35 protein-coding genes and 5 pseudogenes (2 of these 40 only partly in view) are annotated in these 57,671 nt (G+C 58.1%); 15 read left to right on the top strand and 25 right to left on the bottom strand.

Features of this window, described 5'->3' with window-relative positions:
• The 5 genes in view from ACXX81_RS10690 to ACXX81_RS10670 are tightly spaced (at most 34 nt apart) and all read right to left on the bottom strand, a layout consistent with a single transcriptional unit that may run on beyond the window.
• A protein-coding gene (locus ACXX81_RS10690; RefSeq protein WP_458571637.1) for a non-ribosomal peptide synthase/polyketide synthase crosses the window boundary here: on the bottom strand, positions 1 to 7,963 show its 5' portion. The gene continues 5,933 nt to the left of window position 1, outside the view; only the first 7,963 of its 13,896 coding nucleotides appear in the window; the start codon lies at positions 7,961 to 7,963; its stop codon lies off the left edge, out of view.
• Between the two features lie 34 nt (positions 7,964 to 7,997).
• A complete protein-coding gene (locus ACXX81_RS10685) occupies positions 7,998 to 10,982 on the bottom strand; it encodes a non-ribosomal peptide synthetase (protein WP_458571636.1) in 2,985 nt (994 codons plus the stop codon).
• 34 nt (positions 10,983 to 11,016) lie between these two features.
• Positions 11,017 to 12,063: a TauD/TfdA family dioxygenase gene (locus ACXX81_RS10680; RefSeq protein ID WP_209981815.1), complete on the bottom strand. Its 1,047-nt coding sequence runs from the start codon at positions 12,061 to 12,063 to the stop codon at positions 11,017 to 11,019.
• Positions 12,064 to 12,080: 17 nt separating this feature from the next.
• Positions 12,081 to 15,452, bottom strand: a complete 3,372-nt coding sequence (locus tag ACXX81_RS10675) for a condensation domain-containing protein (RefSeq protein WP_458571635.1) — start codon at positions 15,450 to 15,452, stop codon at positions 12,081 to 12,083.
• A gap of 8 nt (positions 15,453 to 15,460) precedes the next feature.
• Entirely contained in the window at positions 15,461 to 16,396 is a 936-nt protein-coding gene (locus ACXX81_RS10670; protein ID WP_458572577.1) for a TauD/TfdA family dioxygenase, read from the bottom strand.
• A 294-nt stretch (positions 16,397 to 16,690) separates the two neighbouring features.
• On the opposite strand from ACXX81_RS10670, the gene ACXX81_RS10665 reads away from it, so the two are divergent.
• Both ACXX81_RS10665 and ACXX81_RS10660 read left to right on the top strand, forming a co-directional pair.
• Positions 16,691 to 18,751, top strand: coding sequence for a TonB-dependent receptor (locus ACXX81_RS10665; RefSeq protein WP_209981821.1), 2,061 nt, complete (start codon positions 16,691 to 16,693; stop codon positions 18,749 to 18,751).
• An 87-nt stretch (positions 18,752 to 18,838) separates the two neighbouring features.
• On the top strand, positions 18,839 to 20,242 hold the full coding sequence (locus tag ACXX81_RS10660) for a diaminobutyrate--2-oxoglutarate transaminase (protein WP_082638626.1): 1,404 nt from the start codon (positions 18,839 to 18,841) through the stop codon (positions 20,240 to 20,242).
• A gap of 3 nt (positions 20,243 to 20,245) precedes the next feature.
• Here ACXX81_RS10660 and ACXX81_RS10655 read toward each other — a convergent pair whose 3' ends face one another.
• The 5 genes from ACXX81_RS10655 to ACXX81_RS10635 form a co-directional block, all read right to left on the bottom strand.
• Entirely contained in the window at positions 20,246 to 20,908 is a 663-nt protein-coding gene (locus ACXX81_RS10655) for a fimbria/pilus periplasmic chaperone (RefSeq protein ID WP_458571634.1), read from the bottom strand.
• Complete coding sequence (locus ACXX81_RS10650; protein WP_458571633.1) at positions 20,892 to 23,294, bottom strand: fimbria/pilus outer membrane usher protein; 2,403 nt, start codon at positions 23,292 to 23,294, stop codon at positions 20,892 to 20,894. Before ACXX81_RS10650 ends, ACXX81_RS10655 begins: the two co-directional genes overlap by 17 nt.
• Before the next feature lie 52 nt (positions 23,295 to 23,346).
• Complete coding sequence (locus ACXX81_RS10645) at positions 23,347 to 24,042, bottom strand: DUF1120 domain-containing protein (protein WP_209981830.1); 696 nt, start codon at positions 24,040 to 24,042, stop codon at positions 23,347 to 23,349.
• 179 nt (positions 24,043 to 24,221) lie between these two features.
• On the bottom strand, positions 24,222 to 27,935 hold the full coding sequence (locus ACXX81_RS10640; protein WP_458571632.1) for an ATP-binding protein: 3,714 nt from the start codon (positions 27,933 to 27,935) through the stop codon (positions 24,222 to 24,224).
• Complete coding sequence (locus ACXX81_RS10635) at positions 27,932 to 28,582, bottom strand: response regulator (protein ID WP_322213551.1); 651 nt, start codon at positions 28,580 to 28,582, stop codon at positions 27,932 to 27,934. Before ACXX81_RS10635 ends, ACXX81_RS10640 begins: the two co-directional genes overlap by 4 nt.
• A 297-nt stretch (positions 28,583 to 28,879) precedes the next feature.
• Between ACXX81_RS10635 and ACXX81_RS10630 the strand changes: the two genes are divergently transcribed.
• The 3 genes from ACXX81_RS10630 to ACXX81_RS10620 all read left to right on the top strand — a co-directional run bounded on the left by ACXX81_RS10630 (position 28,880) and on the right by ACXX81_RS10620 (position 30,819).
• Positions 28,880 to 29,128: a CsbD family protein gene (locus tag ACXX81_RS10630; protein ID WP_209981835.1), complete on the top strand. Its 249-nt coding sequence runs from the start codon at positions 28,880 to 28,882 to the stop codon at positions 29,126 to 29,128.
• A gap of 524 nt (positions 29,129 to 29,652) precedes the next feature.
• Positions 29,653 to 30,585, top strand: a complete 933-nt coding sequence (locus ACXX81_RS10625; RefSeq protein WP_458571631.1) for a cupin domain-containing protein — start codon at positions 29,653 to 29,655, stop codon at positions 30,583 to 30,585.
• Positions 30,586 to 30,732: 147 nt separating this feature from the next.
• Positions 30,733 to 30,819: a DUF2625 family protein gene (locus tag ACXX81_RS10620; protein ID WP_458572576.1), complete on the top strand. Its 87-nt coding sequence runs from the start codon at positions 30,733 to 30,735 to the stop codon at positions 30,817 to 30,819.
• A gap of 379 nt (positions 30,820 to 31,198) precedes the next feature.
• Here the strand turns inward: ACXX81_RS10620 and ACXX81_RS10615 are convergent, their stop codons facing one another.
• The 3 genes from ACXX81_RS10615 to ACXX81_RS10605 all read right to left on the bottom strand — a co-directional run bounded on the left by ACXX81_RS10615 (position 31,199) and on the right by ACXX81_RS10605 (position 35,540).
• Complete coding sequence (locus ACXX81_RS10615) at positions 31,199 to 32,671, bottom strand: DUF2971 domain-containing protein (protein ID WP_458571630.1); 1,473 nt, start codon at positions 32,669 to 32,671, stop codon at positions 31,199 to 31,201.
• A gap of 240 nt (positions 32,672 to 32,911) precedes the next feature.
• Complete coding sequence (locus ACXX81_RS10610; RefSeq protein ID WP_458571629.1) at positions 32,912 to 34,177, bottom strand: ImmA/IrrE family metallo-endopeptidase; 1,266 nt, start codon at positions 34,175 to 34,177, stop codon at positions 32,912 to 32,914.
• Positions 34,178 to 34,562: 385 nt separating this feature from the next.
• Entirely contained in the window at positions 34,563 to 35,540 is a 978-nt protein-coding gene (locus tag ACXX81_RS10605; protein ID WP_458571628.1) for a hypothetical protein, read from the bottom strand.
• 1,431 nt (positions 35,541 to 36,971) lie between these two features.
• Between ACXX81_RS10605 and ACXX81_RS10600 the strand changes: the two genes are divergently transcribed.
• From ACXX81_RS10600 to ACXX81_RS10590, 3 genes are read left to right on the top strand one after another with little or no spacing between them, the layout of a single operon-like run.
• The gene (locus ACXX81_RS10600) at positions 36,972 to 38,771 is read left to right on the top strand and encodes a TnsB C-terminal domain-containing protein (RefSeq protein WP_458571627.1); all 1,800 of its coding nucleotides are present in this window, start codon (positions 36,972 to 36,974) and stop codon (positions 38,769 to 38,771) included.
• Positions 38,768 to 39,616, top strand: a complete 849-nt coding sequence (locus ACXX81_RS10595) for a TniB family NTP-binding protein (protein ID WP_065935489.1) — start codon at positions 38,768 to 38,770, stop codon at positions 39,614 to 39,616. The genes ACXX81_RS10600 and ACXX81_RS10595 overlap by 4 nt, the downstream gene beginning before the upstream one ends.
• Complete coding sequence (locus tag ACXX81_RS10590; RefSeq protein ID WP_209981841.1) at positions 39,577 to 40,647, top strand: TniQ family protein; 1,071 nt, start codon at positions 39,577 to 39,579, stop codon at positions 40,645 to 40,647. Before ACXX81_RS10595 ends, ACXX81_RS10590 begins: the two co-directional genes overlap by 40 nt.
• Before the next feature lie 396 nt (positions 40,648 to 41,043).
• On the opposite strand, the pseudogene ACXX81_RS10585 reads toward ACXX81_RS10590, so the two are convergent.
• Positions 41,044 to 43,076: pseudogene (locus ACXX81_RS10585) on the bottom strand (AAA family ATPase); the annotation flags it as partial.
• Between the two features lie 104 nt (positions 43,077 to 43,180).
• Between ACXX81_RS10585 and tnpA the strand changes: the two are divergent.
• The 3 genes from tnpA to tnpC all read left to right on the top strand — a co-directional run bounded on the left by tnpA (position 43,181) and on the right by tnpC (position 45,456).
• The gene (tnpA, locus tag ACXX81_RS10580) at positions 43,181 to 43,513 is read left to right on the top strand and encodes an IS66-like element accessory protein TnpA (RefSeq protein ID WP_003173944.1); all 333 of its coding nucleotides are present in this window, start codon (positions 43,181 to 43,183) and stop codon (positions 43,511 to 43,513) included.
• A complete protein-coding gene (gene tnpB / locus ACXX81_RS10575; RefSeq protein WP_003177794.1) occupies positions 43,510 to 43,845 on the top strand; it encodes an IS66 family insertion sequence element accessory protein TnpB in 336 nt (111 codons plus the stop codon). The genes tnpA and tnpB overlap by 4 nt, the downstream gene beginning before the upstream one ends.
• Positions 43,846 to 43,926: 81 nt before the next feature.
• On the top strand, positions 43,927 to 45,456 hold the full coding sequence (gene tnpC / locus ACXX81_RS10570; protein ID WP_458571626.1) for an IS66 family transposase: 1,530 nt from the start codon (positions 43,927 to 43,929) through the stop codon (positions 45,454 to 45,456).
• Between the two features lie 17 nt (positions 45,457 to 45,473).
• Here tnpC and ACXX81_RS10565 read toward each other — a convergent pair whose 3' ends face one another.
• Positions 45,474 to 45,932, bottom strand: a complete 459-nt coding sequence (locus ACXX81_RS10565; RefSeq protein ID WP_003429427.1) for a winged helix-turn-helix transcriptional regulator — start codon at positions 45,930 to 45,932, stop codon at positions 45,474 to 45,476.
• A gap of 96 nt (positions 45,933 to 46,028) precedes the next feature.
• On the opposite strand from ACXX81_RS10565, the gene ACXX81_RS10560 reads away from it, so the two are divergent.
• Positions 46,029 to 46,976 (top strand): aromatic alcohol reductase, encoded by a 948-nt coding sequence (locus ACXX81_RS10560; protein WP_003173940.1) that lies wholly within the window; start codon positions 46,029 to 46,031, stop codon positions 46,974 to 46,976.
• A 320-nt stretch (positions 46,977 to 47,296) separates the two neighbouring features.
• On the opposite strand, the pseudogene ACXX81_RS10555 reads toward ACXX81_RS10560, so the two are convergent.
• Both ACXX81_RS10555 and ACXX81_RS10550 read right to left on the bottom strand, forming a co-directional pair.
• Positions 47,297 to 48,091 (bottom strand): annotated as a pseudogene (locus tag ACXX81_RS10555) (AAA family ATPase); the annotation flags it as partial.
• 258 nt (positions 48,092 to 48,349) lie between these two features.
• Positions 48,350 to 49,498 carry a site-specific integrase gene (locus ACXX81_RS10550; RefSeq protein WP_209981848.1) on the bottom strand — a complete coding sequence of 383 codons (1,149 nt, stop codon included), beginning with the start codon at positions 49,496 to 49,498 and terminating at the stop codon, positions 48,350 to 48,352.
• A 78-nt stretch (positions 49,499 to 49,576) separates the two neighbouring features.
• Between ACXX81_RS10550 and ACXX81_RS10545 the strand changes: the two are divergent.
• Together ACXX81_RS10545 and ACXX81_RS10540 are read left to right on the top strand one after the other, a co-directional pair.
• A pseudogene (locus tag ACXX81_RS10545) lies at positions 49,577 to 49,731 on the top strand (DNA-binding protein); the annotation flags it as partial.
• Positions 49,732 to 49,884: 153 nt separating this feature from the next.
• Positions 49,885 to 50,094: a type 2 periplasmic-binding domain-containing protein gene (locus tag ACXX81_RS10540; protein WP_065892717.1), complete on the top strand. Its 210-nt coding sequence runs from the start codon at positions 49,885 to 49,887 to the stop codon at positions 50,092 to 50,094.
• Between the two features lie 60 nt (positions 50,095 to 50,154).
• On the opposite strand, the gene ACXX81_RS10535 is transcribed toward ACXX81_RS10540, so the two are convergent.
• The 6 genes and pseudogenes from ACXX81_RS10535 to ACXX81_RS10510 all read right to left on the bottom strand — a co-directional run bounded on the left by ACXX81_RS10535 (position 50,155) and on the right by ACXX81_RS10510 (position 55,680).
• Positions 50,155 to 50,760, bottom strand: coding sequence for a TetR/AcrR family transcriptional regulator (locus tag ACXX81_RS10535; protein ID WP_065892718.1), 606 nt, complete (start codon positions 50,758 to 50,760; stop codon positions 50,155 to 50,157).
• A gap of 17 nt (positions 50,761 to 50,777) precedes the next feature.
• Entirely contained in the window at positions 50,778 to 51,998 is a 1,221-nt protein-coding gene (locus ACXX81_RS10530; protein ID WP_065892719.1) for a multidrug effflux MFS transporter, read from the bottom strand.
• Positions 51,999 to 52,215: 217 nt separating this feature from the next.
• Positions 52,216 to 52,320 (bottom strand): annotated as a pseudogene (locus ACXX81_RS10525) (transcriptional regulator FeaR); the annotation flags it as partial.
• Positions 52,321 to 52,539: 219 nt separating this feature from the next.
• Positions 52,540 to 53,376 (bottom strand): methyl-accepting chemotaxis protein, encoded by an 837-nt coding sequence (locus ACXX81_RS10520; protein WP_407728588.1) that lies wholly within the window; start codon positions 53,374 to 53,376, stop codon positions 52,540 to 52,542.
• Between the two features lie 18 nt (positions 53,377 to 53,394).
• Positions 53,395 to 54,150 (bottom strand): annotated as a pseudogene (locus ACXX81_RS10515) (MCP four helix bundle domain-containing protein); the annotation flags it as partial.
• 339 nt (positions 54,151 to 54,489) lie between these two features.
• Positions 54,490 to 55,680 (bottom strand): acyl-CoA dehydrogenase family protein, encoded by a 1,191-nt coding sequence (locus ACXX81_RS10510; RefSeq protein WP_015372136.1) that lies wholly within the window; start codon positions 55,678 to 55,680, stop codon positions 54,490 to 54,492.
• Between the two features lie 259 nt (positions 55,681 to 55,939).
• On the opposite strand from ACXX81_RS10510, the gene ACXX81_RS10505 reads away from it, so the two are divergent.
• Complete coding sequence (locus tag ACXX81_RS10505; protein ID WP_003232755.1) at positions 55,940 to 56,467, top strand: flavin reductase; 528 nt, start codon at positions 55,940 to 55,942, stop codon at positions 56,465 to 56,467.
• Positions 56,468 to 56,523: 56 nt separating this feature from the next.
• Here the strand turns inward: ACXX81_RS10505 and ACXX81_RS10500 are convergent, their stop codons facing one another.
• Together ACXX81_RS10500 and ACXX81_RS10495 are read right to left on the bottom strand one after the other, a co-directional pair.
• Complete coding sequence (locus tag ACXX81_RS10500) at positions 56,524 to 57,465, bottom strand: LysR family transcriptional regulator (protein ID WP_015372134.1); 942 nt, start codon at positions 57,463 to 57,465, stop codon at positions 56,524 to 56,526.
• Positions 57,466 to 57,671, bottom strand: the 3' end of a protein-coding gene (locus tag ACXX81_RS10495) for a cytochrome b (RefSeq protein ID WP_003232751.1). It continues 352 nt past the right edge of the window; only the last 206 of its 558 coding nucleotides appear in the window; the start codon falls outside the window, past its right edge — the gene reads right to left on this strand; its stop codon occupies positions 57,466 to 57,468. It abuts the gene before it with no gap.

Here is a 57,671-nt window from a genome sequence, read left to right as displayed (position 1 = left end):
GCTCCATGCACACCGGCACAATCGATTCGCGGCCAATGCCGGCCGCGCGCAGAGCGCGGGCGACGTGTTGGGCGCGCTGGTCCAGCTCGGCGTAGCTCAGGCGCTGGTCTTCGAAGATCAACGCAGGCGCATGCGGCGTGAGTGCCGCCTGCTGGCGCAGGGCCGTGTGCAGGTCGGTCGGGCCAGGGTAATGCCGTTGGGTGGCGTTCCACGCCTGCTGTTGCAGGCGCTCGGCGTCGGTCAGCGGCGACCAGTCGGCGATCAGCGTCTGCGGTGCGTCGAGCATGCTTTGCAGCAGTGCCTGCCATTGCGTCAACCAGCGTTGAGCAGTGGCCTGGCTGAACAGCGCGCTGCGGTATTCCAGCAACACCGACAGCACTTCACCGTCGTGCACTTCCCAGTTCAGGTCGAACTTGGTGGCGGCGGCCGTCACTGCCCGTTCACGCACCTGCAAGTGCGGCCACTGGCTGGCGTCGGCAGTGCCGTTCTGCATGACGAACAGCACCTGGAACAACGGCGTCTGGCCGAGGCTGCGTTCGGGCGCGAGGTGTTCGACCAGTTGATCGAACGGCACGTCCTGATGCTGCTGGGCGTCGAGCACGGTGTTGCGCACCTGGTCGAGCAAGCCGGCGAAGTCCAGCCCCGGCGCCAGGTCGGCGCGCATCACCAGGGTGTTGACGAAGCAACCGATCAGCGGCTGCAACTCGGCCAATGGCCGCTGCGCCACCGGGCTGCCGACGCGCACATCGCGCTGGTTGGCGTAGCGTCCCAGCAACAGTTGTGCGGCGCTGAGCAGCAGCATGTACAGGGTTGCGCCGCGCTGCTGGGCAAACTGGCGCAAGCGCGAGGTCAGCTCGGCGGGCAATTGCAGCTGCACCGAGCCGGCACGCGGGTCGAGCAGGTGCGGGCGTGGCTGGTCGGTGGGCAGTTCCAGCTGGTAGCTGCCGTCCTCCAGTTGCGTTCGCCAGTAGGCCAACTGACTGTCGAACCGCGCCTGCTGCGCCGCTTCGCGCTGCCACAGCGCGTAATCCGGGTATTGCAGGGCCAGCGCCGGCAGGCTGTGCTGCTCGCCTTTGTAGCAGCGGGCCAGTTCGTCGAGCAGGTTCTGCGTGGAGGCATCGTCGCTCACGCAGTGGTGCAGGGTCAGCACCAGCAACGCCTGCCTGTTGCGTTTGAGCAGGCGCGCGCGAATCGGTGCTTCACGGGCCAGGTCAAAACGCTGCGCGCTGGCGGCCTGGATCGCGTCTTCGTTCAGTTGCTGCCAGTGGGCGTCGGTGACAGTGTCCCAGTGCGTCATGGCCAGCGTCAGCTCGACGTGGGGTTCGATCACCAGCGCCAGTTCACCGGCCGGCTCACGCACGATGCGGCTGCGCAGGATTTCGTGGCGTTGAATCACGTGGTTCAGCGCCGCTTGCAGCGCCGGTACGTGCAGTTCGCCGTCGAACTGCACGGCGCTGACCACGTTGTACTCACTGGCGCCGCTCAGTTGCTCGAGGAACCACAGGCGCTGTTGTTCGAACGACAACGGCAGGCGCGCAGGGCGCGGGGCGGGCACGAAGGTGTCGCGGGGTGTTTGCAGCGGCTGCGCGAGCAACGCCGCCAGCGCCTGCAAGGTGGGATGCTCGAACACCGCCCGCAGCGGTGGCACCGTGGCAAATTGCTGACGCAGGCGCGCAAACAGCACGGCCGCCAACAGCGAATGGCCACCCAGGTAAAAGAACTGGCTGTCACGCCCGATTGCGCTCAACGGCAGCTTCAGCAGCTCGGCCCACAGGGCGGCGAGCTGGCATTCGGCGTCGGTGCGCGGCGGGTCCGTGGCGTCCGGCTCGGCCTGGGTGTGCGGCGCGGGCAAGGCCTTGCGGTTGAGTTTGCCGTTATCGGTCAGGGGCAACGAGTCCAGCACCACAAAGGCCGACGGCACCATGTAGTCGGGCAGGGCGGCGCCAAGGGCGTGGCGCCACGCGCTGAGGTCGGGCTGGGCGCAACTGACATAGGCCACCAGGCGCTTGTCGCCGGGCACGTCTTCACGGGCCAGCACCACCGCCTGGCGTACGCCGGGTTGCGCGCCGAGCAGGGCTTCGATTTCGCCCAGCTCGACGCGGAAACCACGGATTTTCACTTGATGGTCCATGCGGCCCAGGTATTCGAGCTGGCCACCGGGCAGCCAGCGCACCAGGTCGCCGGACTTATACATGCGTGCCTCTGGCAGCGGCGAGAAAGGATCGTCGATGAATACCTTGGCGGTCTGCTCGGCGCGGTTGAGGTAGCCGCGGGTCACGCCGGCACCGCCGATATGCAGCTCGCCGGGCACACCCACCGGCAGCGGGTTGAGGAACGCGTCGAGCACGTAGGTGCGCACGTTGGCAATCGGCCGGCCAATGATCGGCCGCTGCGGGAAGTCATCCACCGCGCAGCCAGTCGCATCCACCGTGCACTCGGTGGGGCCGTAGGTGTTGAAGAAGCGGCTGCCGGCGATGGACGGCAGGCGTTGCCAGAGCTGCGCGTCCACCGCATCGCCGCCAAACAGCACGAAACGCGGCAGGTAGGTCTCGCCACGGCGCACGCCGTCAGTTTCGAGCAGGCTCTTGAGCTGCGCCGGGGTGCATTCGAAGGCGTCCAGGCGTGTGTCCTTGAAGAATTGCGCCAGGGCGGCCGGTTCGTAGCGCACGTCTTCCGGGGTCAGGTACAGGCTGTGGCCGTCGAGCAGCAGGATCAGTTCGGCCACCGAGCTGTCGAAGGCGAACGAGTAGTTGAAGCTGGTGCGCATCGGCTGGTCGGTGTAGCGCCGGTACAGACCGTGAATGCGCGCCCAGGCCAGGTTGACCACCGACGCGTTGGTGACCAGCGTGCCCTTGGGCTTACCGGTGGAGCCGGAGGTGTACATGATATAGGCCAGGTCATCGGGACCTGCCAGCGCGGCGGGGTTACTCTCGGGTTGGCTGGCGAGCAGCGCGGCGTCGGCGTCCAGGCGCAGGCGTGGCAGGTGGCTGCCCAGCTGTTCGAGCAGGCCTTGCTGGCCGACGAACAACCGCGGCTGCGCGTCGTCGAGCATGTAGGCCAGGCGCTCGGCCGGGTAGCTCGGGTCCAGCGGCACATAGGCGCCACCCGCCTTGAGAATGCCCAGCAGGCCGATCAGCAATTCCAGCGAACGCTCCACACACAGCGCCACCGGGCGGTTGGCGCCCACGCCTTGCCCGCGCAGGTAATGGGCGACCTGGTTGGCGCGGCGGTTCAGTTCGGCGTAGCTCAGGCGTTGGCCTTCAAAGCACAGCGCGTCACGCTCAGGCGTGCGTTCGGCCTGCTGTTCGAACAGCTGGGCGAAGGTCAGGTGCTGCGGCACGTCCATTTCGGTACGGTTCCACTCCACCACCGTGCGCTGCCACTCGGCGGGCATCAGCAAGGGCAGGGTGGCGACCGCGCGTTGCGGCGCGGCGAGCAGTTGTTCCAGCAGGTGTTCCAGGCGCGCCAGGGTTTGCCGTGCGCTGTCCTGGGTGAAGAGGTCGAGGGCGAACATCAGCTCGAGCTGAATCGGCGCATCCGCCGGGCACAGCACATGCAGGTCGAGGTCGCATTCGGAGTGCTTGAGCGGCGTGTCGAGCGCTTCGAAGGCCAGCCCCGGAAACTGCAGGCGCGCCTCCATGCCCAATTGCTGCGCAACCATCACCTGATACAACGGCGCATGGCTGAGGCTGCGCGGCAGTTGCAGGCTGTCCACCAGTTGTTCGAACGGCAGGTCCTGGTGTTGCAGGCCTTCGCGCAAACGCGTGGCGACTTGGACAACCACCGCATTGAAATCGGCCTGGGCGCTGAAGTCGGCGCGGATCGCCAAGTTGTTCAGCAGGATCCCCAGCAGGCCTTCGGTGCCCGGCTGTTCACGGTGGGTAACCGGGGTGCCGATCAGTACGGTGGCGTCGCCGCTCAAGCGGTGCATCAATACCGCAAAGCCTGCGAACAGGACGCTGAACGGCGTGGTGCCCAAGCGACTGGCGAGTGCCTGCACGCGGCCGCTGAGGGCGGCGCTGAGTTCGCGTTGCACCAGCCCCGCGCGGTAGCTCTGCACCGACGGCCGTGGATGGTCGGTGGGCAAAGCCAGCAGGGGGCTGGCGTCCTGGTCGCGGCGGTCAAGGGTGCGCGTCCAGTAGTCGAGTTGGCGCGCAAGTTCAGCGCCTTGCAGGTGATCACGCTGCCACAGGGCGAAGTCGGCGTATTGCAGGGGCAGGGCCGGCAATTGCGCGGCGGCGCCGTGGCGGCGGGCTTCGTACCCTTGCGCCAGCTCACGCAGGGCGATGGTGGCCGACCAGGCGTCGGACACCAGGTGATGCAGGGCAATGCCCAGCACGTGCTCGTCCGGCGCCACTTTGAGCAGGCGCGCGCGCAGCAGCGGCGGCGCCGTCAGGTCGAAGGGGTGTTCGAAAGTGGCTTGCAGGGCGTTGAATTGCGCACCTTCACGGGCGGTGGCGGTCAGGTTCGACAGGTCTTCGAATGGCAGCTCGATGTTCAGCGCCGCGCTGATGTGCTGGCTCGGCACGCCGTCCACGCTGCGAATGCCGGTGCGCAGGATTTCATGGCGCGCCAGCAGGTCATTCAGGCTCGCGTGCAGGGCTGCCACGTCGAGTTGCCCGCTGAGGCGCAGGGCAAACGGGATATTGAACAGCGTGGTGCCGGGCGTCAGTTGCTCGATAAACCACAGGCGTTGCTGCGAGAACGACAACGGCAGCAGGGCCGGTCGCGGCCTGGCCTGTAGCGAATCGGCCGCGACGGCTTGCGGTACGGCGGCCTGCGCCTCACGCTCGGCGATGGCCACCGCCAGCAGCGCGACGGTGGGCTGTTCGAACAGCACCCGCAGCGGCAGCTCGAGTTTGAATGTGCTGCGCAAGCGCGCGACGATCTGCGTCGCCAGCAGTGAATGGCCGCCGAGGGTGAAGAAATTGTCTTCCACACCCACGCTGTCGCGGCCCAGCACTTCGGCCCAGACGGCGGCAATGGCGGCTTCATGTTCGTTACGCGGCGCGAGGCTTTCGCTGGCGTCTGCCTGCCAGGTCAGTTGCAGCGCAGCGAGGGCCTTGCGGTCGACCTTGCCGTTGTTGTTCAGCGGCAGGCGGTCGAGGCATTCAAAGGCGGCCGGCACCATGTACGGCGGCAACTGCGCGCGCAGGTGTTCGCTCAAGCCATGGTTGCCCAGGCTTTCGTCATGGGCCGACCAGTAGGCCACCAGCCAGGCTTCGCCCACGCTGTTTTCACGCAGCAGCACGGCCGCTTCGCGCACGTTCGGGTGCTGGGCCAGGCGGTGTTCGATTTCGGTCAGTTCGATGCGGTGCCCGCGCAGCTTGACCTGCTGGTCGCGGCGACCGAGGTATTCGATCACCCCGTCGGCACGCCAGCGGCCAAGGTCGCCGGTGCGGTACAGGCGACCGTCGATCTGCGCATGCTCGATGAAGGCTTCGGCGCTGCGCTGCGGGTCGTGCAGGTAGCCGCGACCCACGCCGACGCCGCCGACGCAGATTTCCCCGGCCACGCCAACGGGCACCGGGCGCAGTGCTTCATCGAGCACGTACAGGCGGTTGTTGGCGGTGGGCTTGCCGATGGGCATGTGGCTGACGCTGGCGTGCGGCGCTTCGGTGATCGGCTGGAACGCCACGTCGTCGGCGCATTCGGCGGGGCCGTAGGCGTTCATCAGCGCGATAGCGGGGAACCGCGCAAACCAGTCGCGGGCCACGGTCGGCGGCAACGCTTCGCCGGTGGGCAGCACCCAGCGCAGGTCGGGCAGTTGCAAGTCGCACGGGCACAGCGCAAGCAGGGTGCGCATCAGGCTCGGGACGATTTCCAGCACATTCAGGCGCTCGCTGGCGAGCACCTGCAGCAGGCGTTGCGGGTCGTGGGCGACCTCGTCCGGCAGGATGTGCACGGTGGCGCCGAGTACCGGGGCGGCGAGGAACTGCCACACGCTGATATCGAAGGCCACCGAGGCGGTCTGTGGAATGCGGTCGGCGGCGTTCAGGCCCAGGGCCGGGACTTTGCCGAAGATGTTATTGAGCATGCTGCGCTGTTCGATCATCACGCCCTTGGGCGTACCGGTCGAGCCCGAGGTGAACAGCACGTAGGCCAGGCTGTGCGGGGTGCCGGCGAGTGCCAGCGGTGCATCGTTGGGGGTGTTCCAGGCCGCTTCGGCGAACAGCGCCCGGGGCGCGTGATCGAGGCCGCTGAGCAGCTGATCGAGCAGGCCGCTGCAGTCTTCACTGGCGACCAGCAAAGGCGCGCGGGACAGGCTGAGGATTTCGCGCAGGCGCTCCGGCGGGTGGTTGACCTCCAGCGGCAGCATCGCCGCGCCGGCCTTGAACACCGCGATCATTGCGGTCAACAGCGCCAGGCCACGGGGGGCAAGCAGCGCCACCAAGCGGTCTTCGGCGGCGCCGGCCGCACGCAGGGCGTGGGCCAGGCGCGTGGCGCGCCGGTCCAGTTCGGCGTAGGTCAGGGAGTGGCCGTCGCAGATCGCGGCCACCTGATCGCCGCGTTCGGCGACCTGGGCGGCAAACAGTTCGGCGTAGCTTTTATCCAGCGGGAAGTCGTGGGGGTTGAGCGCCCAGTCGCCCAGCAATTGCTCGCGTTCATCGGCGGCCAGCAGCTCGAAACTGCCCAGCGCTGCCTCTGGCGCGGCGAGCATGCCGCGCACCAAGCTGGCCAGGTGGCCGAGCAGGCGCTGCACCGTCTCGGCGGTAAAGCGCTCGCGGTCGTACGACACGCGGATGCCCAGTTGCTCGCCGGGCAGGATCACCGCGGTCAAGCCGTAGTGGGTGTGCACGCTATGGTCCATGCCGTCGAGGCTGAACTGAAAGCCGCCGTCGAGAATCTGCTCATCGATGGGGGCGTTCTCGAACACCAGGATGCTGTCGAACAGGGTTTCGCCACGGGGGAAGTCGCTCCAGCCCTGGATATCGGTGAGCGGCGTGTGCTCGAAGTCGCGCATCTGCACGTTGAGTGCCTGCAAGTCCCCCAGCCAGTCGTCCAGCCGTGCCTCGGGATCGACGCTGACGCGCAACGGCAGTGTGTTGATGAACAGGCCGATCATTTCGGCGACGCCGGTGAGCTCGGCAGGACGCCCGGCCACGGTGACGCCGAACACCACGTCGCGTTGCCCGCTGTAGCGCGACAGCAGCAGCGACCACACGCCCTGGAAAAAGGTGTTGGGGGTGATCCGGCGGCTGCGGCAGAAACTGGCCAGCGCCTGGGTGTGCTGCGCGTCCAGGTGGATCAGTTGGTCGTCCACCAGCACTGCATCGGTATAGCGGTCGCGCGCCACGCCGTTGTCCACGGTGAGCGGCGTCGGCGCGTTGAGCCCGTGCAACTGGCCGCGCCAGAACTGCTCGGCCTTGCCCGCGTCCTGGCGTTGCAGCCATTGGATGTAGTCGCGAAACGGCCGGGGGGCGCTGATCTGCGGCGTGCGCTGGTTGCACAGCGCCTCGTAGACCTTGAGAAAGTCCACGGTCACCAGGGAAATGCACCAGGCATCCATCAGGATATGGTGGAAACTGCGGATGAATTCATAGGCCTCATCGGCCAGGCGCACCAGACGAAAACGAATCAGCGGCGGCTTGGACAGGTTGAAACCGACTTTCTGCTCCTCCTCCAGCAGCACACGAATGCGCGCCTGCTGCTCGTGGGGCGCCAGCCCGCGCAGGTCGAGAGTATCGAGCGGCACCTTGACCTCGCGGTGGATCACCTGCACCGGCTGCTTCTGGGTTTTCCACTGGAAGCTGGCGCGCAGCGACGGGTGCAGCGCCACCACCTGGCGCCATGCTTCAAGAAACGCGGTCTCGTCAATGGCCCCACCGATTCGGTAGCGATCCTGCATCAGGTACACCCCGGAGTCCTCGTGCAGCAGGGAGTGGAACAGCATCCCTTGTTGCAGCGGTGACAGCGGGTAGACATCTTCGATCGGATTGCGCGTGGTGTTGTCGGTGGTCATTCAAAACGTCCTGCAGAAATAGGGGCGACGGCGGTTACAGGTCGGCGTCGTTGAGCTCGGCCATCAGCGCGTTGAGTTCGTCATCCGACATGCCGGAGGCGCTGAACTCGGCGCTTTGCGCCTGCGCCGGGCTTTTGTCCAGCGGCTGGGCGACGCTGGCCATGGCGGCGATGCTCTGGTGCTCGAACACGTGCTTGGCCGACAGCGCGATGCCTTGTTCGTGAGCCTGGGCCACCACTTGCAGGCTGAGAATCGAGTCGCCGCCGATGGCGAAGAAGCTCTCGGTGACGCTGACACGGGGCAGTTTCAGGACCTTGGCGACGATGGCGTGCAGCGTGGTTTCCATCGGCGTGCGCGGGGCCACATGGCTGCTCTGGTCAAGTTGATCCGGGTCGGGCAACTGCTGGAGGTCGAGCTTGCCGTTGGGCGTGCGCGGGAAGGCGCCGAGGGTGATTACGCGGGTGGGCACCATGTACGACGGCAAGCGCTCGCCGAGGTAGCGCTTGAGCGCCTCGGAATCCGGCGCATAGCCGTGGGCGGCGAGCACGTAGGCGAGCAGGCGCTTGCCGGCGGGCTGGTCCTGCACGATCACTGCCGCTTCACGCACGTCGCTGTGGCTGCACAGTTGGCGCTCGATCTCGCCGAGTTCGATGCGGTAGCCGCGCAACTTGACCTGATGGTCTTTGCGCCCGAGGAACGCCAGGCGCCCGTCGGCCAGCCAGCAGGCGAGGTCACCGGTACGGTAGGCGCGGGTGCCATCGGCGAGGGTGACGAAGGCTTTGGCGGTTTCTTCGGGTTTGTGGCGGTAACCCCGGGCCAGGGTCGGGCCGGCAAGAATGATCTCGCCCGGTTCACCGATGCCGCTGGCGACGTCGTGTTCATTGAGGACGCGCAGGTCCATGCCGGCAATCGGGCGGCCGATGGTCAGGGCGCGGTCGCTGTCGAGCACGTCGTAAGTGGCCCACACGGTGGCTTCGGTGGGGCCGTATTCGTTGACCAGCAAGGCCCCGGGCAGGGCGTTGCGGTGCTGGGCAATCAGCGACGGCGGGCACGCCTCACCGGCAACGATCCAGCAGCGCAGGCTTTCGGCGCCGCCCAACTGATCCAGCAGCGCCTGGTACAGCGACGGCAGCGACAGGCCATGGCTGACCCGCTGCTGCGCGACCAGTTGCGCCAGGCGCGGCATGTCCAGTTCTTCGCCGGGCGCCGGCAAGACCAGGCGGCCGCCCTGGGCCAGGGTCCAGAAAATCCCGGCCACCGAGCTGTCGAAGGCAAATGACGACAGCAGCAGGTAGGCGCTCACGGGCGCCTGATACGCGGCCATGCGCACCTGGGTGGAATGGCTCAGGGCGCCGTGGCTGATTTCCACGGCTTTGGGTGCGCCGGTGGAACCGGAGGTATAAATCAGGTACGCAAGGTCGTCGCGGTGGGGCAGGGGCAATGGCGGCAGGGTGCTGGCTGCGTGCAGATCGGCCAGCACAAAGCATTGCAGGCCGGCCGGAACGCTGTCGGCCAGCTCGGGGCTGACGACGATGTGCGCGATGGCGCTGTCGGCGAGCATGTAGGCGCGCCGGTCCTGCGGGTAAGTGGGGTCGACCGGCACGTAGGCGCCCCCGGCCTTCATTACGGCGAGCATGGCGACGATGGCGGCGTTGCCGCGTGGGAACAGAATGCCCACTGGCACGTTGGCCGCGATCCCGGCGTGCGCCAGTTGGTGCGCCAGTTGTGTGGCGCTGGCGTCCAGTTGCGCGTAGGTCAGGTCGCCCTGTTGATCGCTGAGGGCGACGGCATCAGGCTGGCGCTGCACCTGGCGAGCGATCAGCTCTACCAGCGTCACCGCTTCGATCACCGGCGGCTGTGTCGGTGCGGCGATGATCGCCGCTTGCTGTGGGCCGCTGATGGGCAGTTGCGCCCAGGCCTGTTGCGGGTTGGCCAGCGCGGCCTGCAGCAATTGCGCCCATTGTTCGGCCAGGCAGGCGGCCGCCTCAGTGCTGAGCTGATTGCAGTCGTAGACCAACTGCGCGCGGAGGCGGTCGCCGCCCTGATGGACCTGCAGACACGCCTTGGCCGGGCTCGTCACCGCGCTGGCCTCGCGTTCGCGCGGGTCACTGGCGCGCCAGGCGAACGCATAACCGCCGCTGAGGTCACCGGTGTAATAGTCCTGCCAGCCGGCGGCGTGCTCTACCAGAGTGCCGATATGGGCGCTCTGTTCCTGCAGGGTGGCCTGCGCCTGCAGGTCGATGCGCAGGGGCAGGCTCTGCTCGAACAGGCCCACGGCGTTGTCGAGTTCCGGTCCACGGCTGGGGTGAATCAGAGTAATGGGGACTTGCTGTTGCCCGGACAGGCGCCCAAGCAGCACGGCCCAGGCAGTCAGCATCAGGTGGGCGGTGAAGGCCGGGTGATTGGGCAGGCTGATGTCCAGATGTGCGGGGGCAAATCCACCGTCACCGGGTGTTTCCAGTGACAGTTGCAAGGCGTGCCGTTCGTGCTCGGCCGCAGGGTTCCAGAACAGCGCGCCGGGATGCTGCGGTGCGTCTTCGACCAGGCTCCAGCGCCATTCGGCGTAATCGGCGTATTGCAGGCTGTCGGCCAGGTCCGGCGGGGTGTCTTGCAGCAGGGCTGTCGCCAGCAGTGTGAGGCTGGCGAGGTCCAGGTGACTGCTGGCGGCGGCCAGGTGCAGCACCTGGCCGTCGGGCCGTTGCACGAGGGTGACCGTCAGTGGCTGTGTCCAGTCCTGCGCAAGCGACGGGATCTGCTGCGCCACGTTGACGCGCAACGCGCACGCGTCATGGATCACCTGCACCGGGTGGCGCAAGCCGGGCACCGGCGTCAGTTGGGTGCGCAGGATCTCGCTGCCGCCCGCCAGCGCTTGCAGGCGCTGTGTGAGGGTGTCGGCGTCGACCGGCGGGGTCACGGCCCATTGCAGCTGGCAACCGAACGGGTGCCGGCTGCCGCCGTTGAGGTGTGGGTAAAGGGAAGCCTGTTGCGGCGAGATGCGAAAGCCTTGAAGTCCGTTCATGTTCAACTCAACTGCAAAATAGGGTGGAGAGCGCTCACACGGCGACGTCGCTGGACAGCAGGGCCTCGGCCATGCCGGTCATGATTGCGCGCTTGCCGGTAAAGGGTTCGCGGCCGTGGACCGCGAGCATGTTGTCGATAAACAGTACGTCGCCCTGTTGCCAGCTGAAGCGCACCAGCGAATCAAGGTAGGCGGCGCGCAGTGCTTGCAGCACCTGGGGCTCGATGGGCGTGCCATCGCCGTAAAAGGTGTTGGTGGGCAGGTCGAGGTCGTTGAAGTTGCCTTGCAGCGAATCGCGGATCGCCGCCGGCAGGGTGCTGATGTGAAAGAACGTCGCGTGGTTGAACCAGACCTCTTCGCCGGTACGCGGGTGGCGCACCACGGCCGGACCGCGTTGGCGAGTGCGCAGGCGGTTGTTTGCCTTCCACTCGACCTCGATGCCGACGCTGGCGCAGTAGGCTTCGACGTCGCTGCGCTCGCTGGACTGGAACACGCTCTGCCACGGCAGGCCGAAGCCGTCGCCGTAGTTGCGCACATAGAGCACGCCTTTTTCGCGAAAGCGCGCCTGGATCTCGCTGCTGATGCGTGACTTGACCGTGCGGGTGGAGCCAATCGGGGTTTCGCCGCCGGTCTCGGAAGGCAACTGGCAGTAGAAGAACAGCCGCAGCGGAAACCGTGGCGAATAAGAGTGCTCGTTGTGCGGGAAGATCATCTGGTCGGCCGGGTAGTCGGTCGAGGTGTAGATGTTGCCGCCCACCCGGGTGCGCGGCGAGGCGCGGAACATGTACTCCAGGGCGCCGGGGGACAGCGCGGCGATGACCTGGTCGAACTGTTCCACCGAGGTGACGCCGAAACCACGAAACAGCAAGGCGCCGTGTTGCAGCAGTTTCTGTTCCAGGGCGTCGCGCTCACTGGCGGCCCACGCGGCGAGGTCAACGCCCTCGACGGCCGGTTCGATCACCAGCGGCAGGGCATGGTCGGCGCTGAGCAGGCGTTCGCTGACCAGCTGCCGTGGGGCGACGTTCATCGCTTTGCGGCGTACACCGCCGAGGGTGCGCGGCGTTGGGGGTACGTCTGGCATACAGGCATCCACCTCTGTCAAAGGGTCAGTGAGCGTCGTTTGGTCTGCAGCAACTGGCTGCGCCCGGCGCTGGCCTGGGTGTGTTGGCTTTCGCGCTGGAAGGCCTGGTCCCAGGTGTCGAGGCGCGCCGCCAGTGCGGGCAGCGACTCGCTCAACCAGTCGCCGGCCTCGTCCAGCAGACGCGTCCACAGGTGTTGCAGGCGCAAGGCACGGGCCTGATCGAAGTGCTCGCCACGATATTTCAGGGTGGCGTCGATGCCATGGCCGGCATGTACCAGGTCCAGCACCAGGTGGAAATCCCCCGGTGCCTGGGCCACATCGAGCGTGTGCAGGTGCGCGCCGGCAATCAGCGTCGGCGCTGAACGTGACGGTTGATAGTTCAGCTTGACCTGGAACAGCGGCGCGTGGCCCGGACGTCGTGCGGGGGCCAGCGCGGCGACCACCAGGTCGAACGGCAGGTCCTGATGGGCGTAGGCTTGCTGCGCCTGCTCGCGCACCTGTTGGAAAAACTCGCCGAGGCTTGACTCGCCCTCTACCTCGCAGCGCAGGGTGAGTTGGTTGACGAAGAAGCCGATCACCTCGTTATGCGCCGCCAGCGGACGACCGCTGACGTCGGTGCCGAGCAAAAAGCGCGGCTGGCCTCCCAATTGCTTGAGCACCAGCTGGTAGCAGGCCAGCAGCAGCATGAACAGGGTCATGCCCTGTTCACGGGCGAGAGCGGACAGCGCATCGCAGCGCGATTGAGGCAGGCTGAAGTCGAGGCGGTGCTGCCCCGGCGACGCGCCGCTGCCACCCAATGCCAGGGTTTGCGGGACGTCGGCCAGGTGTGCGCGCCAGAAGTCCTGCTGCGCGGCGATGCGCGAGGGCGTCCAGTGCGCCGCTTCCCAGCGGGCGAAGTCGAGGTATTGCAAAGGGCGATCAGGCGAGGTGTGCGCCGCCAGTTCGGCGAGCAGCAATTGCGCGGAACGGCCGTCGAAGGCGATGTGGTGCAGGGTCAGCAGCAGGTCATGCCTGTCGCCCTGGCTGATCAGGTGCGCGCGCAGCAGCGGGCCGTGTTGCAGGTCGATGGCGGTTGCGTGTTCCCGGGCCAGGCAATCCTGCAGGTTGTCCTGCACGAGCAACTGCACGGGGCTGGCGGGCATTACCTGCTGCTGCGGGCCGTCGACGCCGTCGTGATAGACCGTGCGCAGCACGCTGTGACGCTCGACCAGCGCGTCGAGCCGCTGCGACAGGGCTTGCGTGTCCAGCGCGCCGTGCAGTGTCAGGTGCAGCACGAGGTTGTGCTGGGTGTCCTGCGGGTTGAGTTGATGCAGGAACCATAATCGGCGCTGGGCGAAGGACTGGTGACTATGGCTGAGGTCAGTCTCGGGTGCGGGATTGGCGAGCGGGGCAGCGGTGCCGAGGTAGATCAGCAGCGCCTGCGCCCAGTGCGCCAGGGTCTGTTCGCCGAACAGGCTTTGTGTGTCCAGTTCCCAGCCAAGGTCGCGCTGCAGACGTGCGGCGAAATCGGCCAGGCCGATCGAGTCCAGGCCCAGGCCGATCAGGCTGAGTTCGGTATTCACGCTGAGGTACGGGTTGAGCGCGAGCAGGGTCTGCGCCAGCCATTGATGGCAGGTGGCAAGGTCGGGCTGCTCGCGCAATTGCGCCACGTCAAGGCGCTTTGCGGGCGAGGCGGGTGTGGCGCCGCTCTGGGCGATGATGCTCAGGGTGCCGGCTGCCAGTTGGGTGCGGGCACCCTGGCGGGCAATCTTGCCGCTGGTGGTCATGGGAATGGTGCCGGCCTGCACCAGCACAATCTGATCGATGCCACAGTCAGCCGCTTCGCGCACCGCGCTTTGCATCGATGCAAACAGCGCCGGGTGATGGGCCGGGTCGACGAACTTGCGTTGCGGCTCGGCCACGATCACCAGTTTTTCGCGGCCCAGCACCGGGTCCATTTCCGAGAAGGCAGCGATGCGACCGGTGCGGATGCCGGGCTCGCTGTCGGTGATCGCAAACTCGATATCGTGGGGGTAGAGGTTGCGGCCGTTGAGAATCAGCAGGTCCTTGAGACGCCCGCAGATCACTACCTGGCCCTGATGCATGAAGCCCAGGTCGCCGGAGCGCAGGTAATGGCCGGGCTCGCCGGCGATCTGCGCCTGGAAGGCGATGCGGCTGGCCTCGGGGTTTTGCCAGTAGGCCTCGGCGTTGCTCGGGCCTTGCAGCCACACTTCGCCGATGCGATCGGCGGCGCAGCGCTCGAAGGTGTGCGGGTTGGCGATGGCAATGGCGTGATGGGCCTGGGGGTAGCCACAGGCGACAAACTCCACTGCGGGCGCATCACCGCTGGCCAGGGCCACACGACCGGTTTCCAGCACCTGTTTGTCCAGGCGCAGCACCACCGGCAGCGCGTCGGCCGGAGTTGCACTGACGCACAGGGTGGCTTCGGCCTGGCCGTAACCGGGGCTGATGGCCAACGGGTTGAGACCGCAGGCGGCGAAGCGCTGGGCAAAGGCGTCGAGGGTGCCGGGGTGGATCGGCTCGGCGCCGTTGATAGCGTGTCGCCAGGCGCTGAGGTCGAGCTGGGCGATCAGGCTGTCGCTGACCACGCGGTTGCACAGGGCGTAGGCGAAGTTGGGCGCAAAACTGGCGGTGGCGCGGTAGCGACTCAGCGCCTGCAGCCAGGTGGAGGGCGCGTTGACGAAGGTCTGCGAGGCCATCAGGTAACACGGCATGCCGCTGTAGAGGGGCGCCAGCACGCCGCCGATCAGACCCATGTCGTGATACAGCGGCAGCCAGTTGACCATGGCGCCGTGTTCATCGAAACCGTAGGCCTGGCGCATCAGCTCGACGTTGGCGATCAGGTTGCGCTGGCGCACTTCAACGCCTTTGGGCGTGCCGGTGGAGCCCGAGGTGTATTGCAGGAATGCCACCGTGGCGGCGTCGATGGACGGGCGTTGCCATTGGCCGGCGGGCGGCGTGCCGAGGTCGTGCACGGTCAGTACGTCGACGCGCTGGTCCACCAGTTCACGCAGGGCCTCGCAGTGTTCGACGGGCGCCAGGATCAGCGCCGGCTGTGCATCGATCACCACGTTGCGCACGCGGTCCAGATGCCGCGGCTTGCGCGACGGCGGCGGGAACAATGGCACGGCGATCAACCCGGCATACAGGCAGGCGCAGAAGGTGCGGACATAGTCGAGGCTGCTGGGCAGCATCAACAGCACACGCTCGCCCGGGTTGTAGCGCGCTTGCAGGGCCGCGGCCAGGGATCGGGACTGTTCGTGCAGTTGGGCGAAGGTGAGCGTTTCGCCGACGTCGACGCCGTCGGGCAAAAAATGCAACGCGGCACGCTGCGGGAAGTGCAGGGCGTTGGCCTCCAGCACGTCTATCCAATGATTGAATGCAAACATGGTGGGATTCATGCCATGGCCACGATGACTTTGCGGTCACCGGTATAAGGATTGCGCCCGTGGGCGACCAGTCGGTTGTCGAGCATCAGGATGTCGCCAGCCTGCCAGGGGAAGCTCACGGCGGTCTGGTCATACACGGCGCGCACGCTGTCGAGCAGGGCGTCGGCAATGGGCGAGCCGTCGCCGAAGTACACGTGACGCGGCAGGTTTTCCTCACCCACGGCGGCCAGCAGGCTGGCGCGCACGGCGGGCTCGATTGCCGAGACGTGAAACAGGTGCGCCTGGTTGAACCAGACCCACTCGCCGGTTTCCGGGTGCTGCAGCACGGCGGGGCAGCGCTGGCGGGTGCGCAGTTCACCGTCGGTTTTCCACTCCCACTCGATGCCGTTGTCCTGGCAGTAGCGCTCGACCTGGGCACGGTCTTCGGTGTTGAACACCTGTTGCCAGGGCAGGTCGAGGGCGCCGCTGTAGTTGCGCACGTAGAGCAGTTCGCGGCTGGCGAACAGCTCGCGGATCTCGGCGGGCATGCGCTGGTAGATCAGGCGGCTGTCGCAGATTGGCGTCTCGCCGCCGGTTTCGCTGGCCTTGATGCAGTGGAACCAGATGCGCGAAGGCCAGGGCCGGGTGTAGGCCTGCTCGTTGTGCAAGGGGATGAACTGGTGCGCCGGGTATTCGGTGGAGCTGTAGACCCCGGCGAACACTTTGCTGCGCGGCGTCGAGCCGAACTCGTAGCTGGCCAGGGGCGCGCCGAAGCTGGCGGCAAAGCGTTTGAAGTCGATGGGGGTGGCGACCGTGAAGCCGCGAAACAGCACGCCGCCGACGGTGCGCAGGCTGGCGTCGAGGCTGTCGCGTACCGACTGCTCGAGCGCATGAATCGATTGGCCGGGGCTGGCCTGTACGCACCGGGGCAGGGTGGCGCCGTGGTTATCATCCGTGATCAACATGGGCTTGAAACGTCCGTCCGGGTGTTCGATGGAGGTCATTGTCTTGCACATCCTGTTTATGCTTTTGGCTTTTCAGCAACGTGACAGCAGGCCTTGAAAACCGGGCAGAGGCCTTCACAAAACGTTTAACAAAATGTGTTTATGTCAGTACGAAGGGCATACTAGGTGTTAATGAGAGGGATTATCAATAGTATTCCTTTAATATTTTTTTTGGCTTAGACTCCGCCCCGCTGGGGAAAAAACAGTGTTTGCCAACGGATAAAAACTCAAATAATTGCGGTAGGGGAGCGGGGCGTGAATCACAAAATCAATACACTGGCGTTGGCGGTAGCATCAGCCGTCTGCCTTATGAATACTGCATGGGCGGACGATCAGCCAGCGGCGCTGGAGATCGCTCCAGTCACCGTCACGGGCGAAAAGATGAACCGTTCGCTCGAGAAGACCCAGTCGAGTGTGGCGGTGGTGACGGAGCAGCAACTGCGCGACAAGGCCGATCACAGCCTGATCGACGTGTTTGCCCGTACGCCAGGCGTGTACAACCAGTCGGGTAATGAGAACTGGGGTATTCGTGGCGTTCCGGTGTCCGGTTTCGATGACCAGGGCCCGGCAACCTTGAACGGTGCGATTTCGGTGTATGTCGATGGCGCCCAGCAACCCAACCGCGCGCTGACGCTGAGCCCGGTTGGCCTGTGGGATACCGAACAGGTCGAAGTGCTCCTCGGCCCGCAGTCCACCACTCAGGGGCGCAACTCCCTGGCCGGTGCGGTGGTGATCACCACCCGCAACCCCACTTTCGAACCTACCTTCTCCGCCCAGACCAACATCGGCAACTACGGTGAGCACGGCGTGGCCGTGGCCGGCGGTGGCTCGATCATCGACGACAAGGTCGCCGGCCGTATCGCCATCGATACCCAGGACGGCGACGGCTATATCCGCAACACTACCAATAACGACGACGCCAACCCACACCGCACCAGCAACTATCGCGGCAAGTTGTTGATCACCCCGAACGACGACACCGATGTGCTGCTGACCTACGCGCACAACGAGCACCGCCAGGGCGACAACTCGATCACCCGTATCGGCGACAAGGTGCAGTATTACAAGATTGCGTCCAACACCAAGGCCTATGACAACCTCAACCAGGACACCGTGAGCGCGAAGATCGACTGGCGCCTCAACGACGCCTGGACGCTGACCAACATGACCAGCTACACCCACTCGGGCTACACCGCGCGCAAGGACTTCGACCAGACCGCCACGGCCAACAACGTCATCCTGCGCGAGCAGAACGGCGACATGTTCAGCCAGGAACTGCGCCTGGCGTATCAGAACGACACGGTGCGCAGCTTCGGCGGGCTGTACCTGGGCAACACCACCAACAGCTTCCACGACCGCTTGCTGTTCAACAACGTGCAGCGCGGCGCCGCCAAGGGCGATGTGGACGTCAAGAACGCTGCGGTGTTCGGTGAAGTGGATTGGGATTTTGCGCCGAACTGGACCCTGATCACGGGCCTGCGCTACGACTACGAAACCAACGATACCGACGTCAAGCAGGACGACTTCTCAAGCCCCGGCAAGGTGAAAAAGAGCTTCAATGCGTTCCTGCCCAAAGTCGGCGTCGACTATCAGTTCATGCCTGACCAGTACGTCGGCTTCATGGTGCAGAAGGGCTACCGAGGCGGTGGCGTGAACGTGCGGGCCGGTGGCGGTCACAGCGCCTACGATCCGGAATACACCACCAACTACGAGCTGTCGTACCGCGGTTCGTTCCTCGAGAAGAGCCTGCGCGCGCGTGCCAACCTGTACTACACCGACTGGAAGGATCAGCAGGTCAGCGTGCTCGATCCAACGGGTAATTTCTTCCTGGTCTACAACGCCGGTCGCAGCGACATCAAGGGCCTGGAAGTGTCCGTCGAAAAAGACTTTGGCGAGCAGTTCACCCTGAATGTCGGCGGCGCGGTCACCGACTCCAAGTACAAGGAATTCAACACCGGTGACGGCACCGACCGCAGCGGCCAGGCGTTCCTCTACTCGCCCAAATACAAGATGTCGGTGGGCGGCACCTACCGCTGGAATGACCGCCTGACCCTCAACACCGACCTGACCTACCAGAGCACCGCGCCGTCCGACTTCGAGTTCGACGCTGCTGGCAATGTGAGCAAGGTGCGTCGCAGTGACAACTATGTGCTGACCAACTTCAGCACCGAATACAAGGTCACCAAGAACGTCGCGGTGTCCGGTTACCTGAAAAACGCGTTCGGCAAGGAATACGTCACCAGCAACCGCATCGGCGACATCATCGATGTGGGCGCGCCGCGCACGTTCGGCCTGGTGCTGCGTTACGACATGTAAACCTCTGGACGCCGGGGCCCCAGGTTCCCGGCGTCCGGTTTTGCCTGGCGCATTCTGCTCCTACACCCAGCCTCCCTGGAGGACTTCATGAACGCCGTTTCGAATGCCACGACGGGCGGGGCAGCACAGCTACGCCTGTCGCACACCGGATTGTCCCAGCCCTATTGCCTGGACCTGACGCCGATGCTCGAGCGCCAGCAACAGCAGGAATCGAATGCGCGCAGCTACCCACGGCGCATTCCGCTGGTACTTGAACGGGCCCACGGCATCTACGTACAGGACAGTCGCGGCCAGGTGTTTGTCGATTGCCTGGCCGGCGCCGGTACCCTTGCGCTGGGCCACAACCACCCGGTGATCATTGAAGCGATCACGCAATTGATGACCGCCGGCGTGCCGATGCACACCCTGGACCTGATGACACCGGTCAAGGACGCCTTCGTGCAGGAAATCTTCGGCTGCCTGCCGGCGGATTTCGCGCGCAATGCGCGCATCCAGTTTTGCGGCCCCAGCGGGGCGGACGCGGTGGAAGCCGCGCTCAAACTGACCCGCACTGCCACCGGGCGGCATTCGGTGCTGGCGTTCGAGGGGGCCTACCACGGTATGACGCTGGGGACGCTGGCCATCAGCGGCAACCTGTCGCCCAAAAATGCCCTCGGCGCCCTGATGCCGGGGGTGCAGCGCCTGCCGTTCCCCCATGATTACCGCTGTCCGTTCGGCGTCGCCGGCGAGCAGGGCGTCACCCTCAACCTGCGTTACCTGGAGCACCTGCTCAACGACCCGGAAAGCGGCGTGACCCTGCCGGGTGCGATGATCCTTGAACCGATCCAGGGGGAGGGCGGGGTGATCGCCGCGCCGGACCGCTGGCTGCAGGAACTGCGACGCCTGACCGCCGCCCACGGCATTCCGTTGATCGTCGACGAAATCCAGTGCGGCATCGGGCGCAGCGGACGGATGTTCGGCTTCGAGCAGTCGGGCATCACCCCGGACGTGATCACGTTGTCCAAGGCCATCGGTGGCGGCTTGCCGCTGTCGGTGATGGTCTACAACGATTCACTGGATGTATGGCAGCCCGGCGCCCATGCCGGCACCTTCCGTGGCAACCAGCTGGCCATGGCGGCCGGCACGGCGACCTTGCGTTTTATTCGCGACAATCACCTGGTGGCCCACGCCGAAACCGTGGGCGCGCACCTGCGCAAACAGTTGCAGGCGCTGCAGGGTGAATTCCCCTGGATCGGGGATGTGCGCGGACGCGGCCTGATGCTGGGCATGGAAATCGTCGACCCCCATGGGCTCGCGGACGTACAAGGGCATCCGCCGGTCGACGCGGTACGCGCCAAGGCGTTCCAGCAGGCGTGCCTCAGGCACGGGTTGATCGTGGAACTGGGCGGACGTCATGGCGCGACCGTGCGTTTTCTACCGCCGCTGATCATCACCGAGCAGGAGATTGATTTTGTGGCGCAGATCCTGTTTGAGGCAGCGCGTTCAGTTTGATCATCAAGGCTTCGACGCCTGGTCGGATAACTGGATGACATGGGTTTGCAGCATGAAGTTGAAGCTGGACACGCTGTTGAATTTCAACGAGGCGTTAGCGGCCAGCGGTGATGTCAGCGCCTGGCAGAGCGTTTCGCCCGGTAACACGTAAGCCTTGTTGAAGGTAATGTCGGCCTTGGTCGGCGCGCTCGACATGGTCGGATCAAAACGAAATACCTTGCGCGATGGGTTGCTCATACAGAGTTTCCCCTGTGTTTGCTTAAAGCTGATCTGCTTCCAGGTGTCGACCTCGGACACGTTGGGATCGACGCCAATGATCACGGGCAGATCCTGCCCGATGACGAATTTCACCTTGCCTGCGGCTTGCTGCTGTGGGGGCAATCCTGAAAACAGCACCCGTGCGATGTGTTCCCTGTCGAGGGACTTGTTGCTACGGAAGATCACGCGCACGGTCTGGTTTTTACCGGGTGCGACCACCACGGTTTGCGGCACGGTGTACAACACGCCACCGTCGAGGTCGTCATCCGGCAGTTTGCTCACTTTGCTGTAGAGCAGCACGGCTTCGTCACTGTTGTTTTTAAGGTCGATGGTGGCCTCTTTCTGTCCTTTTTCAATCAGCACCGCAGAGGCGCTGGGTTGCACCTGGGCTTCAGCCAGCAGGGGCATGGCTGTCAGGCAGGCCAGCCACAGGCATTTTTTGCCGAGAGCAGTCAAAGGTTGTATCGATAATTTGTTCATTGGAAATCTCCATTTGAGTGGGAAGTTTGCACATCAAGGTGCTGTCGGACGCATCGAACATGCCTGACGTTTGCAGTTGTTTAATGTTGTCCTGTTTAACCAGCAGCACGTTCTGGTCGATAAAGTTGGCGATCAAGTTGCCGTCCTGGTCATAAAACACCGTGCGAGAACTGAGCGCTTCTGGCTTGTTTGTCCAGCGCATCAACACGTTCTTGTTAGTGGTGGGCTCGAAGTCGAAATAGGACACCGCGCCACGGTCGCTGATAAAGTCCATCTGGTTGTTTTGGAAGTACACGTCATCGTCCAACCCCTTGGGATTGACTTTGACAAAGTCAGGCTTGTTATCGGAGATATTGGCCAGCACCACTTTGCCGTTATAGTTTGTTCTTGCCGAGCTGCGCTGGCTGCTGACCTTGACGAAACCCTTGAGGTGAGTGTCGACAATGGCATAGGTGTCTTTGAGTTGTTCAGGAGTAAACACCACGCCCTTGTGATTGGCGGCGATTGAACCCGAAAGGCTCAGGCTGTTTGACGTTGCGCTGCGGCTGTCGCTTTCGGACTTGGAAACGGTCAGGCCGGCATGCGTGTACGGTGTATTGAAGTCGTTGCTTATATAGTTTTCTGTGGATTCGCTGCGATTCGCAGTGCGCTGCACATGGCCAGCGGTCACGCTGTAATCACTGTTGACCCGGGTGGTCAGGTAGTTATCCAGGCGCTGGCTATTGCTGTAAGCGTTGTATTGCGATCGGTAGTCAACACGGCGGCCGCCCACTTCAAATGGAATCGACAGTCTGGCATTCAACGTCATTTTGTCACGCTGGGTATCACCGGGCGCTTGCAGGGTAGACCCGGCACTCAGGCTGAGTGAGGCTTTTTTGATGTTTGTGGAATAGCCTACCGACCACGTCGAATAACTGGCGCGGTTGTAGAAGTCGTTCCGGTCGAGCGAAATGCTGAACGCATTATTGTCACCCACGACAAAACTGTGCGCGATACTCAGGGTACTTTTTATATCGGCTTGGTAATCATAAAGAACCTGGCCGACATAGGAGAAATTGCGGCTGATTGCCTGGTACGTAAGGTCGGTGCCGCCGTAACTCAGCGTGGCGTTAAAGTTGGCGCCGAGTTTATTGTGCTCATTCCTCGATAACAGGCCGTACGTGGTTATCTGCAGACCGCCTTTATTGAGGGTGTTGTTAACGGAGACGCCCTGATAATGTTGTTGGGCGACGACCGCGACGGTGGGGTTCACGGCATCGCTGTAGCGCTTTGAATAACCCGCACCGGCTGTCACGGCGCGCGCATCCGTGTTCGAGCGCCCCGCAAATGCATACAGTCCACTGCTTTGCGTGGTCGCACGGCTGATGCGAGCACGGGAAATCTGGCGGGTATCGATCACCTGGCCATCGCGTTTGATCACCACCACCACGTCCGACGTCAGTGATGTCACCGGTATTGCGGCCAGGTTGTTGTGGCCGCGGTTGACGTTCAGGGTGTAGACCAGTTGGTCTCGCTGGTAGAACTCGATCACCGCCGGCGCATCGCTGTCGTAGGTGAAGGCCACGCTGCCAATGCCTGAGGGCGCACCCTTGGTGTTGTAGACCACGCCATCCACATACCCCACGCCGAAGCCGCCGTCGGGCGAGTTCAGGCGGCCGGCTTTGACGCGGCCAATGTCGAAATCGCGATCCACATAAAACGACTGGACGTTGTTATTGCTGTAGCGCTGGGTTCTGGACGTAAAGCTGCTGAAGGTGCCGTTGGCGCGCAGCAACGCGTTGTCTGCGTTGGCGCCGACTTGATAATTTGCGCTCAGTGAGTCATTACTCGAACCGCTGGAGTCGTACGACGAATAGTAGGTGTTGTAGTTGACGAAGGCGCCGGTTCCGCCCTTTTGGTGTTGAATGAAATCGGGGTTTTCCAGCAGCGCGCGCGGTACCGTGAGCTTCAGGCTGCGGTCGCTGCGGCTGAAATTGGGCTTGATCCGATCAGTCAGCAGCACGTAGGTCGCAGCGCCATTTTGAATGCGCTGACCCCAGGCTTCTTTCTTCAGACCGAACCGTTCAAGGTCATGGGCGGTATAGCCCGCTTGTCCTCCGGGCGCGCGATAAACCACGGTCTTGGCAATGAAGCGATCATTGACGTAGAGATGGACCGCGTTATCGCCAGCATAAAGTTCCGTGTCGTGAAGGGCGTCCTCAACTTGCTGGTCACTGATGCCATTGATGCCGAGCAACTTGCTGTCAAATTTGAGTTGCGCGTGAGCGTTCATCGAGATGAAAAAGATCAGCAGTAAGGAGTGGACAAGTTTCATGGCAATAAAAATGTCCCACCGTCAGGCAGGACATTTGCGAACCCACAATAAATTAGTAGTAACGAACGTTCACTTGTGCCGTGCCGTTCCATGGAACTTGCGTGGTCGCGCTGATTTGGCTGGCGATGTTTATTTGCGGTTCAACCTCAAAGTTCCAGGTGAACGCATTGCCACTGGCCGGATTGCCAGCGGTGTCCAGAGGGCTCCACTCTTCTTTGGTGTAATAAGCCCAACTGGACATCAACGCTCGACTGCTGGGCGTAGACATATGGTTGGCCGCGTCGCGGTTATAACCAAAGCTGGTGGTGTTGGTTGCGCCGTCGACGATGGTGCTGACCGGTTTCAGCACAAAGTTGCCGATCTGCTTCTTGGTCACCGGGTCAAAGCCGATACCGAAGATACGGCCTGAATCGGCGTGGTCGGTGCGCCCGGCGCTATTCTTGCCGATCATGGCGCTGGTAGGGTCCGCATCGACGATCCACATGGCGGTTTTCGTGGTTGTGCCTTCCGGGCAGTTAATATCGATCCTCGCTGTTTTTGCGGGGAGTGTGGTGAAATCGGTTTTGCTAAGTGAGTCCCAAGTGATCTCGCCCCAGTCCAGATCATTGCCAGTTGGGACATTAACCGTGCACGCGGCCGGCGTGATAATACCTTTAACGTTAATCTCGCTGGCGGCATGGGCGATAAAAGGGGCGAGGGCAGCGAAGCCGGCAACGGATAATGTCGTACCCAGTTTGAAACGTTTCACAGTCATACTCCTATGAATAATTAAAAGACGCGTCGAGATGGCAACGTCGATAATGAAATCGACACCATTCAAGAGCAGCGAAATTATAGGAGTGCAAAAAGTGCTAGTTACCTGGAATATTCCAGTTCTGCTGTTAACGAGGACAGCTGGGCGTGCACACGGGGATGATGTGCGAACCGTCAAACACCGGCGGCGCGAAGTTTGTAAACGAAGTCGCGTACCGCCGCGTGCACCACCGAGTGGTGCAGTGCTTCACGGTGCAAATGCTGCGCCTGACGGGACAGTTCGGTCAGGTCGACCAGTTGCAACGCTCCGGCGAGTTTGTGCAGCAGATGGCCGAGGGTTTCGGCATCGTCACTGATCAGTGCGGCCTCTATGGCCAGCAGGTCCTTGCGACTCTCTGCGCAAAAACTGTCCCACATCACGGCCTTCAGATCGCCCATGCTGGTGACTGCCGAGTCTTCAGGCGGCGCGCACAGGTAACGCTCGAACAGGGTAATCAACGCACTGAGGACGATGGGCTTGAGGATGAGTTCGTCCATACCGGCCGCTCGGGCACGCTGCTGTTCCTGCGGGTGGATGCTCGCCGTCATGCCGATGATGGGGATTGTCGCGGCCTCGAGCTGTGAGTCGCGTACCTGGCGGGTCATGGCGTAGCCGTCGAGTTCCGGCATATAGCAATCAGTGAGGATCAGCGTGTACTGCTGCGTTTGCAGACGCTCGAGCGCCTGCAGGCCGTTTTCCACCAGGTCGAAGGCGCATTGCAGGTGCTCCATCTGCCTTTTCAGCAGCAGTCGATTGGTGGGGTGATCCTCCACGATCAGCACTTTATGGCCCTTGGGGTAACTGGAACGGGGCAACGGAATTCGGCGGCTGCTGTTGCGCCCCAGCAGCAGTTGCTCAAGCGCGGCCTGCAAACCGCCCCAGATCAGCGGGTTAACGCTCAGCCGGGTGGACGAGGGGCCGACCGCATAGCCGGCAGGCAAGTCTTCGGTGGTAATCAGCAGCGTCCCGGGATTGCCGGCGGATGCCTCGTCGGTGGTGATCAGAAGGTCCGGCTGCTCCGACGTGAACTGAAACCCCAGCGCCAGCAGGTGCTGCGCCAGGGCTTCCTGACAGGGCGCAAGATCGGACGCGAGCTTTACCGAGTGGGACGCGAAAGGTTTTTCAAGCGCGGCGACGACGGGCAGGCTGAGGGTGAACGTGATGCGCGTGCCTTCATTGAGGCAGCTGTGCAGGTAGAGTTCACCGCCCATCAGTTGCACGAGTCGACGCGAAATCATCAGGCCCAGGCCCGAGCCTCCGTAGCGGCGGGTAATGGAGCTGTCCGCCTGCATGAAGGGTTGAAACAGACGCTCCTGCTGCGCCTGACTGATGCCGATGCCGGTGTCCGCAACCAGGAATTCCAGGTGCTGCTCGCCATCATCGTGCTTGACGCTCAGTTCCAGGCGCACATGACCGCTTTGGGTGAACTTGGTGGCGTTGCTGAGCAGGTTGAGCAGCACCTGGCGCAGGCGGCTGCCGTCGACTTCCAGCAGCCCGGCGATGCGATGATCAATCAGGCTGTGCAACGCGAGGCCTTTGCCGTGCGCCTGATGGCCGATCAGGCGCAGCACGCCGTCGAGCAATTGACGCAGATCGGTAGGCTCGGGCGACACGACGAGCATGCCGGAGTCGATGCGTGAAAAATCCAGGGTGTCGTCAAGTACCTGCAGGAGCGAGCGGGTCGATTCGTTGACCATTGTCAGCATTTCCTGCGCATCGGTGGGCAGGTGCAAGTCGCTCATCAATTCGAGCAGGCCGAGAATGCCATTCATCGGCGTGCGAATTTCATGGCTCATGGTGGCCAGAAACGCCGCCTTGGCCTCGGCCGCCTGTTCAGCCAGCTGTTCGGCGGCGCGAATGCTGGTGACGTCGATAAACGTGGTGAGCACGCCCTGGGGTTCGGCGCCGTCAAGCCGATAGGGGGTGACGATGTACAGCCAGTGCTGGTCGCTGCCATCCTCGCCCACCAGGATATGCTCGCCTTGTTGGCGTTCATCGTCGCGCAGCGCCCGGTCGACCATCTTCGAGATCCGCTGGCGCACCTGCGCAGGGTAGTAGCTGATTTCGTCAACGGAGCGCCCCAGCACCTGGGCCGCTTCGACGTTAAAGGTTCGCTCATAGGCTTTATTGAGCATCAGGTATCGGCGCTGACGGTCCTTGATTGCCACCGGGTATGGATACGATTCAAGCAGTTCGCGGCTGAAGCGCAATTGCGCGGACAGCCGCTGTTGCGTTTCCCTCAGGGCGCGCTGGCGGGTTTTGAGCGACAGGTGTGCGTAGAGCAATACGCCAATGATCAGCAGGGCTGCGGACCCTATGCTGCCGACGATACGCCAGAGGCGTTGTGGGGAGACGCCGATTTCATAGGTATTGCGCAGCCACTGTTGGGCAAACAGGTCGCGCTGTTCTATCGGAATGCTCTGGATCAGTTGATCCAGCAGGGCCGCCAATTGCGCGTGACGCTCGGTCACCGCGATAGACAACTCCAGCGGCAGATCGGTGGCTGCGGCAATCTTGAGGCTGTCCGACCAGCCTTTCTCCAGTAAGCGGTCCACGGTTATCAGGTTGCCCACGTAACCATCGGCCTTGCCGGTGCGCACCAGCTCAAAGCCATCTGCCGGGTCGGTTACCCGCAGCAGCAAGCTGTCGGGCACCCGTTGCTGGAGGCGTTGCGCGAACTTCGGATTGTCCGGCACGACCAGCGTCGCGCCATTGAGCTCTTCGATGGCGGTTTTCGCGGGTTCTCCGAGGCGTGTCACCAGCACGTTGGGAATCTTCACGAAGGGCTGCGTGTAGCGCCAGCCGGGCAAGTGCTCGGTGGACGCGTCCACCGGAATACGCAGGTCAATCTCGTCGGAAGGCGCAGCCGTGCCGCTTGGCGCGGGTATTTCAACCACTTTGAGCCGCAGCGCATTCACCAGGTATTTCAGGTAGCTGTAGCTCAGGCCATTGGGGCGACCGTGTTCGTCGAGGAACGACATGGGACGAAAGGTGGTTTCATAACTCACGCGCAGCATCGGCAAGTCATCCACCCATTGGCGCTGCGCGGTGGTCAGGTGGGAGGAGGGCTGCATGCGTTGATTGATCGAATGCTTGTCCAGCCAGCGCAACTGCAGGTCGTTGAGAAAGTCGGACGGGGTACGGGCCATGGTTGCGGCAAGGGCGTCGCGCACGTCGGGCCGCAGTGAACTGATACCGAAGTGCAGGCCGGCGTTGTCGTAAAGATCCTGCTGCCTGACCTCAAGGGACTTGTAGTGTCCGCTGCTGAACAGCGCCTCGAGCTGGTACGGCTCGCCCAGGTAGGCGTCACCTTCGCCATGCTGCAAGGCGTCCAGGGCAGCCTTGGTGTCCGCGTAGATTCGCAGTTGAGAGGGCGGCAGGCGTTGGCTCAGCCATTGAGCAGTGGTATAGCCCTGCTCGGCGACGAATGAATGTGACGACAAGTCGGCAGGTGTGATCGCCGCGCTGCCGTGCCGTACAACCAACACCAGGGGGGAGAGCAGATAGGGGCTGGAAAAGTCCATGCAGCGTTGCCGCTCGGCGTTGGTCTGCAAGTCCGGCACGATGTCGATGCGTCCTTCGCACAGTGCGGTGGTGGCTTGTTCAAAAGTGGCGAACTGGCGAAACTCCAGTTTCAGATTCAATTGGTCGGCCAGGTAACGCAGGTAGTCGATACTGAACCCGGCCGGGCTGTCGCCGACCCAGTAGCCGAGGGGAGGGGTGGTCTGCACCGGCAGGCCGACCACTACCACAGGGTTGCCCAACGCCGCCGGGGCTTGTGTTGACGCCGTGCACAGGCTCGACACCAACAATGTCAGCCACAACAGCCTGCGCAGGGCGTTTATCACCCGGAGTGCTCGACGGTGGATTTGCTCAGTGAGGCGTAATACTGATACAGCTGCGCGTCGGACTGTATACCCAACTTGCGCTTGGCCGAGTTCTTGCCCCAGCTGACCGTCTTGACGCTGCGATGCAGGGTCTCTGCAATGTCCTCGGGCGACATGCCCGACGCCAGCAGCCGCACGATTTCCAGCTCCCTGGGGCTCAGCTGCGCTTCTCCTGCCGGGCTGCGGGGCGATTCAGCCAGCGCCTTTTTCAAGGCTTCATTCAAATAGATGCCCCGACGCAGCACGGTGCGCACGGCTTTTGGCAGGCAGAGAATGTCGCTGTTTTTTTGAATGATGCCACGCACTTTCGCCTCCAGAATCAGCCTCAGAATGCCGAGGTTCTCTTCACCCGTCAGCACCAGCACCGGCAGGTTCGGGTAACGTCTGTTGAGCAAACCCAGCATGTGCAGGCCATCCATGTCGGCGCCGGGCATCGAATAGTCGACGATCAGCACGTCGCATTCATGGTTTTCCAGCGCGGTGAAGAGTTCCGGAACGCTGGTGGCGGTTGCCTGGATTTTGGCAAAACTGCTGTCATTCAACAGTACAACCTGGCAACCGTGCAGGATGGCAGGGTGATCGTCGGCGATGATGATACGAGGAATCATAAGCGCTGCTCCTGGGGAACTGTACAAATTGGCCCGTCACTGTCGCCCGACTGCTCAACACGCAGAAAGTGTAGCGTGAGTACCGTCCTGCGCGCCTGTTCAAGTTGAGACGGGAGAGCCGTGAACGATACATGCACGCAGGTTTGAGAAGACTGGAAAAATCTAGTTCCCGGGGCTTGGCTAAATGCGGCACTTCAACTTGAACTAATCACTACGCCATCCGCCCTAACGCTGTGCAGCTAATCGCCAACCCGGATTGACGCCGGGTTGCTCACTACACGCAAAGGTTTTGTGATTATGAAAAGTGAACAAGTAGAAGGTGTTGTAGAAAAGGCCGCAGGCAAGGCACAGAGCGCTGTCGGGAAACTGTTTGGTGATTCGAAGCTGCAAGCTGAAGGGGCTGGACGCCAGGCGGCTGGTCAGTTGACCCAGACCTACGGCGATGCGCTTGACAGTGTGTCTACATTCGTTAAAGAGAAGCCGGTTGCAGCCCTGGCAATTGGTGCGGTAGCGCTGCTGGTGCTGGATCGTCTGCTGCGCCGCTGAGTTGGGGGGAGAAACCTTGAGGGGTTTTTCCTGAAGCTCACCTTCGAACGCTTCGAAGTTGTGTTGTTTGGAGTGCGCGAAGGTGAGATGTGTGCATTCACCTGGAACGTCGAAAAGTATGTGGCTGGCGACGATAGTAACGTGCGTCATCAGTGTGGGCTTTTGGCTGACGGCGTCATGGTTGGCCGGAGTGAATGAGCCGTGGGACGCGCACTGTTATTTTGCTGTTCTATATCCGGCGTCCCTGGCGCTCACACTGACGCTGGGTCTGCTGTTTCAGAAACGCGGATGGCTGGCGGGCCCCATCGTAATGTTCGGGCAGATTCCGTGTGTGATGATCACATCTGAAACCGGGCCGCTATTGGCAGTTGGCATTGTGTATTGCCTGTTGCTTTCGATCCCGGCAGTGATGCTGTGGTGGGTGGCTCGCGTTATCTCTCGACGCTTCACCGCTCCAGCGGGTTAGGCTGCATTAAGCGTCTACGCTGAGAAAATCTCCTGAGCATAAGAGTGAGGTGACCCGAATGAACAGCGAATCCACGCCGGACAGGACCCGTACCGACCCAATCGACGCCGAGTATTTCGAATACAGCAAAGCGGCCAATCCGATCAGCGCGAACTTGATCACACGGATTCCCTATCAGAGCTTCCCGGCTTCGCTGTATGACAGCGGCCCCTCCAGGGTAGTGCCACTGGACCTCAGCGAAGCCCTGGGCTGCGAAGGCCCGGCGACTGGCCCTGGGCTGTGCGCGAACTTCATTCGGCTCAACGCCGGCGATACCTTCACCTTGCAGCCCAACGCGACGTCTCAAGTGCTCTATGTAATTGCGGGGGAGGGCCGCGTGGTTCAGGGCGAGCATGCCATTCAATGGTCCAAAGGCTGCTTTATCGCGCTGCCTGGCCTGCACGAGGCACGTCTGAGTGCAACGCAGGATGCTCGATTTTACTACGTGCACGATGAGCCGCTATTGCGCTACCTGGGCGTGACGCGCAGCAGTGATCGCTTTGCACCGACGCTCTATCCCGCAGACGTGGCGAACGCGAAACTGCGTGAAGCGGCCGATGACCCGCATGCGCAGGACCGTAGCCGCATCAGCATCCTGTTGGGTAATCGCAACTTTCCACAGACCCGCACAGTGACTCATGTGCTGTGGGCAATGTATGGAATTCTGCCAGCAGGGTCGGTGCAAAAGCCCCATCGGCATCAGTCGATTGCGTTGGATTTCATTATCGATTGCCCTGTGGGGTGTTACTCGCTGGTGGGCACTGAACTGGGTGCGGATGGACAGATCCGCAACCCGGTACGAGTGGACTGGTCACCTGGCCTGGCGTTTGTGACCCCGCCAGGGTACTGGCATGCGCACTTCAATGAGGCAGACGCGGAGGCATTCCTGATCCCGATTCAGGATGCGGGGCTGCAAACGTATTTGCGGTCGTTGGATATTCGGTTTAGTTGAGTGGCTTGGGGGTAGTGCGAATAATTGCGCGGTGCGTTCACGTTGCCTGATACATCATTTATTTTGAATGCTTCCGGGTAACGCGGATGCTCATGGCACCTCCTAATTGGCCTCAGTTTAAGTCAAAGAGGTGTCTAGGAATGGGCTGTGAGAAACCGTATGGCGGCCTTCTACGAGGGTCTGCGTTGGGAATCCTGGCGCGACGACATTCAGCGTGTTAGCGGTGATCAATGAGTTTCTTTCTACCCATTCCTATGGACACAAGAGGGCTCAATTCAACGATGGGTTGGCTCCAGCGCGGGCCGAGGAAAAAACTTAACGTCGTGTCCGGGATTAGTTGACCACTACATATGAGGCTTCGACGACCTTGCGTTTGAATACGGTTGGGAAGTTCGGGCGGCGACCGGGGTGACGAGCGGGAGCTATATCCAAGATAGTGTCCACTAAAAATGGTGTCCACTATCTTGGATAATTTGGAGAACGGTCAGGAGTGGGTGCTGATCGGACGGTTACGACCTAAGGACAAATAGCTCCCTTGCAAAAAAGCAAGAAGCCGGCTCTCACAGATGGCCCATAACCTTGGAGACGCGCAGTGCTCATAGGTACCGCAACGTTAAAAATCTTCGCGGCCTGACGGCTCTTCGGACTCAGGATCAGCTTGAAAAAGGGTGATCGGTAGCAATCCATGTTCGATGGATTTAGTCTGCGGATCATAGTAAGCCTGATAGAAATTGAACGACTCAATGCCTTCTCGCTCGCAGTGGGCTCTGATTATTTGGATGCATTTCAGCTTGTCTTCCAACGCAGTCTTGATGCCAAAAATCAGGCCATCCAGGCTTGTGAAACGGTACTTAAGGATCCGGTGCTTTTTGTCGGAAATATCGAGGTAGGAACTCAGCACCAGGCGATACTCTTTTTCTGATCCCCATTGAGGAAGCTTGGACGTCAGCGCGAAATCGATATTTTGGTGGTGCTCCATCCAAAGCCCATTCGAGTGGGACCTCAACCACTCGCTTTTGCTGCTGAGATTTCCTTGGGTATCGCTGTACCAGAAGCCACTCAGGGCTTCATTCGAAACGTTGCCGAGGAATCTGAAGAAGTCCATCTCTGAAAATTCTCGATCATAAAACACCTCTTTGAAGCTCATGTTTTGGAAGCTGTGAGAGATGCCGTTGTATCCTCTGCCGTCTGGCTTATTCATTTCCATAGTCATTGAGGGCGCGTCGCCGAGAACGCGATATCTCAAACAGATTCCCCTATGATTATCACCATAGCTACCCCAAATCGCCGAATTATTGCACTCTTTCATGAAGCAGGCGACATACCATTGCGGGTGCATCAATCGTTCGATCTGATCAAGGTAGTGGGGCACGAAAGCGGTGATTAACTCACGTGCCCCGATGTGACCACCTGGCATAACGTGCGCGGTTCTAATAGCGTATGTCGCATTGAGTAACGCCATTTTTTCATACGAGCCAGCGTCTCGAAGCGTGCCATCCTGAGCTTCTATGTTAGAGATGGCCTGTAGGTGTAGGTCGCGATCACGTAGCGGATCCTCGGACGTCTGGTCGGGGTACACACCAGACAGCCCGTGCTTGAAGTTGACGAGCAGCACGGTGGACAACAAGCGAGTGTGCAAGGTCGCAAGATAGAACGACAGCTCTGGCCTGTAGTGCCTCGCTTCATTCTTTGAAAGAGCGCGCACATAGCCTTGGATGACATCGCAGCCGCCGATCAGCGCATCCATCTCTTGGTACCCGGCTTGGAAAGCTCCACGTAGGTTGGAAGGGTACTGATCTATGGGAAGATTTTTTGGCAGGGGTGTTCCGAGTCGCACCGCTTCATCGACGTCCCAACTTCTGAGCGCCAGCACCAGGAGATAGTGCCTGAAGAAGTTTCTCCATATGATCTCATCGCCTGCCCAGTAGATTTCTTTGTAGCCTTCTAGGGGATCATTGAGTTGTTCAGGTGGGGCAAAATAAATCTCAAGATTTTCTAGCTCGCCTGGGAGGGCTTTCTTGATGTCAGTAGCCTTAGTCCCCAATAAGCGCTCCGCTGTGCGGAAGCGGTAAAGATGTCGTTCCATATAGGCTCGTCGATAGGAGGCTGGGAAAAGTCGCTGGCATGGCGCGGTTTTTAACAGCAGGCCGGGCGCTTGGGACTGTAGCCCACCAGCTCGGCAGCTTGCCCATAAAAACGTCCGATGCTGCATCCTATCTAGACTCGAGCGCTGCTGAAGAAGCGGGCTATGCAAGTCACTTTCGCCCGCGAAGATGGCTCCTCGTCCGCCACAAGCCATCCGCGCCACTGAATAACCTACGCTGGATCAGGCTTCGACTAAGACTCCAAGGCCTCGCAAACGGATGGCGGCGGCGCTTTTAGAAACAGCAAAATATCGGCTCAGCGCGTCCAGCACCAGGTGATAATTTCTGATGTTGTCACGCTGGTCATCGAGAAAAAGGGCGCCATGTCCTCGGTTGCGAATATCATAGTGCTCAACCAGAAGCGAGAAAGCTTCGAGAAAATGCTGTTCAGGCATTAGTAGGTAAGACGCAAATGTATTCGCTTGCCATTCGAGACGTTCCAATTCGCTTTTGGGGACAGCGATGCGCTCAAGCTGATCAATGTCCTTCGAACGTAGGCTCTCCCGTGCAATGTAGCGGCCGTGATTGAGATAATAGTGCCCCAGCTCGTGAGCAAGCGTGAACCGAGTCATCGGGGCTGTTTTGTCGCGAGAATTGATTTTTATCTCCAAGGGGGCAAATGTGATCCTACCTAAAGCACCATCTGGTTCATCTACGTAGCTAACGGTCAAGGCACTCGACGTGGTCTCACCAGCGACTACGGCTTCCAGATCTACTACCCCCCTTGTATAACCGGCAGATCGCAAAACCTGCTCTGAAAGATCTTCAATTGCTCCCTTAGAGAGATAGCCAATTCTAAGGACTGGCAGGTGAGGGGGCCGAATGATTTCCAATATGGCCGGATCGAAACTGCTGGCCAGATCCAGCCCTGTCCAGATCCCCTCCCAAGCGTTGGTGTAGCCCCCAGGGGTGACAGCATAAGCTCCCGAGAGAGTCGGCCGGAAGCCAGGGTAGGTCAGAGCGTACTCAATTTCAGCGCGCTTTCGCGATGACGCATTTCTCACTCCCGTGAGCAGGGCACGAGCCAGCTCCCATTGGAAGCCTTCGTCCGGAAAATACCGAATAACACCGAAACCCTGATTCCTGGCGATGTTGATCGTGCCGGACTGGAAGGCGCTTGCCGATACGAATATCCCTTTTGCATTGAATCCTGTGACTTGGCGGATCTTGGCCCCAAACTCCTCAATATCCCCAACCGGAACGGTGCCTGCATAATTCTTACATTCGACCAAGACGATCATTGACGGCTTAGGTTGGCCAGGAATGAAGATCTCTATGGCGATGTCGAAAACGATGTCGTCTTCTCGATCGCGAGAGTAATAGCGCTGCTTCCTGATAATCTGGCAATGCTCAGGTCTGCAAAAAAACCGCCCTTCATTGATCTCGCGACTCAGGAATTGGAAAACCTGCTCCTCGAAGAGATCACCTTTGACGTAAGTACTGAGCACTAGTGGTTCCATCTTGGTAATAGCGATCCTGATATTCTTGGTATTTGCTGCGGCGCGAGCCCATGGACGCAGCTAGCCCCTCAGCTTTATTGAAAGCCCCGTGATCACCCTAGCTATGACTCCAATTTACAGGCGAATGGTAGGGGAAAAGTCCACTAGTGGCTCTCCTAGAATCGCAGTTTTGGATATTCGCCGTTTTCGACAGCAAACCGAAATACGGCATGGCATGCCAAAAGGAAAGCTGCGTCAGTCTCACACCGACGCGTGAGTACCTCCAACTCGGGGTAGTCGAAGAACACCACAGGAACCTGATGCTTGTCCATGAAAGCCAGAGCGCGCTCGCTGTACTCATCATACATGTCTGTGAAGAGCTCCTTAACGATCACTATACCCAGCATCGGCTTGTCAGAAAAATCGACTTGGATACTTTCACCGGAGGTAGTCTCAGTTGCTGAACCGGTGTCCGCAGAGCCGTCGAGAACGCGCCGCCAAGCTGGGATAACCCTCCAACGAGCTGGTTGAGCGATACCCGGCGTTTTCTGTCCAATGATCTATTAATCATCGCTTCCGTGTTGGGACTGTCCTTGGCCTGCAGGAAGAGATTTACTTCGCCGCCCAGAACGGCGACGTCGACAAGCTCTTCGTTGTCGCTAGGCTTGATCGGGCCGTGAATGATTTCGTTGGCTGAGAACACCCGTTGCAAGAGAAACACGATATCCCGTTCCTGGTAAGGGCCTGGCTCAGGGCGAACCAACGTGCTGGTCGAAAACCCGGATGATCCATGGAATGCGTGCTGATCTTCACGCAGATCGAAATATACGAAATCGCTAGGAAACAGCTCCTCACCAAGCAGAACGGGAAACGCTTCGCGGTCATCTGAATCAGTCCGTACAGAGAACCATTGCTCCGCTTGATCAATCATCATGTGGACATCGGGGTCACAGAGCGCCGGCAGGTCTCGAATTTTCGCCCGCAAGTATGCGAGTGATGCGGATGCTCGACAGCTGAGCTGCTCCCTGTTGTGTTCATCGAGAAAGCAAACATCGAATTCGTCCGGTAGGTCAGACAACGCTGAGCACAGGGAATTACTCGGAACTAACGGTGTAGTGATAGCGAGGGGATTGTCGGGATCGTCAAAAAATGCAGATATCAGAGCCAGACCGTGCGTACCCTTCATCTCAACGGGAGCCAGGTACAACTTCAGCCCTTTTCGGGAGCGAGCCGTCAGTATGATCTCCTTCGACGTCTTTACTAGGAGTACGGCCCGTTGTTCCGTTAGATGACTTCCAGGCGCGACGGCGATGCCGCGGCCGAATTTGCGCATTGGCCCAAACAGATCCGGTCTTGTGAAGGTGAAATACATCCTTGCTCCTCAATGATGAATGCTCCGATTCGCACCGAATAGCAGACGGTGCTCACCGGCCACCCTCCCATGGTTGTTTGAATTTTGTGACAGCCTGCGATGGGCCGTCAGCCAAGCCTGCGCCGGTGGCAATATTACTCTTCGCGTGGCGGGAGGCACCAATGCCAGCGTGGCAAGATTTCTGCCCGATGGCAGTCGTGGCGGGCACCAGGAGGAAGAAGAGGGCAGTTACGTCCTTATCGAAAATACTGCCTAGTGGATGCGGTGATGCCCGCCAGAATAAGGGCGACGTCCGGCTGGAACACTGGCGCTTGGGCGCACGCTTCCCACGCTCTCTGGAACTGCAGAATCGTCCTCCCGTGCTGCCTGACGGCAAACAGCCCGACTAACAATACACAAACGTTCGTTCTGATTGACCACCAAAACAAAAAAGGATGGGGGGGATTGCGCCGTTACCCCGGCTGCGTTGGTTAAACGGGAAAGAGGGCTGCCATAGGCCCGGCAGTTTCCCTTAGCGTACGGCTGATTAGCCTCCAATAAACTCGTCCGTAGGAGAGGGTCAAAGCACTAGGTACCAGCACATTGAAACTTCTACGCCTTGACCAAGGTAAGGTCAGCTTCAGCTGCGAGTGCGTTTATGAACAGCTGAGGGATGTGCGACTCACCAGGATATTTCATAGCAAGTTGAGTAGTCGCCCGATTAAAGGCTTGACGAATATCCTGCCCAAAGCCAATTGACGCGTAAAATCGGGCGGCGAAGTCTTTAGCTGCCTCATCTGCCCATGCGTTATGAACCAGTTTCGATGGTGTTTAGAACTCAGACCTGGATCATCGCCCGAGAAGGTCTGTCGGATGATCGGACGCCATAGCGGATCGAATCGAGAGGCTTGAACCTGGTGTCGCTACCCACGTAACCGGCGGTCTCATGATGAACTCTATAAAAGCCTTTGCATCGCGAATGAACAGCGCAACAAAGATCACGCTTGTTTTCAAATCTTAGGATTCGATGAATTAAGCCTCGGAAATCTCGAAAGGCCAGAAGGTAGGGCGCGGAATCGGTTGATTTGGTTGGATTCTTGTAATTCGAGGCAAAGTCCGGTTTTTACCGACTGGTGTGGCGGTAAATCATTAAGGATTATTAATCATTGGCAGCAAAATCAATAACCTAGACGGTATTGTAATCTAAAAGGGATGAAATCACCAAGATTCCAGAGGGGTTTATCTTTTTTAACTTTCGCGTATATCCCAAAACAGTTTTATCTCAGCGTGTAACGGATACACGACTCTGATTTTTAAATACAACATTTTATAATAAAAAAAGCATTGCGATTCAGATGGTTATCGTGGCAGCCGCCTCCGTTCCAAACCCGTGTCAAAAAACATGATCTGTGGTGAGCTATATAGGTGATAGGAAACCAATGGGCCCTATTCATGTTTATTGAGCTAAAAAAAGGTCTTCAAGTAATAGCGCGCGGAAAAGGCGCGGTTATATCTTCTATCATTGACTCGGAACATGTCATGGTGCGAGTTTCATCGACCGGTGAAATTGTGCCAGTAGAAGTTAAGGAAATCGAGTTTTTAATGGAGGCGGATCAGCATAGTATTGCTTGGTCGACTAAGCGTGGCTTCGAAGTATCAGATGATGAGTTCAATGAAGCCAAACGCCGGCATCAAATTCTCATTCGGCTTAAAAATGGAGAGATTTCTCATAAGCAAGCGGCGGTGGAAGTCGGTGTCAGCGTGAACCATATCTATAAGATTCTAAGAGACTTCGACGCTGCTAGAGGACCGATTGCGATAACAAGGAGAAGCCGAGGAGTTAAAAAGGGTGAAGTGCGACTTAGCCCGCAAATAGAAAAGATCATCAGCGAAGCTATAGAAGTATACAAAAATAAAGAAGCCGTACCGTTTTCAACGATATGGAAAAGAGTTGAGGTGGTGTGTAAAGAGGAAGGATTCAAGACGCCATCGAAGCCAACCGTGAGACAACGAATTTTTTCAACATTATCTGCACTACAAGTCACATCTTTACGTAAAGGGAAAGAAGCCGCCAGACAAAAACATCATGCAAAACCAGGATCGCAGGTTCTGACTTATCCATTAGAAGCTGTTCAAATGGATCATACATTAGCTGATATTGTGCTTTTAGCGAACGATCGAATTCACCCGATTGGCAGGCCATGGGTAACATTTGTGCTCGATAGGTATACCCGCGTAGTTTTAGGCTATTATTTGAGTCTGCACGTTCCTAACTCGGTATCTGTTGCCTCAGCCTTAACTCATGCCGTACTTCCAAAATGGGACTTTCTGGGAAGGCTGGATTTAGATAAATTCAGCTATCCGTTTTATGGGGTACCCCAGTTACTCGGGATGGATAACGCTAAAGAATTTAGGAGTAGTAGATTTCTATTGGATTTAGATAAGGCCCAGATCGCATACAAGCATCGCCCTCCAGGAAGAAAGCATTACGGGGGACATGTAGAAAGAGTTATTGGCACATTTATGGGAAGATTGCATCTTTTGTCAGGAACAACAATGTCAAATACCGTGGCGCGTAAAAATCTGAATTCTTCCGCGGTTCCTACTATGACATTCTCCGACTTTTGCCGATGGTTTGCCTTGCAAGTGTACGACTATCACAATACCGTTCATTCTGAGATTAATAAGTCGCCTGCAGAAGCATGGACGCAATATTTCGATCCGGCTGGTATAACTCCTTATCCTCCATTCACGACGGATCCTCAACAATTTAGATTGAACTTTATGCCTTCTAAAGAAAGAGCCGTGCAAGCTAAAGGGATAGAGTTCAAGAATATGTTTTATTGGGATAATGTGCTTTCGCCGCTGGTGGGAACAGGAAAGGCCACAATAAAGTACGATCCTTTTTCAATGAAGCAAATATGGGTGAAATTTCCATCTGGGTATGTACCTATCCCATTCGCTGATATGAGCAACCCTGATTACACCTACGAAGAGTACCGTGCGGCTGCGTTCCACAGCGGTCATAAAACACCAGGTGCCTTCACAACGCCAGAAGGGCCGGCTGCCTTTCGAGAGGCTGAGGCGATCGAGATTAGAAGCGTCAAGGAAACAAAAAGAGCGAGAAGGCAGGTTGCAGCACAAGAAGAGTACGAAAAAGAATTTTACCCAAGTAAGAAAACCGCCGAACAAAAAAATGTTCCGGATTATTCACAGCCCCCCAAAAAATTTGGTGTGAGTGATAAAGTATGAGTGATTACCCTCAAGATTTACGAGAGCTTTCTGTCCAAGATAGAATTTCATTAATAAATAAAGATGTTTGGGTTGACTATTCTCCAAGTGAGGAAGTATTCAAAATAATGAATAATATTTCTCGCGTACCGAGACGTATTACGGCCCCTGCACTTATGGTTGCAGGGGTAGGGGGGGTAGGTAAGACGGCAATCATACGTCAAATATCGAAGAGGGTTGAGAAAAGTGATGGCCTTTTGTTTCTGGATATGGCGCTCGATCCAGAAAATCCTCATATCAGAAAGACCTTTCACTCCGAATTGTGTAGGGCGTTAGAAATACCAGCTGATAGATCCTCCAGACCAAAGGAAGGGCGGTGGGTTTCGCATGAACTTGCAGACATTTTGAAGCTAAGGCAAATCTGGGGGTTGGTTATCGATGAAATACATGAATTGCTGTTAGTGAAGAAAGACGAGCAGCGAATTAACGGATCGATTCTCAAAACGTTGATCGGTGAAAAATACGCTTTGTGTTTATTTGGATTTGGTACTTTAGGCGCTACTACTGTACTAGGCGCAAAGCCTGAAACTAAACGACGTTTCACTGAAGTTTTGCTAAATGACTGGAGAGAAACTGAAGAATTTAGATCGTTTCTACTTTCTATTGAAGAGAAGCTACCGCTAAGGGAACCCTCCAAGCTCTACGAGAAAAATATAGTAAGGGTTATTTTGCAAAGTACTCACGGCCGCATGGATAAAGTCATAGACCTGATACGCAGCGCCGGATGTTACGCACTCAAGAATGGCAAGGAACGCATAGATGTAGAATGTTTGAAGGCTGCAGCAGAAAAGCCTTGGTCTTACTAATGAGTTTATTATGTGGCCTACCTTCACCCTTTTATGATGAAACGTTAACATCATGGTTCTATCGAATATCTTTGAAACATCGAATAGTTGTGAGAGAGCGCGAACTGCTCTTGGCACGACCAAGGGCAGCATGGGGCGGAGTTAATGTCGTTGATGAAGATCTAGACTTTGATTTCTCGACTAACTACTTTAAAGAGAATACTATTTCCTTAACGTTAAATACACAGCTGACCAAATGTTTTTTTAGATCAAAAAATATAGCTCTTGTCAATCCTGGCCGAAGAACGCATTTCTGCTCTATTTGTTTGCGTGAGGACGTTGCAAAGGGCCAAATGCCAGGATGGCGTAGAAGTTGGTGCGCAAGAGATGCTGTACTATGCCCTTTCCATGGAGTAGATCTATCAAGTCTGCGGACAAATGCGACGTTCCGAAAGAGTTGGGATGCTTACGTACAAAGTGTCCAGCCTAATATAGCCCTCGATCCTTGGCAGAGCATGAGTTTTCAGAGACTGCGCAGAAATTTAATTCATCGCGTCCAACTTTGGCGTAAGCGTCAGAATAAACGTACATGTAAGTTATTTGACAATCTATATGATCTCTTCCTCCTGGCGCCGACCTACAATCATGAAGCCGGTGTAGCACGTCTACTTTTTGGCCGCAAACCTGCAAAAAAATACAGTCAAATTGTTACATTTGAGGACGCAGTTCTTTATGGCGCTGAACTAAGTGATGTGCGAGCAAGATTTGGCAGCCAGATGCTTGCGGCCTACGTTCTTGGTGGGGTCCAAGAAAAGGAAATTTTGCAACTGCGGGCTATTTGCATGGCGCACCATATAGCGTTTCCTAAAGCAGAAGAAATTATTCCAATGATACATTTCGGTTGTGCAACTCCGGCGGATTATGAGTTCTTGCATAGCTATTTAGGGAAGTTTCCTCGAAAGAGGGGTAGTAAGCTTGATTGCCTCTTTACGCGTTTTGAAAAAAATATCGGCTCACGCATTTTCTATAGCCAGCTTCGGTTTGGTCGCTAGCTCTTTCGAAGGTAGGCATTTATGACGAGCCGCGTACGACGAGAACGTAGGGCCTTTGAAGTAGGCTGCTGTGCCTTTGTGCGTAGGTGCTAATTCATGGGTACGAACGTTCAAGTATGCTTGGAGAGCTCAATCAGCTGAATGACCCCGCCCGAAGTCCTGATTGAAACAGCATTCATTGAGCGATTTGAAGGCAGAGATAGGAATTCCTTGCTTCCTAAATTCCTAATTCTGGACAAGTGAAGACTCCGACTTTCGCGGAATCTCTTTAGAAGATGGCGACGACAAATTTCGAATCCCCGTATTAAAGACGATTGTATTCGTCTATTTCAAGCGGACGCGATCACCCTAATCACAAGGATTTTATGCTTCAACAAAAAATTTACACCAACTCTTTTAAGTCCTAGGTCGTGCATCGTATCGTTCAATGAACTGAAGTTCTTGAGAGGCCTCAGCAGCGTCCCTTTCCAGAACTCTCAAGGCCGCAATATGTTTGTCTTTTGCCTCTTGGGGTGCTTCGGCTAGGCCTAGCAGTTTTCTCTGACCTCTCTGAATTTTTTCATTGACCTCGGCAATGTATTTTACTCTGGACTCTTTTTTCTCGGCGGCGAAGAGCTGGCATTCCAGAAAGCGAATGGCGTCGTAAATTCTCAAGACCTCACTGCTCGTCTTCGAGTGTACAAAGTTTAAACTACCCTCATCAAACGCATGGTGCTCTTGATTTTGTCCGCGCCAGTTCACAAGATCTTTCTTGATAACATTGAAGTGTGACAGGTCGTAGTCAATATACGGTAGAATCAAGTCAAACGTGTGTTCCAAGCTGACTTGTAGGTACATGCTCTTTTTGAGTTGGGACTTATTGAAGTTCGCGGTCACTTGCACACCTTTCTCGATGCAGAACTCAAGCACCATTGACTCAAACCAGACACGGCAGTACAGCAACGCCTGGCGAACATCGAAGACTGACAACGCCACTTGCACCTTCTTCTGAAAACCACCGGCATGATCGATCACCACGATGCCCTTATTTGTGTAGCTGAGTACATGGTTCGAATGCTGGTCGCGTTGAGGATGCCGGTCGGCGATGATGCAGAAACGCTCCCAAAACAGACGGTCATGGGTGGTGACCACCATCTGGATGCGGCGTAGGTAGGCGTCGTTGAAAAACAGATCAATGATATTGGATCGGTGATCCGTGTCGATGGCATTGACGACATCGTCAAACACGATTAGCGGAAAATTTTTTTCTCGGCCATTGCCAACAAGATTGATAGACCCAGTGTCCGCAGATGCCCTTCGCTAAGCATTGAGAATGCATCAACTAAGGATCCATCCATGTTTGTCATCTTGATCCGGTAGCCATCAGCAAGCTTATGGAAGCTCAGTGCCTGAATCTGCTCATGGTCGTCGTCATGGTTATTAATTGCCCGGTAGTACTCGGCAGCCTTGGCTTCGATCCCTGTGATGCGGTTTTTTTCGAGCTGTAGCTTGTAGTCCAGCAGATCGCTGTAAAGCGTTCGATATTCGGTCTCCAGATCCTTAAGCAACTGGTTGAAGTGCCTGTTATCAACCGCATCATTGAGTAGGACGGTTTTCTGCCCTATCAATTGCGCCATATTGAGGTTAGCGGTTTTGAACTCAGTCTCCGCCCGAGCTTTACTCTCGAATAACCGCTTCAGCAAATCATCAACTTTCTTGAGCCGATCCACCTGGATATCGAGTCGGGACGCCTGAGTTTCTGCCTGACCAACTTCCAACCGTCGGCGCTCACAAGTTCGCAGATAGGCTTCAATCAGTTCGGTATTGGCATCACACAGCGTCAGGAACGACTCGAGAACGGATGGTGCGACCTTCGAGCGATCGGTAGCTGCATGAAACTCAGCAAGCATTCCCACCAGCTCATCCATCTTCAATGGGCAGGAAATGTCGGCATACTCATTGCGCTGTATATCGTTGATGCCCGTCGCGATCTTTGAAGCCCAGAGTGCGATCCGAGCATCACTCCGTTGCCTGGATTGCTTCAAAAACTCCAGAGCGCTGAGTGACTTGAGCTGTTCCCGCGCCCTCTCGAACGGGTTCATGACGACCTGATCGAGAGGGGTCAGGCATGCTGGGCAGGCCTGCCCGACATGCTGTTCGATAGCCTCCAGCGCGTCGAAGATAGCGCGATAGTTGATCTCGCTGGCCATATCCAACAACGCGCGCTCGATGAGGGCACGGCGACGGAGTAATCGCTTGGCAATGGCACAAGTACGCCAGACTTGTTTCTCGGGGATAGCAACAGGGGCTTTGGCTGCCCGCAGTCGTTCAGCTCCACGGATATGCATGTCTATCAATTGGCGCAGCCGCTTAACCTTGGGACGAATCTCAAAATCTTGATCTGGTCGCAGGCCCAGCAGCTTACAAGTCTCGCAGATGGATCGCTGCAGGGTAACCGTCCGAGCAACACATCTTCCTGATGCCATCGGTTAAGGCGATGGTGTCCACCTAAATTTAAGTGGACACCATTTTTAGCCTTTTTAAGCGGACGCCCATGCCACAAGAACGCCGTTCCTATTCCAAGTCCTTCAAGGCCCAGGTCATTACTGAGTGCGCCCATCCTGACACTTCAATTGCCAATGTCGCCTTGACCCACAACCTCAATGCAAACCTCGTCCATAAATGGATTCGGGTGCATGCGCAGAAAAACCTGGCACTGCAAACTGCCTTCATCCCGGTCAAGACTTCGCCGCCGGTGCCGATGCATCAGGCCCTTCCTGCCACGATCCGAATCGAAGTGCCGCATCCAAAAGGTGTAGTCGTGGTGAGTTGGCCAGCAGAAAATGCAGCGGCGTGTTCTGCTTTCCTACGAGACCTGCTGCGATGATCCGCGTCGATTCCATCTGGCTCGCCACCGAGCCCATGGACATGCGCGCCGGCACTGAAACCGCGCTCGCACGAGTCGTGGCGGTGTTCGGTGCGGCGAAGCCGCACTGTGCCTATCTGTTCGCCAACCGCCGCGCCAATCGAATGAAAGTGCTGGTGCATGACGGCGTGGGGATTTGGCTTGCCGCCCGGCGTTTGAATCAAGGACGCTTCTTCTGGCCGGGTGTGCGACACGGCTCCGAAGTTGAGTTGGATGCCGAGCAACTTCAGGCCCTGGTGCTCGGTTTACCTTGGCAGCGCGTCGGTGCAGGCGGAATCATCTCGATGCTTTAACATCTGCCATGGCGTGCTTGCCAGCGCAATTGGCCCATCAGTCTATCGTCGCCATCAGCCCTCTCTGGCAAAATCGGCGGCATGACTTTGCATCCAAATCTCGATCAATTAAACCCTGAACAACTGCGTGCCCTGGCGGCGCAGTTGATCCAGCGCGTCGAGACAATGGACAAGCAAATCACTCATCACAAGTCGGTCAACGAGAAACTGGCCCACGAGATCGCGCTGCTCAAACGCTTCAAGTTTGCCAAGCGCAGCGAGCAGTTGAGCCCGGATCAAGCCAGCCTGCTCGACGACTTGATCGATACGGATATCGCCGCTATCGAAGCCGAACTTGAGGCTCTGCAACCGGCACCTGTCGAAGCCAAAGTGCGCCAGCAACCCAAGCGCGCACCGCTGCCACCGCAGTTTCCTCGCACGCTGATCCATCACGAACCGGACAACAGCCACTGCCAGTGCGGCTGCGCCCTCAAGCGCATCGGCGAAGACGCCAGCGAAAAGCTCGACTACACGCCCGGCGTATTCACCGTCGAGCGTCACATCCGTGGAAAGTGGGCCTGCGAGCAGTGTGAAACGCTAATCCAGGCGCCGGTACCGGCGCACGTCATCGACAAAGGCGTCCCGACCGCAGGCCTGCTGGCCCACATCATGGTGGCCAAGTTCGCCGACCATCTGCCGCTGTATCGCCAAGAGAAAATCTTCGGCCGCGCCGGGCTGCCCATCGCCCGTTCGACACTGGCGCAGTGGGTGGGTCAAACCGGCGTACAACTGCAACCGCTCGTGGAAGCACTGCGCGAGGCAGTGCTGGCCCAGCGAGTCGTCCATGCCGATGAAACACCCGTGCAGATGCTGGCACCGGGTGAAAAGAAAACGCACCGAGCGTATGTCTGGGCCTACTGCACGACACCATTCTCGGCACTGAAGGCGGTAGTCTACGACTTCAGCCCGAGCCGTGCTGGCGAACATGCGCGCAACTTCCTGGGCACTTGGAACGGCAAGCTGGTCTGCGATGGCTTCGCAGGCTACAAGGCCGGCTTCGAAGGGGGCATCACCGAAATCGGCTGCATGGCCCATGCTCGCCGCAAGTTCTTCGACCTGCATGTGGCGAACAAAAGCCAACTGGCCGAACAGGCGCTGCACTCAATCGGCGGCCTATACGAGGTTGAACGAAAGGCCAAAGAGATGAGCGATGAAGATCGCTGGCGATTACGTCAAGAAATGGCGATTCCTATCGCGGAGAAGTTGCATGAGTGGATGCTGGCTCAGCGCGAACTTGTGCCCGAGGGCTCGGCCACAGCCAAGGCTCTGGATTACAGCCTGAAACGCTGGGTAGCGCTGACGCGCTACCTCAATGATGGTGCTGTGCCCATCGACAACAATCGGGTCGAAAATACGATCCGGCCTTGGGCCCTTGGCCGTTCGAATTGGCTCTTCGCCGGATCACTGCGCAGCGGTAAACGAGCGGCGGCAATTATGAGCTTGATTCAATCGGCACGCATGAATGGGCATGATCCGTTCGCGTATCTCAAGGATGTACTGACGCGGTTGGCGACACAGAGGGCCAGTGCAATTGACCAATTACTACCGCATCAATGGGCACAGGGCTCCTAACACGCTATGAGCTACATTCAGTCCGACGCGTCTGAATCTAATGGTGTCGATGGAGGTATTTGCCATGCGGGTTTTTTGTCATCCTGACTGTCGAAAATACGCCGCGCCTTGCGGAAATCCTCAACGTTCTCGACAACCCAAGTCCAGATAGGTGACATGCGGATCAACAGTCCCATACCCAGCGGCGTCAGCTCATACTCGACACGTGGCGGAATCTCACCGAACTCCCGCCGAACCACTAGCCCATCCCGCTCCATGGAGCGTAGCGTCTTGGTTAACATCCGCTGAGTCACCCCAGTCATCTGCCTTTTTATTTCGGCATGGCGCATCGTGCCGTAAACCCCCAGGGCATGCAGAATACCTAACGACCAGCGGCTACCTGCGTGAGCAAGCACTTCTCGTCTGACGCCATCATCGTCTTCTCTAAGCGTTCGGCAAATTGTTTCTGCCTGGCTGAGAGCCTCCTGATCGGTCATTTCATTCTCTGGTATCACAGGTGTGCCTTCTTACGAACGTTGCCTAATCGTGCAAGCATTTGTTCATCTTACAGGCAACAGGTCTCAGGAGAAATCATGACCGAAGTGACCCAGCTTTCCCCCCAATCCATTCTCGTTCTAGGCGCCGGTGAGCTTGGGCTGCCGGTTCTGCGCAATCTTGCGCGAGTAGCAAAGCGCGCGCCCGGCTCCACAATCAGCGTCCTGCTCAGGGATTCGACCATCAACACTCAGGTGCCCGAGAAAAAGGTCGAAATCGATGAGCTTCGAGATCTTGGCATCCAGATGGTGGCCGCAGATCTCGTGAATAATTCAATCGATCAGTTGGCTGAAGTGTTCGCACGGTTCGATACCGTAATAGGCTGCGCAGGCATGGTTGCAGGCCGGGAAACCCCGATGAAGCTGGCTACAGCAGCTCTCAAGTCCGGTGTGAAGCGCTACTTTCCTTGGCAGTTTGGTGTCGACTTCGAGGTAATCGGTCGGGGCAGTCCTCAAGATCTGTTCGATGCTCAGCTTGATGTACGCGAATTGCTTCGCGCCCAGGATAAAACTGAATGGGTAATCATCTCGACGGGTATGTTCACCAGCTTTCTATTCGAGCCAGTATTCGAGGTGGTTGACTTCGAAAACGATACCGTGAACGCGCTAGGCAGTCTTGAGACCAGCGTGACGCTCACGACTCCAGAAGACATTGGTGCGTTGACAGCGGAAATTGTTTTCTTCGAACCTCGCTTCCGCGATCAGATTGTGTACCTCTCGGGAGATACAGTGACGTACGGAGAGGTTGCGAGCCTCCTCGAACGTGTACTGGGTCGCCCGTTCAAACGTAACGTGTGGACTGTTCCGTACTTGCTCCAAGAATTGGAGAGAGACCCAACGCATCACATCAAGAAGTACCGCGCTGTGTTCGCCCAGGGCAGAGGCGTGGCCTGGCCTAAAGCAGGCACTTTCAACGCGCAGCAGTCGACTCAAGTCACGACCGCTGAGGAGTGGGCCCGTGCAAATCTGGCAACCTCATCAGCATAAGGGCAGTAGCTGAACGAACGTTCTCGCGCTCGGAGTTGACCTGCTAAAAAGCTCCTCAGTCTGATAATGGGCGCTGATAACCGAAGCTAAGGCGCGGAGAATGGGTCTGGTAATCCAAGACGACCGAATCTTTATCTTATCCGCACCATCTGCCGAGGTCTGAGGCGTCCCACTTCACTATCTATTGAGTTTTCTAAGCGCGAATTCCGAACCACGGTGACTTAACCAAGCGCTTACTAAAGCCTTGCAAATGAGCGTGGTTTTGAGGAGCACGGGGGAGAATGGTGTGGTCAAGGTGTGTCTGCCGGACGCTTACGCTGCAGGTCATGCTTGTGTCGGCGCAGCGCCTGCCCGAGCTGTGCCCGATCACGCTCCAAGGCAGCGAGGGCTTCAGCCCGGTCGGTACGCATAGAGGTTTTAAGAGTGAAGCTTTCCGGGCGAACAAAACGGGAGATGACTTCTTGTAGTTCTTCTAAGCCGAACAGGGTGGCCAGCACATCACCTTCTCCGCTGCCCGTGTCCTTGGAACCCAATAGCGAGAATTCTTGAAGCCGGTTGCGGTCGATGAAGCAACTAGACCAACTGATGCTCTGATTGACCTTGCTCCCGTCTTTGCCCATAAGCATTAATTGGGGCTTAATCTCTCCCCGTGAAATGTACTCCTTTACCTTAGTTTTGCGGCGGGCAGCTTCCTTGATGTCTCCGGTGGTGCCTAATTCCAACGCTTCACACAGCGACGATTTACCGCCTCCATTGGGCGCATAGAAGATGTTTTTCAGTTTGCTGAAGCGAATGAAATTGCCCTTGTCGTCAGAGCCGAACTCTCCGAATCCACGGAAGTTTTTTACGCGAAGGTAGTCCAACGCACCTAGATCGGACGGTGGGATCTGATCCAGTTCGGGCCTATTTTCGAGCACCCTTTTGAAGCGCGCGGCGACACGCTGATAATCCCGCCCCAGCAGTTGATCTGCTGCTGCCGTGATGTGGGCTTTAATGTGATCGGAATAGCGGCCCTTGCTCTGGTTCGCTTGGTACATGCACCAGAGGAGGATAAGATAAGGCTCGTTTCGCCCTTCAAGGTTCTGTCTGGCAAAACTCAACAGATACTGACTCATCGCGCTTCCTCCCTGATGCGCATCAGCGTAACCGGACTGAAATCACAAAGCCATTACCATGCTCTTGGAAGGCACTAGTCGGGCGGGCGCGGAGGAGCAGAATTTATGGGCACCTCTTAGCCTCAACTGAGGCCATGAGCAACCCGTGTTCCCCCGAATGATTAAAAATCAAGTGTGCGAAAAGAAGCCACCAATCGCTGATGTAACGGCAAGTCTCGACGTATCGACGCACATATTGAGAGTCCATTTTAGCGGCTATTACGCTTGGTTCTTTGAGTCACTGGCAAGGTGATGCCCCCCGGAGGTATCTTCGTTCTCAACTGTTGAGAACTTGAGTAGGGTGGTGGCTCGGCTTTCGAGCAGTGCACCCGCTTGAAAGTAGCCCATCACCGTACTCACACTGCGATGTTCGGTCATTGCCATAACGTCACCCAACGGTACACCCTGGCGGCCAGCCTCGGTCACAAAGCCTGAGCGCAAACTGTGCGCTGCCCAATCGCCCTCGAGGCCCGCCAATTTGGCTCTGCGCTGAACAATCCGCGCCACCTGGTCAGCGGACAGACCCGTTGATCCAACTTTGTCTCCTTTATACATACGTCGAAATAAAGGTCCTGACTCCGCCGGTGCTGCCAATAGCCAAACGCTAAGTGCCTCAGCCGCGGGACCGCGTAGCGGCTTTTCTCTGCGTACCCCGCCGGTGTTGGTTTTGGTCAGACCCAACGCATACAACCAGGTGTCGGTATCCAGTTGGCGTACATCGCTAATTTGTAAGTTCACCACCTCAGAACGCCGTCGGCCACCGCCGCTCCAGGCCAGCAGGAGGAGGGCGCGGTCACGCTGACCGCGAAGACCATCAGTGCAGGTGGCCAGCAGTGCCTGTAGAGACTCAAGTACGATGGCGGTCTTCTTACGCACCGATAGCCCTTGGCGTGACTGCGCCTTGCGTGCCTCGCGTAGCAAGCTCTTGAGCACCGGTGCATCGGTGGGGCTATCCCAGCTATTCAATCGATGCCATTTGCCCAGCACCGAAAGTCGATGACTGACGGTGTTATAGGCCAGCGCACCCGGCTTGGCTTTGACCTTTGCGCGGATAAGCGCAGCATCAATGGATGCTGGCAATAAATGCACCCATTTGCCGTCGTCCGTCGGACGGGCGAGGTGATCAACCACAAACTGGACCGCCACTTCGACGGGTAAATGCGTATCGCCTAACGCGTGTCCATATCTCAGTTGTAACCACGCCGACCAATAGGCGAGGGCACTCCGATAGCTGCGCACAGTATTGGCCGCCGTGCCTGCTGCAATAAAGGCTGCGGCTGCCTCCTGGGCGTTTAGCGTCAGAAAATGCAGGTCCAGCGGCGTTTCGTCGACCTGCGAAATCTGGTTTGTAATATTTAATACGTCCAACGTATTTTAAATCCATATTTAGGAAGATGAGGTCGGATAACATTTAATTATCAGACCTAATATAGCGGAGGGCATGGCATGGCGGTAGGCGTACCGGAAACGACCTGTTCGCCGCCGCGGACGCGGTATTGGGCCGCGGAGAGCGGCCCACCGTGGAGCGGGTGCGACTGAAACTAGGCCGAGGCAGCCCGGCGCGCGTTGGGGCCCTACTGGATCAATGGTTGGAGCGGTTGGTCCTTACTGGCCGTCGCCCCATCAGGCCTAACACGCCGTCGATGGGCATTCTAGCTGGTGGAACACGTTGCCAAAACGGTGGCAGACGCTGGGGGAGTCACCCACCAACTTGCGCTTGGCATGGGGGGCTTAAACGTGGCGACCTGAGTGCCATGGGCATGGGGCGCTCGGACTACGAAACCTTCATGGCGCAGGAGCCGCAAGACCAACGTAATGCCTTCCGGGTATTGGCGCGCAGCGGTGATTTGCCGAGCGAGCTGCTGATGGCGGGTGAACATGTCCCCGCCGAAACGGTTGCGATTCTACGCAAGTCGATCGTGGATAACTCGGCAGCGTTGATCAACAGCATCAGCCAAGGTTGAAAAACTTAACGTCGTGTCCGGGATTAGTTGACCACTACATGCACCGTTTGCATGGATAAGTTACTCATGCTCCACGTTCCCCACAGCCAGAGACAGCGAATCACCAAGAATGCGCCACAAAGCGGTAAGACGCCGACAGTAGGTGCCTTCACTACAGTAAATCAACTCGACATGAAGACTGTCGATAACCGCGATATAAGCATCCTGAAACATCGAAATCTCGTTCGCCGACAGTGCTGGATACCTGTTCTCAAGGCTTGCGCCAAAGCGTTCGCGAAGACGATCCAGATAGGCTTCAAAGCCACTTGCAACCGATGCCTTTAACTCCGAAGGCGGAAAGAATGCCGTGCGCAGCAGGAAACGCAGAGCTGCGGAAGACTCGTAGCGGTTTGAAAGATTGTCCGTGTACAGCTTGCCAGGCTCGTCATCATTCGCCGGGACGCTTGCAAACATCTCTTCGATATAGTGCCTCTCCGTCGCCAGCGCCAGATTCAGCACGGCGTTGAACAGATCATCCTTGCTCTTGAAGTGCGCGTATAACGAGGGCTTGCGCATACCTGCCACGACAGCGATTTCATTGAGCGACGAGGCGTCGTATCCCCGCTCAGCGAAATGCACCAGAGCGATATCACAGATTCTGCTTGCCGAAGGGCTCAGCACTTTCATCGGGATGACCTTTTAATTCAATGATTTAACGCGGTGATGTGCTCGGCTCTGCCTTCGCGCACACTGCCCCAGGTCAGCGCACCCACCATAACGGCGCAGACTATCAGGAATGCGCACCAGGCAGTGGCGCCATAGCTGCTCGCCCAACCGGTCAACGGTGTGGCGAAGGCCGAGATGCCAAGCTGAAACGCGCCGAGCAATGCAGCCGTTGAACCCAGGGCAGTGGTTTGCGAAGACATCACCAGCGTCATCAGTGAGGTTTCTGCAATCCCCAATCCAAGCAGTGCTACCGCGACACCGGCAGCCAGCCAGTACAAACTAGAACCAGATACTGCTGCGCCGTAGGCCATGACAGAACCTGCGAAGATGCAAAAAGCTCCAGCCGTTGCCATGCGGGCCAAACCGTACTTGCCCACCAGTCTGGTCGCCACGACCGCCCCTATGAGAATCGCGATGCCGGTTGCGCCAAACAGCGTACCGAACTGGGCAGCAGGCAGTCCGTACTCCTTCTGATAAACAAATGTAGCGCCGCCCACATAGGCAAAGAGAAAGAAGAACACTGCTGACAGCGCTAAGGCGGGCCTTAGAAAACGACCGTCTTTTGCGATGCGCGCATACGTGCGTATCGCCAGTCGCATATTCAATGGCTCGCGCTTTTGCATTGGTAGTGTTTCAGGCAAAACAGCCATCGAATTCACCGCCACCAGCGCACCGAGAACAGCCAGTACCAGCATGACGGCCCGCCATCCGAAATGCGCCTCAATGTAACCACCCAACCCCGGGGCGATGATGGGAGCAACACCTTGAATGGTCAGCAGCAGGCCAAAAAGTTTTGCTGCCTGAACGCCCTGAGTGACGTCACGCACCATGCTCATGATGACTACCAACGTCAAAGCACTGCCTATCCCTTGGGCAAATCGTGCCACGAGTAGCCACTCAAGGGTTGGTGCCGCTCCTGCAGCCAGCGCACTCAAACTGAACAGCAACAAGCCTGCTATCAGTGGACGTCGACGGCCAAAGGCGTCAACTACCGGCCCGAACAGCAATTGCCCAAGCCCCATTGCCAACAAAAAGACCGTGAGCGTCAGCTGAATGCTGGCAACACTGGTCGAATAATCAACCGCCATTTCGGGCAGGCTTGGCAAATACATATCGACGGCTGAGGGCCCCAGTGCGGCGATGGCGCCCAAGGCAATGGCAAACTTTAGTGAAGGATTGCCGAAATGACTCTTTTCCATAACAAACTCATGATTGGCTTCCTATCGGAAGGTAGGAGGTAGCGAGAAGTTAACGAGAACCCAGAGGCAAGGTCAAGCCGTAATTTTCTTAGGGGCCAGGCATCATCGCCAGCGCTCCGCGCAAGGCATGCGCACGTAAGTGTTTTAGGCTTCAGTTCAAAGTGTTTTTTTCAAGAAGCGGCTGAAAATGAGCGGGATTTCTGAAACATTATTTTTAAGCGATCAAGGTAAGCGACTCAGTTCGCAGAAACGGGTTGGCCAAATCGATCACGCTGCGTTCGAGCCTAGTGCGCTGGATGTATCGACAGACGCTGTCACCTTGCGCACCAGCGATGGGAAAGCTGAGAGGGTGGCCATGTTGGCCCGCACGCCAACGGAACACTTAGCGCCAATGGCCGTAACTGTGTGGACGGAATCAGGGTTCAAATTGAACTCCGTGAGAGCCAGACTTGCCTGCGAACTAGGCGCCTTGGTATATCAGGCAAACCGCGTCATCGCTCTCGCGGGCAAGCCTGCTCCAACAGATGGCCCCCAATACCTCTTACAAGCGAAACCTCGACACCATGCTGTTCAGGTCTACCGCCAGGCGGGTCAACTCGCCGCTGGCGGCGCTCGTCTGGGCGGCGCCGTTGGAAGATTGCGTCGACAGGTCCCGGATGTTGACCAAGTTGCGGTCCACTTCACGGGCGACTGCAGCCTGTTCTTCCGCAGCGGCGGCGATGACCAGGTTACGCTCGTTGATCTCGATCACTGCGGTGTTGATGGTTTCCAACGCCAGGCCTGCGCCTTTCGCGATGTTCAGGGTAGATTCAGCACGGTCAGTGCTGTTACGCATTGAACTGACTGCTTTTTGGGTACCGCCTTGAATGCTGCCAACCATGCGTTCAATTTCGCTGGTGGACTGTTGGGTGCGATGGGCCAAAGCGCGTACTTCATCGGCGACAACCGCGAAGCCGCGACCGGCTTCACCGGCCCTGGCCGCTTCGATAGCTGCGTTCAGCGCCAGCAGGTTGGTCTGATCCGCCAAGCCACGAATCACGTCCAGAACCTTGCCGATGTCGCGGGACTCTTCCGCAAGATTACCAATCAGATCGGCGGTGCTTTGCACATCCCCGCTCATGCGTTCGATAGCGTTGACGGTTTCGTGAACCAGATCCCGGCCATCGCCTGCTGACGCCGTCGCGTTTTTTGACGCCTCGGAAGTGCTCACTGCGTTACGCGCCACTTCTTCGACGGCGCTGGTCATTTCGTTGACTGCAGTCGCAGCTTGCTCTATTTCGTTGTCCTGCTGCGCAAGGCCACGGGCGCTTTCATCGGTAACTGCGTTCAGCTCCTCGGCAGCGGAAGCCAGTTGTGTTGCGGATCCGGAAATACGCATCAAGGTATCGCGCAGTTTCTCTTGCATCTTTTGCATGGCGAGCAGCAACCGGCCCGCTTCGTCAGTGCCATCAACCTTTATCGGTCGGGTCAGATTACCTTCGGCGATGGTTTCAGCCGCTTCAAGTGCCAACGCTATCGGTTGGGTGATGCTCTTGGTCAGCATCCAGGCAAACAGCATAGTCAGTAGCGAGGCAATAATGAGTAGGCCGACAACCCAGTTGAACGCAGAGCTGTACTGGTCAGCAGCGGATTGATTGATGATAGCCAGCTGGGCGTTATTGAAGTCAGTAAGCTTATTCAACGCTACGTTGATCTGCTCAGCGTTAGCCGCAGATTCGGCGTTCAGCACGCGCGTTAGCTCCTGCAGATCGCCAGCCCGACTGAGGGTAACAAGGCGCGTTTCAATTTTGCGATATTCACCCATCAGCCGCATATAGTCGTTGTAGTCGGATTGCTCTACAGGAGATGAAATCAGTTTGGCGTATGCTGCCTGCGACTTGTTAAGTTGTTGGTTTTGTTCCTCAAGTAATTCGATGGTCCTGTTCTGAATATTCGGTTCGCGATCAGTCAACAGCCGATGCGATAAAACCCGCATACGGACGCCCGTCACCGTGAGAGCATTCAGGGTCTGAAAGCTAGGGACGCCATTTATCGCGATATCGTCGCCAGCTGCTCGGATCTTGCTCATCTGAGACAAGGCGAAGAGGCCGAGAATCAGCATGAGCGCGCCTATCAGGGAGAACCCCAGAAATGCGCGCGGAGCAATGTTCATTGTTCTTATTGTCATGGTTTTCCCAGATCGTGGAATGTGCTCCCCGCAAGCAGCGGCGGATGGCCCAGCGCATAAGTTTTTATCGGTCGCTTGATGACACACTTGAGCGAAAACAGCTGTGTGCCGCATATTAAAACTGATATTGCCCACTCACCAACTTGCAGACATCGACTGATGGTGGCCCGATGCAGCCCGATGGCGACAATCTTCAACCCAAACGACCTGGACGCGACGTTCGTTCAGTTGGTAGAGACGCGCTAACAAGGTTGCATATTTCTCTTGCAGAATCAGTTCTAGAGGCTGCAGCAGCGTGGTAGAAGATGCTGTGCATAATGGTACTCAAGGATAGGGGATGGTCGGTTCGATGCCGGCGAACACCGCGCCAGCGCCGTCGTAAGTCGCTTCGCCGAGGAAAGCATGCTGTGTCACCACCATGGAGTCGCGTACGATCCATTGCAGACGATTGTCATTGAAGATGGCTGCAGTCCCCGCCAGTCGATAAGCCTTCATGACTACGTCCGCTCCGGTATGAGCGGCATGGGTGGCGCTGAGGCGTAATAAGTTAGTCTGCTGCAGGGTCACCGCATTACCGGCGATGAGCGAAGCCCATACAGCTTCGGCGGATTCGTAGAAAAACGCCTGGGCGCTTCGCAGCATCGCCTCTGCCTTACCCAGTTCGCTGCGATAATAAGCTCGATCACCCAAGCGCGGGGCACCGGTGACAGTCTTGGTGCTGCCCGACATTGCGATCACCAAGTCCAGTGCTGCGCGTGCCAGCCCAAGGTTAACGGCGGCGTGAACTTGCGCCTGGTAGGAAACGGACGGGTAATGATAGAGGGGCTCGTCAATTGTGGAGGCACTGCCCCGCACGAAAGTCCACTCGCGTTGGATGTTCTTTTGGTGCAATTTGAGGTCATGGCTCCCCGTCCCTTGCATCCCGACAACATTCCAGTTGTCGACGATCTGCACTTCGCTTGCCGGGAACACAGCGGTCAGCGGTTTGCCTGCCGTCGGTCCTCCACCGTTGGCCGATGTGCCACCTATGCCTACACCAATCCAGTTGGCGCCTTTGCACCCACTAGCAAACCGCCAGTGCCCGCTGACTTCCCAGCCATTTTCAGTCTCTTTGGCGGGTTGTAGAGGGTAAAGGCCGCCAGCATAGACCTGGTCTGGCCCGTTGGCATAAATCAACGCTTGGGTTGCCGGGGGGAGTGCCGCCAGGTAGATGTTGGCTGAGCCGAACGCGGTCACCCAACCGACCGAACCGTCGGCTTCGGAAACCCGCTCTACGATGCGTAGGAACTCGGCTGGAGGCAGCGCATCGCCACCGAAACATTTGGGAGTACTGGCGCGGAAGATACCCACTGCTTTCATTTTTTCGATCATGTCTAAAGGGACATGGGAGCGTTGGTTAAACTCGCTGCGACGCTCGGCAATCTCCGCAATCACATCATCCAGGGAAACCGCCTTGATGCTGATTGGAGCGCCTTTACGTGTGTCACGATAATCGAAATTGTTTTTGCTGTTCATGTTTATTGTTCTCTGGCTAGGGTGATTGCATACACGTTCAGAATGCGTGGGCTGATAAGAAAAAATCAAATTCGAAATATGAATAAGGTAAATAATCCGTGGGAATTAACTGTCGTGCCATGCGCCTCTAAAGGGGAGGGCGTTTAAGTGCGACGGCTATTCCTGCTGTCAATAGTGCGTATGAGTAAAGCGAATTTGACCGAATGAACAATCCCTCTCAACATGGATTCACCAAGTCAATAATTAACAGGTGAAGGTTATGGTTAGCGATCAATCAAAACAACATTTCCGGCAAGCGCTGTCATTGTTGTCTGCGGCGGTGAATATCATTACTACCGATGGCCCCCATGGTCGCTTCGGATTAACTGCGAGTGCGGTCTGTTCGGTCACTGATACGCCCCCAACATTATTGGTTTGCATCAACCGTAACAGTTCAATTCATGAAGCGTTGCTGGGCAACAGGGCGTTGTGCGTAAATATACTGACCGGTGATCTGGAGGGTGTTGCGCGACAGTTTGCTGGTATGACCGACCTGCCGCCTGCTGAACGTTTTGCCGGCCAGGATTGGCGGACAGGCTCCTCGGGCCTACCGGTGTTGAACGACGCCCTAGCAAGCCTCGAAGGAAACATAGTAGATATCAAGGAAGTCGGATCGCATTCGGTATTATTTGTAGAAATTAACCAAATTCAGGTCCGTGAAGAGGGGGAGAGTCTGATTTACTTTGGGAGAAACTTTCACCGTCTGGGGCGGGCTGCAGCCGTCAACGTACAGACGTCGGCATCCTGAATAATTGCAGTTCCCCATTCGTGGGTTACAGGGTTTATAAAGAATGCTCGCACGCCTCATTTCATATGAACTCCAGTATGGCTGCCGGAGGCAAACAGACTAATGATTAACCGGCGCAGCCAGGTTATCCCGGCATCCGATAGGAAACGGCTATGGCAATAAAGTCCCACCGAGATAGGTGGCAATTCGATGGGCAGACTCAGCAGCCGATAGCGCTGGTCGTGGTTTAGCTGCATGGCAATGGCACGCGGCAGAATCAATGCCAGATCAGTGTTGGCAACGATTTTCGGGGCAATCGTGAAGTTAGGCACTTTCAGAGCGATTTCGCGCGCAATGCCGGCCTTTCCGAATGCTGCATCGGCGGTTACGCCATGGCCGGTAATATTGCTCGAAACGTCAACATAGCGCAGGGCGAGTATGTCCTGAACGCTCAATTCATCTTCCTGAAAAGGATGGCCGTCGCGCAACAGACAAATGAATTCGTCGTCTAGCAAGTTTTCGTGGATGCACTCTTCACCAAGCTCTACCAGATAGCCTATCGCGATATCTATATCACCTTTGCGCAATGCCATAGCCAGTTGCTCTATAGGCATTTGACGCACATCCAGGCGTACTTTCGGCGCCTCGCGCGCTAGCACTTCCATCACCGTCGGTAGCACATAAAGTTGCGACATATCCGACATGGAGATGCGAAAAGTACGATCCGCTGTTTTCGGTTCAAAGTTCGAAAACATCATTAATGCGCTTTGAATAATAATCAGCGCATGTTCAATGGGGCCGTGCAGGCGAATAGCTGCGTCAGTCGGCTCCATCGACGTTGCTGTTCGTACGAACAGCGGATCGTCAAACACATCGCGTAGTCGACGCAGTGCGTGACTGACGGCGGGCTGGCTGAGGTGTAGGCGTTCGGCCGCGATTGTCAGGCTGCGGTATTCCCAAATAGCCACAAAAGTCCTGAGAAGATTCAGATCGATCGTGGCCATGTTGATGTGCGTCATTTATTTACCACGAGCCTTACGCGTGATGCTGGAAAAGACGCCGTCGCGGTATATCCAAGCATGTATCAGCGCTGCGCAAAGATGTCCTAACACAAGCAGAAACAGAACCCAGGCGAATAACCCATGTGCGGCCCGAAACCAAGCGTAAAGCGCGGAGCTGACAGGAGCAATGGGTGGAAGGTTCCAGCCCGCGAACATGGTGACAG

Source organism: Pseudomonas sp. GNP013 (assembly GCF_054343995.1).
Note: the sequence above shows the minus strand (reverse complement) of the source record. Positions and strands in the feature narration are given on the sequence as shown.

Excerpts from the sequence above, each read along its gene's own strand:
- ACXX81_RS10660 (WP_082638626.1), top strand. The coding sequence starts at position 18,839 with ATGAACGCCGTTTCGAATGCCACGACGGGCGGGGCAGCACAGCTACGC.
- ACXX81_RS10605 (WP_458571628.1), bottom strand. The coding sequence starts at position 35,540 with ATGTATTTCACCTTCACAAGACCGGATCTGTTTGGGCCAATGCGCAAA.
- ACXX81_RS10500 (WP_015372134.1), bottom strand. The coding sequence starts at position 57,465 with ATGACGCACATCAACATGGCCACGATCGATCTGAATCTTCTCAGGACT.
- ACXX81_RS10625 (WP_458571631.1), top strand. The coding sequence starts at position 29,653 with ATGAACAGCGAATCCACGCCGGACAGGACCCGTACCGACCCAATCGAC.
- ACXX81_RS10600 (WP_458571627.1), top strand. The coding sequence starts at position 36,972 with ATGTTTATTGAGCTAAAAAAAGGTCTTCAAGTAATAGCGCGCGGAAAA.
- ACXX81_RS10540 (WP_065892717.1), top strand. The coding sequence starts at position 49,885 with ATGGGCATGGGGCGCTCGGACTACGAAACCTTCATGGCGCAGGAGCCG.
- ACXX81_RS10530 (WP_065892719.1), bottom strand. The coding sequence starts at position 51,998 with ATGGAAAAGAGTCATTTCGGCAATCCTTCACTAAAGTTTGCCATTGCC.
- tnpA (WP_003173944.1), top strand. The coding sequence starts at position 43,181 with ATGCCACAAGAACGCCGTTCCTATTCCAAGTCCTTCAAGGCCCAGGTC.
- ACXX81_RS10520 (WP_407728588.1), bottom strand. The coding sequence starts at position 53,376 with ATGCGTATTTCCGGATCCGCAACACAACTGGCTTCCGCTGCCGAGGAG.
- ACXX81_RS10680 (WP_209981815.1), bottom strand. The coding sequence starts at position 12,063 with ATGCCAGACGTACCCCCAACGCCGCGCACCCTCGGCGGTGTACGCCGC.
- ACXX81_RS10630 (WP_209981835.1), top strand. The coding sequence starts at position 28,880 with ATGAAAAGTGAACAAGTAGAAGGTGTTGTAGAAAAGGCCGCAGGCAAG.
- ACXX81_RS10650 (WP_458571633.1), bottom strand. The coding sequence starts at position 23,294 with ATGAAACTTGTCCACTCCTTACTGCTGATCTTTTTCATCTCGATGAAC.
- ACXX81_RS10615 (WP_458571630.1), bottom strand. The coding sequence starts at position 32,671 with ATGGAACGACATCTTTACCGCTTCCGCACAGCGGAGCGCTTATTGGGG.
- ACXX81_RS10685 (WP_458571636.1), bottom strand. The coding sequence starts at position 10,982 with ATGAACGGACTTCAAGGCTTTCGCATCTCGCCGCAACAGGCTTCCCTT.
- ACXX81_RS10670 (WP_458572577.1), bottom strand. The coding sequence starts at position 16,396 with ATGTTGATCACGGATGATAACCACGGCGCCACCCTGCCCCGGTGCGTA.
- tnpB (WP_003177794.1), top strand. The coding sequence starts at position 43,510 with ATGATCCGCGTCGATTCCATCTGGCTCGCCACCGAGCCCATGGACATG.
- ACXX81_RS10675 (WP_458571635.1), bottom strand. The coding sequence starts at position 15,452 with ATGTTTGCATTCAATCATTGGATAGACGTGCTGGAGGCCAACGCCCTG.
- ACXX81_RS10505 (WP_003232755.1), top strand. The coding sequence starts at position 55,940 with ATGGTTAGCGATCAATCAAAACAACATTTCCGGCAAGCGCTGTCATTG.
- ACXX81_RS10535 (WP_065892718.1), bottom strand. The coding sequence starts at position 50,760 with ATGAAAGTGCTGAGCCCTTCGGCAAGCAGAATCTGTGATATCGCTCTG.
- ACXX81_RS10560 (WP_003173940.1), top strand. The coding sequence starts at position 46,029 with ATGACCGAAGTGACCCAGCTTTCCCCCCAATCCATTCTCGTTCTAGGC.
- ACXX81_RS10590 (WP_209981841.1), top strand. The coding sequence starts at position 39,577 with ATGTTTGAAGGCTGCAGCAGAAAAGCCTTGGTCTTACTAATGAGTTTA.
- ACXX81_RS10635 (WP_322213551.1), bottom strand. The coding sequence starts at position 28,582 with ATGATTCCTCGTATCATCATCGCCGACGATCACCCTGCCATCCTGCAC.
- ACXX81_RS10510 (WP_015372136.1), bottom strand. The coding sequence starts at position 55,680 with ATGAACAGCAAAAACAATTTCGATTATCGTGACACACGTAAAGGCGCT.
- ACXX81_RS10655 (WP_458571634.1), bottom strand. The coding sequence starts at position 20,908 with ATGCCCCTGCTGGCTGAAGCCCAGGTGCAACCCAGCGCCTCTGCGGTG.
- ACXX81_RS10565 (WP_003429427.1), bottom strand. The coding sequence starts at position 45,932 with ATGACCGATCAGGAGGCTCTCAGCCAGGCAGAAACAATTTGCCGAACG.
- tnpC (WP_458571626.1), top strand. The coding sequence starts at position 43,927 with ATGACTTTGCATCCAAATCTCGATCAATTAAACCCTGAACAACTGCGT.
- ACXX81_RS10595 (WP_065935489.1), top strand. The coding sequence starts at position 38,768 with ATGAGTGATTACCCTCAAGATTTACGAGAGCTTTCTGTCCAAGATAGA.